Annotated in this window: 72 protein-coding genes and 1 pseudogene (1 of these 73 only partly in view); 65 read left to right on the forward strand and 8 right to left on the reverse strand. The window is 39.0% G+C overall.

Features of this window, described 5'->3' with window-relative positions:
• From DIS06_RS10395 to DIS06_RS10415, 5 genes are all read left to right on the forward strand, one after another.
• The coding region (locus tag DIS06_RS10395) for a zinc ribbon domain-containing protein (protein ID WP_162595943.1) at positions 1-174 on the forward strand (174 nt) is incomplete at its 5' end.
• A 359-nt stretch (positions 175-533) separates the two neighbouring features.
• Complete coding sequence (locus tag DIS06_RS10400; RefSeq protein ID WP_110113207.1) at positions 534-815, forward strand: Fe-S cluster assembly protein HesB; 282 nt, start codon at positions 534-536, stop codon at positions 813-815.
• 241 nt (positions 816-1,056) lie between these two features.
• A complete protein-coding gene (locus DIS06_RS10405) occupies positions 1,057-1,236 on the forward strand; it encodes a hypothetical protein (RefSeq protein ID WP_110113208.1) in 180 nt (59 codons plus the stop codon).
• Between the two features lie 192 nt (positions 1,237-1,428).
• Positions 1,429-1,971, forward strand: a complete 543-nt coding sequence (locus DIS06_RS10410) for a copper resistance CopC family protein (RefSeq protein ID WP_110113209.1) — start codon at positions 1,429-1,431, stop codon at positions 1,969-1,971.
• Positions 1,972-1,975: 4 nt separating this feature from the next.
• Complete coding sequence (locus tag DIS06_RS10415) at positions 1,976-3,040, forward strand: copper resistance D family protein (RefSeq protein WP_110113210.1); 1,065 nt, start codon at positions 1,976-1,978, stop codon at positions 3,038-3,040.
• Between the two features lie 53 nt (positions 3,041-3,093).
• Here DIS06_RS10415 and DIS06_RS20135 read toward each other — a convergent pair whose 3' ends face one another.
• Both DIS06_RS20135 and DIS06_RS10425 read right to left on the reverse strand, forming a co-directional pair.
• On the reverse strand, positions 3,094-3,276 hold the full coding sequence (locus DIS06_RS20135) for a spore germination protein (protein WP_162595944.1): 183 nt from the start codon (positions 3,274-3,276) through the stop codon (positions 3,094-3,096).
• Positions 3,277-3,415: 139 nt separating this feature from the next.
• Positions 3,416-4,495: an S-layer homology domain-containing protein gene (locus DIS06_RS10425; protein WP_110113212.1), complete on the reverse strand. Its 1,080-nt coding sequence runs from the start codon at positions 4,493-4,495 to the stop codon at positions 3,416-3,418.
• A 170-nt stretch (positions 4,496-4,665) separates the two neighbouring features.
• Here DIS06_RS10425 and DIS06_RS10430 point away from each other — a divergent pair, with 170 nt between their 5' ends.
• The 3 genes from DIS06_RS10430 to DIS06_RS10435 all read left to right on the forward strand — a co-directional run bounded on the left by DIS06_RS10430 (position 4,666) and on the right by DIS06_RS10435 (position 8,086).
• A complete protein-coding gene (locus DIS06_RS10430; protein ID WP_110113213.1) occupies positions 4,666-6,387 on the forward strand; it encodes an ABC transporter ATP-binding protein in 1,722 nt (573 codons plus the stop codon).
• 153 nt (positions 6,388-6,540) lie between these two features.
• Positions 6,541-6,687 carry a hypothetical protein gene (locus DIS06_RS20140; protein ID WP_162595945.1) on the forward strand — a complete coding sequence of 49 codons (147 nt, stop codon included), beginning with the start codon at positions 6,541-6,543 and terminating at the stop codon, positions 6,685-6,687.
• A 673-nt stretch (positions 6,688-7,360) separates the two neighbouring features.
• Entirely contained in the window at positions 7,361-8,086 is a 726-nt protein-coding gene (locus DIS06_RS10435) for a FixH family protein (protein WP_162595946.1), read from the forward strand.
• Between the two features lie 60 nt (positions 8,087-8,146).
• Here the strand turns inward: DIS06_RS10435 and DIS06_RS10440 are convergent, their stop codons facing one another.
• The 3 genes from DIS06_RS10440 to folE2 all read right to left on the reverse strand — a co-directional run bounded on the left by DIS06_RS10440 (position 8,147) and on the right by folE2 (position 11,319).
• Positions 8,147-9,562 carry a sensor histidine kinase gene (locus DIS06_RS10440; RefSeq protein ID WP_110113215.1) on the reverse strand — a complete coding sequence of 472 codons (1,416 nt, stop codon included), beginning with the start codon at positions 9,560-9,562 and terminating at the stop codon, positions 8,147-8,149.
• Between the two features lie 2 nt (positions 9,563-9,564).
• Positions 9,565-10,242, reverse strand: a complete 678-nt coding sequence (locus tag DIS06_RS10445; protein ID WP_110113216.1) for a response regulator transcription factor — start codon at positions 10,240-10,242, stop codon at positions 9,565-9,567.
• Between the two features lie 159 nt (positions 10,243-10,401).
• Complete coding sequence (gene folE2, locus DIS06_RS10450; RefSeq protein ID WP_239422018.1) at positions 10,402-11,319, reverse strand: GTP cyclohydrolase FolE2; 918 nt, start codon at positions 11,317-11,319, stop codon at positions 10,402-10,404.
• Between the two features lie 295 nt (positions 11,320-11,614).
• On the opposite strand from folE2, the gene DIS06_RS10455 reads away from it, so the two are divergent.
• Positions 11,615-12,946, forward strand: a complete 1,332-nt coding sequence (locus tag DIS06_RS10455) for a polysaccharide biosynthesis protein (protein WP_110113217.1) — start codon at positions 11,615-11,617, stop codon at positions 12,944-12,946.
• Positions 12,947-12,999: 53 nt separating this feature from the next.
• Here DIS06_RS10455 and DIS06_RS10460 read toward each other — a convergent pair whose 3' ends face one another.
• On the reverse strand, positions 13,000-14,799 hold the full coding sequence (locus tag DIS06_RS10460; RefSeq protein WP_110113218.1) for a transglycosylase domain-containing protein: 1,800 nt from the start codon (positions 14,797-14,799) through the stop codon (positions 13,000-13,002).
• Positions 14,800-15,130: 331 nt separating this feature from the next.
• Between DIS06_RS10460 and DIS06_RS10465 the strand changes: the two genes are divergently transcribed.
• Both DIS06_RS10465 and nfsA read left to right on the forward strand, forming a co-directional pair.
• Entirely contained in the window at positions 15,131-15,739 is a 609-nt protein-coding gene (locus DIS06_RS10465) for an alpha/beta hydrolase (protein ID WP_204166782.1), read from the forward strand.
• A 140-nt stretch (positions 15,740-15,879) separates the two neighbouring features.
• The gene (gene nfsA, locus DIS06_RS10470) at positions 15,880-16,629 is read left to right on the forward strand and encodes an oxygen-insensitive NADPH nitroreductase (RefSeq protein ID WP_110113219.1); all 750 of its coding nucleotides are present in this window, start codon (positions 15,880-15,882) and stop codon (positions 16,627-16,629) included.
• A 146-nt stretch (positions 16,630-16,775) separates the two neighbouring features.
• Here the strand turns inward: nfsA and DIS06_RS10475 are convergent.
• Positions 16,776-17,056: pseudogene (locus DIS06_RS10475) on the reverse strand (transposase); the annotation flags it as partial.
• A 224-nt stretch (positions 17,057-17,280) separates the two neighbouring features.
• On the opposite strand from DIS06_RS10475, the gene DIS06_RS10480 reads away from it, so the two are divergent.
• The 8 genes from DIS06_RS10480 to DIS06_RS10515 all read left to right on the forward strand — a co-directional run bounded on the left by DIS06_RS10480 (position 17,281) and on the right by DIS06_RS10515 (position 25,467).
• The gene (locus DIS06_RS10480; protein ID WP_110113221.1) at positions 17,281-18,090 is read left to right on the forward strand and encodes a 3D domain-containing protein; all 810 of its coding nucleotides are present in this window, start codon (positions 17,281-17,283) and stop codon (positions 18,088-18,090) included.
• A 158-nt stretch (positions 18,091-18,248) separates the two neighbouring features.
• Entirely contained in the window at positions 18,249-19,289 is a 1,041-nt protein-coding gene (locus DIS06_RS10485) for an anthranilate phosphoribosyltransferase (RefSeq protein ID WP_110113222.1), read from the forward strand.
• Between the two features lie 599 nt (positions 19,290-19,888).
• Positions 19,889-20,338, forward strand: coding sequence for a hypothetical protein (locus tag DIS06_RS10490; RefSeq protein ID WP_110113223.1), 450 nt, complete (start codon positions 19,889-19,891; stop codon positions 20,336-20,338).
• A gap of 193 nt (positions 20,339-20,531) precedes the next feature.
• A complete protein-coding gene (locus DIS06_RS10495) occupies positions 20,532-21,302 on the forward strand; it encodes a carotenoid biosynthesis protein (protein ID WP_110113224.1) in 771 nt (256 codons plus the stop codon).
• Positions 21,299-22,021, forward strand: coding sequence for a lysophospholipid acyltransferase family protein (locus tag DIS06_RS10500; RefSeq protein WP_110113225.1), 723 nt, complete (start codon positions 21,299-21,301; stop codon positions 22,019-22,021). Before DIS06_RS10495 ends, DIS06_RS10500 begins: the two co-directional genes overlap by 4 nt.
• Complete coding sequence (locus tag DIS06_RS10505; protein ID WP_110113226.1) at positions 22,018-23,124, forward strand: glycosyltransferase family 2 protein; 1,107 nt, start codon at positions 22,018-22,020, stop codon at positions 23,122-23,124. The genes DIS06_RS10500 and DIS06_RS10505 overlap by 4 nt, the downstream gene beginning before the upstream one ends.
• Positions 23,121-24,593 (forward strand): phytoene desaturase family protein, encoded by a 1,473-nt coding sequence (locus DIS06_RS10510; RefSeq protein ID WP_110113227.1) that lies wholly within the window; start codon positions 23,121-23,123, stop codon positions 24,591-24,593. The genes DIS06_RS10505 and DIS06_RS10510 overlap by 4 nt, the downstream gene beginning before the upstream one ends.
• A gap of 118 nt (positions 24,594-24,711) precedes the next feature.
• Positions 24,712-25,467, forward strand: a complete 756-nt coding sequence (locus DIS06_RS10515; protein WP_110113228.1) for a hypothetical protein — start codon at positions 24,712-24,714, stop codon at positions 25,465-25,467.
• A 505-nt stretch (positions 25,468-25,972) separates the two neighbouring features.
• Here the strand turns inward: DIS06_RS10515 and DIS06_RS10520 are convergent.
• A complete protein-coding gene (locus DIS06_RS10520) occupies positions 25,973-26,812 on the reverse strand; it encodes a helix-turn-helix domain-containing protein (RefSeq protein WP_162595947.1) in 840 nt (279 codons plus the stop codon).
• A 203-nt stretch (positions 26,813-27,015) separates the two neighbouring features.
• Between DIS06_RS10520 and DIS06_RS10525 the strand changes: the two genes are divergently transcribed.
• The 46 genes from DIS06_RS10525 to DIS06_RS10735 all read left to right on the forward strand — a co-directional run.
• Positions 27,016-27,417, forward strand: a complete 402-nt coding sequence (locus DIS06_RS10525; protein WP_110113230.1) for a hypothetical protein — start codon at positions 27,016-27,018, stop codon at positions 27,415-27,417.
• 80 nt (positions 27,418-27,497) lie between these two features.
• Entirely contained in the window at positions 27,498-27,722 is a 225-nt protein-coding gene (locus DIS06_RS10530) for a hypothetical protein (RefSeq protein WP_110113231.1), read from the forward strand.
• Positions 27,723-27,724: 2 nt separating this feature from the next.
• Positions 27,725-27,877, forward strand: coding sequence for a DUF6906 family protein (locus DIS06_RS20390; protein ID WP_204166783.1), 153 nt, complete (start codon positions 27,725-27,727; stop codon positions 27,875-27,877).
• A 16-nt stretch (positions 27,878-27,893) separates the two neighbouring features.
• Positions 27,894-28,112, forward strand: a complete 219-nt coding sequence (locus DIS06_RS10535) for a hypothetical protein (RefSeq protein ID WP_110113232.1) — start codon at positions 27,894-27,896, stop codon at positions 28,110-28,112.
• Positions 28,113-28,250: 138 nt separating this feature from the next.
• Positions 28,251-30,227 (forward strand): Mu transposase C-terminal domain-containing protein, encoded by a 1,977-nt coding sequence (locus tag DIS06_RS10540; protein ID WP_110113233.1) that lies wholly within the window; start codon positions 28,251-28,253, stop codon positions 30,225-30,227.
• Entirely contained in the window at positions 30,220-31,119 is a 900-nt protein-coding gene (locus DIS06_RS10545; RefSeq protein ID WP_110113234.1) for an AAA family ATPase, read from the forward strand. The genes DIS06_RS10540 and DIS06_RS10545 overlap by 8 nt, the downstream gene beginning before the upstream one ends.
• Before the next feature lie 86 nt (positions 31,120-31,205).
• Positions 31,206-31,592: a hypothetical protein gene (locus tag DIS06_RS10550; protein ID WP_110113235.1), complete on the forward strand. Its 387-nt coding sequence runs from the start codon at positions 31,206-31,208 to the stop codon at positions 31,590-31,592.
• 56 nt (positions 31,593-31,648) lie between these two features.
• A complete protein-coding gene (locus DIS06_RS10555) occupies positions 31,649-32,065 on the forward strand; it encodes a hypothetical protein (RefSeq protein WP_110113236.1) in 417 nt (138 codons plus the stop codon).
• Entirely contained in the window at positions 32,062-32,562 is a 501-nt protein-coding gene (locus DIS06_RS10560; RefSeq protein WP_110113237.1) for a DnaD domain protein, read from the forward strand. The genes DIS06_RS10555 and DIS06_RS10560 overlap by 4 nt, the downstream gene beginning before the upstream one ends.
• Before the next feature lie 19 nt (positions 32,563-32,581).
• Positions 32,582-32,926 (forward strand): hypothetical protein, encoded by a 345-nt coding sequence (locus DIS06_RS10565; protein ID WP_110113238.1) that lies wholly within the window; start codon positions 32,582-32,584, stop codon positions 32,924-32,926.
• A gap of 12 nt (positions 32,927-32,938) precedes the next feature.
• A complete protein-coding gene (locus DIS06_RS10570; RefSeq protein ID WP_110113239.1) occupies positions 32,939-33,304 on the forward strand; it encodes a hypothetical protein in 366 nt (121 codons plus the stop codon).
• A gap of 105 nt (positions 33,305-33,409) precedes the next feature.
• Positions 33,410-33,544 carry a hypothetical protein gene (locus DIS06_RS20745; RefSeq protein ID WP_275425427.1) on the forward strand — a complete coding sequence of 45 codons (135 nt, stop codon included), beginning with the start codon at positions 33,410-33,412 and terminating at the stop codon, positions 33,542-33,544.
• Positions 33,545-33,610: 66 nt separating this feature from the next.
• The gene (locus DIS06_RS10575) at positions 33,611-33,967 is read left to right on the forward strand and encodes a hypothetical protein (RefSeq protein ID WP_110113240.1); all 357 of its coding nucleotides are present in this window, start codon (positions 33,611-33,613) and stop codon (positions 33,965-33,967) included.
• Positions 33,964-34,179 carry a hypothetical protein gene (locus DIS06_RS10580; protein ID WP_110113241.1) on the forward strand — a complete coding sequence of 72 codons (216 nt, stop codon included), beginning with the start codon at positions 33,964-33,966 and terminating at the stop codon, positions 34,177-34,179. Before DIS06_RS10575 ends, DIS06_RS10580 begins: the two co-directional genes overlap by 4 nt.
• On the forward strand, positions 34,163-34,387 hold the full coding sequence (locus DIS06_RS10585) for a hypothetical protein (protein WP_162595948.1): 225 nt from the start codon (positions 34,163-34,165) through the stop codon (positions 34,385-34,387). The genes DIS06_RS10580 and DIS06_RS10585 overlap by 17 nt, the downstream gene beginning before the upstream one ends.
• Before the next feature lie 12 nt (positions 34,388-34,399).
• Positions 34,400-35,098, forward strand: coding sequence for an N-6 DNA methylase (locus DIS06_RS10590; protein ID WP_110113243.1), 699 nt, complete (start codon positions 34,400-34,402; stop codon positions 35,096-35,098).
• Positions 35,070-35,576, forward strand: a complete 507-nt coding sequence (locus DIS06_RS10595) for a host-nuclease inhibitor Gam family protein (RefSeq protein ID WP_162595949.1) — start codon at positions 35,070-35,072, stop codon at positions 35,574-35,576. Before DIS06_RS10590 ends, DIS06_RS10595 begins: the two co-directional genes overlap by 29 nt.
• Before the next feature lie 14 nt (positions 35,577-35,590).
• Complete coding sequence (locus tag DIS06_RS10600; RefSeq protein WP_110113245.1) at positions 35,591-35,851, forward strand: hypothetical protein; 261 nt, start codon at positions 35,591-35,593, stop codon at positions 35,849-35,851.
• A 336-nt stretch (positions 35,852-36,187) separates the two neighbouring features.
• Positions 36,188-36,412 (forward strand): hypothetical protein, encoded by a 225-nt coding sequence (locus DIS06_RS10605; RefSeq protein ID WP_110113246.1) that lies wholly within the window; start codon positions 36,188-36,190, stop codon positions 36,410-36,412.
• A 28-nt stretch (positions 36,413-36,440) separates the two neighbouring features.
• Complete coding sequence (locus DIS06_RS10610; protein WP_110113247.1) at positions 36,441-36,818, forward strand: phage protein GemA/Gp16 family protein; 378 nt, start codon at positions 36,441-36,443, stop codon at positions 36,816-36,818.
• Between the two features lie 38 nt (positions 36,819-36,856).
• The gene (locus DIS06_RS10615; protein WP_343287501.1) at positions 36,857-37,288 is read left to right on the forward strand and encodes an ASCH domain-containing protein; all 432 of its coding nucleotides are present in this window, start codon (positions 36,857-36,859) and stop codon (positions 37,286-37,288) included.
• Complete coding sequence (locus tag DIS06_RS10620; protein ID WP_110113249.1) at positions 37,281-37,550, forward strand: hypothetical protein; 270 nt, start codon at positions 37,281-37,283, stop codon at positions 37,548-37,550. Before DIS06_RS10615 ends, DIS06_RS10620 begins: the two co-directional genes overlap by 8 nt.
• Positions 37,519-37,842, forward strand: a complete 324-nt coding sequence (locus DIS06_RS10625) for a Mor transcription activator family protein (RefSeq protein WP_110113250.1) — start codon at positions 37,519-37,521, stop codon at positions 37,840-37,842. Before DIS06_RS10620 ends, DIS06_RS10625 begins: the two co-directional genes overlap by 32 nt.
• A gap of 182 nt (positions 37,843-38,024) precedes the next feature.
• Positions 38,025-38,291, forward strand: a complete 267-nt coding sequence (locus tag DIS06_RS10630; protein ID WP_110113251.1) for a hypothetical protein — start codon at positions 38,025-38,027, stop codon at positions 38,289-38,291.
• Positions 38,288-38,599: a hypothetical protein gene (locus tag DIS06_RS10635; protein WP_110113252.1), complete on the forward strand. Its 312-nt coding sequence runs from the start codon at positions 38,288-38,290 to the stop codon at positions 38,597-38,599. Before DIS06_RS10630 ends, DIS06_RS10635 begins: the two co-directional genes overlap by 4 nt.
• Positions 38,592-39,155: a phage protein Gp27 family protein gene (locus tag DIS06_RS10640; protein ID WP_110113253.1), complete on the forward strand. Its 564-nt coding sequence runs from the start codon at positions 38,592-38,594 to the stop codon at positions 39,153-39,155. The genes DIS06_RS10635 and DIS06_RS10640 overlap by 8 nt, the downstream gene beginning before the upstream one ends.
• Before the next feature lie 165 nt (positions 39,156-39,320).
• Complete coding sequence (locus DIS06_RS10645; protein WP_110113254.1) at positions 39,321-39,524, forward strand: hypothetical protein; 204 nt, start codon at positions 39,321-39,323, stop codon at positions 39,522-39,524.
• Between the two features lie 665 nt (positions 39,525-40,189).
• Positions 40,190-41,839 (forward strand): phage terminase large subunit, encoded by a 1,650-nt coding sequence (terL, locus tag DIS06_RS10650; RefSeq protein WP_162595950.1) that lies wholly within the window; start codon positions 40,190-40,192, stop codon positions 41,837-41,839.
• Between the two features lie 14 nt (positions 41,840-41,853).
• Complete coding sequence (locus tag DIS06_RS10655) at positions 41,854-43,368, forward strand: phage portal protein (protein ID WP_110113256.1); 1,515 nt, start codon at positions 41,854-41,856, stop codon at positions 43,366-43,368.
• 11 nt (positions 43,369-43,379) lie between these two features.
• Complete coding sequence (locus DIS06_RS10660) at positions 43,380-44,432, forward strand: minor capsid protein (RefSeq protein ID WP_110113257.1); 1,053 nt, start codon at positions 43,380-43,382, stop codon at positions 44,430-44,432.
• Positions 44,422-44,742, forward strand: coding sequence for a hypothetical protein (locus DIS06_RS10665; protein ID WP_110113258.1), 321 nt, complete (start codon positions 44,422-44,424; stop codon positions 44,740-44,742). The genes DIS06_RS10660 and DIS06_RS10665 overlap by 11 nt, the downstream gene beginning before the upstream one ends.
• A gap of 201 nt (positions 44,743-44,943) precedes the next feature.
• Positions 44,944-45,636, forward strand: a complete 693-nt coding sequence (locus DIS06_RS10670; RefSeq protein ID WP_162595951.1) for a phage scaffolding protein — start codon at positions 44,944-44,946, stop codon at positions 45,634-45,636.
• A 54-nt stretch (positions 45,637-45,690) separates the two neighbouring features.
• Positions 45,691-46,032, forward strand: coding sequence for a hypothetical protein (locus DIS06_RS10675; protein WP_110113260.1), 342 nt, complete (start codon positions 45,691-45,693; stop codon positions 46,030-46,032).
• A gap of 27 nt (positions 46,033-46,059) precedes the next feature.
• A complete protein-coding gene (locus tag DIS06_RS10680) occupies positions 46,060-47,142 on the forward strand; it encodes a major capsid protein (RefSeq protein WP_110113261.1) in 1,083 nt (360 codons plus the stop codon).
• A gap of 30 nt (positions 47,143-47,172) precedes the next feature.
• Complete coding sequence (locus DIS06_RS20145; RefSeq protein ID WP_162595952.1) at positions 47,173-47,346, forward strand: DUF7210 family protein; 174 nt, start codon at positions 47,173-47,175, stop codon at positions 47,344-47,346.
• Positions 47,343-47,681: a hypothetical protein gene (locus tag DIS06_RS10685; protein ID WP_110113262.1), complete on the forward strand. Its 339-nt coding sequence runs from the start codon at positions 47,343-47,345 to the stop codon at positions 47,679-47,681. Before DIS06_RS20145 ends, DIS06_RS10685 begins: the two co-directional genes overlap by 4 nt.
• Positions 47,678-48,028: a hypothetical protein gene (locus DIS06_RS10690; RefSeq protein ID WP_110113263.1), complete on the forward strand. Its 351-nt coding sequence runs from the start codon at positions 47,678-47,680 to the stop codon at positions 48,026-48,028. Before DIS06_RS10685 ends, DIS06_RS10690 begins: the two co-directional genes overlap by 4 nt.
• Positions 48,028-48,483, forward strand: a complete 456-nt coding sequence (locus DIS06_RS10695; protein ID WP_110113264.1) for an HK97 gp10 family phage protein — start codon at positions 48,028-48,030, stop codon at positions 48,481-48,483. Before DIS06_RS10690 ends, DIS06_RS10695 begins: the two co-directional genes overlap by 1 nt.
• Positions 48,480-48,881, forward strand: a complete 402-nt coding sequence (locus tag DIS06_RS10700) for a hypothetical protein (protein ID WP_110113265.1) — start codon at positions 48,480-48,482, stop codon at positions 48,879-48,881. Before DIS06_RS10695 ends, DIS06_RS10700 begins: the two co-directional genes overlap by 4 nt.
• 22 nt (positions 48,882-48,903) lie before the next feature.
• Positions 48,904-49,107 carry a YqzN/YkzM domain-containing protein gene (locus tag DIS06_RS10705; protein ID WP_110113266.1) on the forward strand — a complete coding sequence of 68 codons (204 nt, stop codon included), beginning with the start codon at positions 48,904-48,906 and terminating at the stop codon, positions 49,105-49,107.
• A gap of 1 nt (position 49,108) precedes the next feature.
• Positions 49,109-50,500, forward strand: a complete 1,392-nt coding sequence (locus DIS06_RS10710; protein WP_110113267.1) for a phage tail sheath N-terminal beta-sandwich domain-containing protein — start codon at positions 49,109-49,111, stop codon at positions 50,498-50,500.
• A 13-nt stretch (positions 50,501-50,513) separates the two neighbouring features.
• The gene (locus DIS06_RS10715; RefSeq protein WP_110113268.1) at positions 50,514-50,954 is read left to right on the forward strand and encodes a phage tail tube protein; all 441 of its coding nucleotides are present in this window, start codon (positions 50,514-50,516) and stop codon (positions 50,952-50,954) included.
• Positions 50,955-51,007: 53 nt separating this feature from the next.
• The gene (locus DIS06_RS10720; RefSeq protein WP_110113269.1) at positions 51,008-51,472 is read left to right on the forward strand and encodes a phage tail assembly chaperone; all 465 of its coding nucleotides are present in this window, start codon (positions 51,008-51,010) and stop codon (positions 51,470-51,472) included.
• A gap of 266 nt (positions 51,473-51,738) precedes the next feature.
• Positions 51,739-54,786 carry a phage tail tape measure protein gene (locus tag DIS06_RS10725; RefSeq protein ID WP_162595953.1) on the forward strand — a complete coding sequence of 1,016 codons (3,048 nt, stop codon included), beginning with the start codon at positions 51,739-51,741 and terminating at the stop codon, positions 54,784-54,786.
• Positions 54,783-55,415: a LysM peptidoglycan-binding domain-containing protein gene (locus DIS06_RS10730; protein ID WP_110113271.1), complete on the forward strand. Its 633-nt coding sequence runs from the start codon at positions 54,783-54,785 to the stop codon at positions 55,413-55,415. The genes DIS06_RS10725 and DIS06_RS10730 overlap by 4 nt, the downstream gene beginning before the upstream one ends.
• Positions 55,412-56,010, forward strand: the 5' portion of a protein-coding gene (locus DIS06_RS10735; RefSeq protein WP_110113272.1) for an XkdQ/YqbQ family protein. Its footprint extends 394 nt past the window's final position; the window shows 599 of its 993 coding nt (coding positions 1-599); the start codon lies at positions 55,412-55,414; its stop codon lies off the right edge, out of view. The genes DIS06_RS10730 and DIS06_RS10735 overlap by 4 nt, the downstream gene beginning before the upstream one ends.

The following is a 56,010-nucleotide window of genomic DNA, read 5'->3' on the forward strand; positions in this document are numbered from 1 at the left end:
TCTCAATTATGTTCAATTTGTGGCTACCAAAACAAAGCCGTTAAAAATCTCAACCTCGGTGAATGGGATTGCCCTTCTTGTGGCACCCATCATGATCGAGATATTAACGCAGGACAAAATCTTAAAAATGAAGCAATAAGACTTCTAACCGTAGGGACTACGGGGATCGCCTAATCAATAACTAACCGTTAGGTTGGTGTTCTTAGGAATCTCCCACTTCAAACAGCTCGTAAGAGTGTTAAGTGGGAGTAGTTCAAGCTTGACTTAATGATGAATTTAACATCTAAATGTGCTTTTCAAGTGTAGCAATTTGTACGTTCAATACTTGTTCAAGTTTCATAATGATTCCTCCTGATGATGTTAATGTATATTGATTATAACAAATGTAAAATTTAAAAAATACTAAATTATAATAATTATAATTAAAGTGAAAAGTGTATACTTTTCACGCATTTTCTTATAAGGTAAATAAGGATCAAAAGCAGATAAAACAACAAAATATGATTATGTAACAGAAGGAGATAGAAGGCTCAATGGTTATTACTTCAAAAGCAAAAACACTCGTAGAAGAAGTCTTAGCAGAACAAGGAATTGAGGGAATTCGTTTATTTTTTAAAGGAATTAGCTGTGAAATTCCGAATATTGGCTTAGCTTTTCAACCTGAGGAAGAAGGGGACGAACTGCAAATCATTAATGGAATTAAAGTAGCGATTCAACCCGACATTCTTCCTTATACAGACGAACTCATTTTAGACGTTCACACAACACCGTATGGACCTGGCTTAGCGCTTGTAGGAGTGAAGACAGATTGTTAATGATGGGGGAGAGCGGCATCTCTAATGTATATACAAGGGATAATGTCTAAATCATTCATATCTAGCTGCAACATACATCGAATTAGTTTGTGTTCAAATGCTATATCATGTTCTGTTATTTGACACGGTTTTAACGACACATGGCTCGGTAAATAGGATGTAAGCTTCGTTGACAAAGTTATTGAAGGATTTGTTAAAAATTGGTTCAATCGAATTAAAAGCATGAAAGGGATGAGGAAGCATGCTTTTAACTCATCATGTGTCGATTGAACAAAGAGAACAAATTAAGCTCTTAAAGCAAAAAATACGTGAAGCATCAACAAAATCGGAGAAAGAGACGTACGAAAAGCAACTAAATCACCTAGTTGAGCGAATGTTTATTGAGCATAAGTTAAAGCGATACTTAAATACAAATGACTAAGACTCTCTTGCCTATGACATCTCATCAAAACGATGGATGCATAAGCAAGAGATTTTTTTGACAAAGAGACAAAAGAGGGTTTTGACACTTTTGTGACATACGATACAATGCTTTGCTCATGAATTTAATTGTTTGATATGATAAGAACGCGTTCATACTGAAGATACATAGAAAAAGAAAGGCTGATTAAACTTGAAAAAAATAGTCGTTAGTTTGTGTATGTTTTTTCTGTTCGTTCCCAATATAGGGTTTGCACATACGCATTTAAAAACTGCTAACCCTGAAAATGGAGCGGTTGTAAAAGAACCGATTGAAGAAGTTGTCCTTACATTTGATACAGAAATTGAAAAGTTAAGTACAATGACATTAACAAAAGATGGAGAACCGGTAGAGATTGCAACAGAAACCATTACTGATAATCAGTTAACTGGCAAAGTAGGTAAGCCGTTAGAAAATGGTCAGTACGAAGTGAAGTGGAATATCATTGGGGCAGACGGTCATGTGATGAAAGATACAATTTCATTTGAAGTCGATGCAGATAAACCAACTACTGAAAAAGAACAAACAGAACAAAAAAACGAAGTGACAGAAGAACCATTATCTCCAAACAAACAACCTCAAAGTGAAACAGCAAATGAAACGTCTACACCGTTCTTTTTTGTCGCGTTTATTGTGCTGCTCTTTATCATAGGAGTATCTGTTTTATTCTTCCTAAGAAAGAGAAAGAAAGGATAAGCTGATGGAAGTGTTGTTATCCATTTTAGAGTGGTTCACTTATATAAGCGTATCACTCCTTATGGGATGGGTCATTTTAGGTTATGTGGACGATACGCAAAAGCCCATCATTTCTGCATCAAAAAATTTACCTATGTGGTTTGCAGCTTCTATTCCAGTTGCAGCATTTGGTAACATTTTGAGCCTTACACTTACATTGTCAAATGAACAAAGCGTTGCTCAAACATTATTTTTAATCGTCACAGAAACGCGAGTAGGACAAGCTTGGTTTGTCTTACTCTTTGTATCCATTTTAGTAGCATTATCAATTTATTTAGAAAGCCATAGACATATACAACTAGGATTTTCCGTAGGTGTGTTACTTGCATTGTCATATGCAAGTCATGCAGCTTCACAAAACATCTGGGTAGGTTTAGGTGCTCATCTTGTGCACTTTCTAACTGTGGCAGTGTGGGCAGGGATTGTGTTTTATGTTGGCTGGTTTGTAAAAGAAGATAAGCACTGGCAAGCTTTTTTAAAATGGTTTACGCCTTTGGCTGTTGGGTGTGTTGTTCTAGCATTTAGTACAGGGTTTCTTCTGATGTGGTTAATTGTTGGTTTCGATCACTATGTGGATGCGTGGGCGACACCATATGGTCATGCGCTATTATTAAAGCATATAACCATCATACCATTGTTGTTGTTCGCTGTGATTAATGGTTTTTTAAGTCGCAAAGTCAATCAAGAACAACATTACAGCCCAATTCACTGGATTCGTGCAGAAAGTATTGTTCTCCTTCTCGTTTTTTTATGGACAGGAATGATGACGACGCAATCGCCGCCCATTGATATTGAACACATTGCCACTCATTCAACCATATTCCCCTTTATTTATGGTCGACCTGTTTCCTTACCTTTAGAAATAGAAGTAACGATGATAAGTATCCTATTTTTAGGGATTTCGTTGTTGTTTGCTCTTTATTTAATCGTTAGTTTTTATAAAAAGATGAATAGTTGGATGAGTATAGTATGTAGTTTTCTACTAGTGTTTGCTCTTTATATTAGTGTACTTACAAGTATTCGGTTATGAAAAAAAGGCAGTGTCAATGTAGAAGAATCGGACTCTAATTGACACTGCTTTTTTTATTCTTCAGGCATGATCATTTCGTTCGTTTCATTTATCGTATCGATTGGAGACGTATTCGCCGCTCCAGCGCCCTCGACTGTTTTTTCCACTGTCTTTGGACAGATGCAATAAATATCACCAAAATTAACGATTCCGCCTTCTACACTTTTTATATAAACACTTTTAATGAAAACTGGCATATAGTCAAACCTTTCTTTTTCTCTACTATATGCAAAGCTTGTCATGGTTGTATAGACAGAAAGGGGAGAAACAGACATTAAAAAAGTCTTTACCAACTCATTCACGTTGTAGTGCATACGGTTGGTAAAGACTTTTGTGTTAAAGACCAAATAGTGATCGATTTGCAAGTGATTCATCCGTTGGAATGTAGTTATAAATCTTCCAATTACCAGATAAATCTTTTCTTAATGAATAGACACCTGATACATCTAGTGTATCTTTATAGGTTGATGTACCTTGCTTAATATGGACTTTTTGCTTCGCATTTTTCGTTTCAACTTGTACATATCGATCATTAAGATGTGTGATAGAAATGGTATAAGTTCCAACTGGCTCTATGGAAAGAGTCGCACCCATGTCGGCAAATAACTTATACATGTCGATTGATTCAAGCCCAACTGTACGATAGAAACCAGTCGTGTTTTTATTGAATAAAGTTTCCAATGCTGAGAAGTCATTTGCACGAAGTAATGACATTTCGGCATCAACGTGGCCTCTCATGAACTTCTCAATGCTTTGAGCTGTCGGTGTGTTTTTTGTTTCTTGTTTAAGTGCACGATGAATCATTAACACAGCTTGAGCTCTTGTTGCCTTGTTTAATGGACGAAATTCGTTTGTTTCTGTGTATCCATTAATAATGCCGACAGATGAAGCTTCATTAATTTCTTTATAAGCCCAATGTGTAGCAGGTACGTCTTTAAATGACGTGTTGGTACGTTTAAACGCTACACTGTTTTTAAACGCACGGTGAATCATAGCGGCCATATGCTCGCGCTTAATTTGTTCATAAGGATAGAACTTTCCATCTTCTCGTCCCGTTACAATTCCTAAGCTGCTTGCGATCGTTATGTATTCATAGTGCCAATCGTCTTTTTTGACATCGATAAAAGTTTTTGAACTAGCACTAGCCTTCAAGTTTAACGCATTCACAAGAATCTTGGTAAATTGAGCGCGTGTGACAGAATGATTTGGCTTTATCTCTACTAAACCGTGTTCATTTAACGTTCCATCAATAATATCTGCTGCCATAAAATCATCTAGCTCGTTATACGCATGATGATTCACAATATCGTAGGCTAAATAGGATTCAGACGTTTTATTTGCTGCACTTACAGATGATACTTGTAGTGTAAGTGTAAGAGATAGAATAAGTGCTATCCATATACGAATTTTCTTCATTAATTCAACTCCTTAGTAATATATGTCATCACAGTTAAGATTCTACTATTATTTTAAAATATTGTCATCTAGTAAAAGTTTACCATATAAGTGAGGGATGCGTATGATTTCGCTAATTGCCTTGTAATAAGGTAAAATAAAAAAGCAAGTAAAGAGAGAAGAGGGTCAGTATGAAAGAGAAGTCTAGTTTTGAATTTCGAAAATTATGGGTGCTAACTCGTCCTCCTGTTGGAAAATTAGTGATTTCATTTGTATTATCGTTAATTAATACAGCAACCGCCCTATCCATTCCACTTCTGATTAAACAGTTAATGGATACGATTAGCCAGGGAATTACACCTCAAGTTGTAGGTGGAATTATTGGGTTATTTTTAATTCAAATGATAACGAGTGCAATCTCACTATATCTCTTAGCTCAAGTGGGTCAAGGAGTTGTTCGAGAGCTTCGAACAAAAGTGTGGGATAAATTAATTCGGTTACCTGTTTCTTATTATGACAAAAATCGTTCAGGTGAGATGGTGAGTCGTATTACAAATGACACGACCATTGTGATGAACCTTTTATCAACAGAGATGATTGATTTTGTGAAAAATATTTTATCAATCGTTGTCGCCATGATCATCTTGTTTACATTAGATGTACCGATGACATTTATTTTACTAGCCGTTATTCCTGTCATGTTTGTGCTCGTTATGCCACTTGCACGAAAAGTACATAAAATCGCAAAAGAACAACAAGATCACATGTCTAAGCTAACCGCCTTTTTAGCTCAAATGCTAGGAGAGATACGTCTTATTAAAGCATATAATTCAGAGCAAAAAGAATTCTCAGCGGGTGTTACGACATTTCAATCGCTGTTTACATTTGGAATTAGAAGAGCTAAAATTGAAGCGATTATTTCGCCTATTATTAGTACAATCATGACAGCTGTTTTAATTACAATTGTCGGGTTTGGATCTTATCGTGTAAGTCAAGGTCTCATTTCCGCTGGAGATCTGGTAGCATTCGTTCTGTACTTGTTTCAAATCATGGTACCGGTTGGTTCGCTCACCCGTTTTGTGACGAGCTTTCAACAAACAAAAGGAGCATCCGAGCGTATTTTTGACATATTAGAAGAAAAAGAAGAAGAATATGAACGCGGAAAGGAACTAACTGAAGCAGGAACATTATCGTTTCATTCCGTTCGGTTTCAATACGATGATAAAGTCGTCTTAGAAGACATCACATTTGAAGCGAAAAAAGGTACAGTGACGGCATTTGTCGGTCCTAGCGGAGCAGGTAAGTCAACGATTTTCTCGTTGATTGAGCGGTTTTACGAGCCGCAGTCAGGAGAGATGCGTTTAAATGGAGAACCGTATCAACAAATAAACTTGCGCTCCTGGAGGCAACTGTTTAGTTATGTGCAACAGGATTCTCCTATTCTAGCAGGAACGATACGGGAAAACATGACGTATGGGTTAGAAAAACACGTAACAGATGAAGAAATGATAGACGCAGCTAAAATGGCCAATGCTCATGAATTTATTACAACGTTTACGCAAGGGTATGACACGATGATTGGTGAAAGAGGTGTAAATTTATCTGGAGGGCAACGTCAACGAATTGCAATAGCACGAGCACTACTGCGAGATCCACAAGTCCTTTTATTAGATGAAGCGACAGCTAGCTTAGATTCCGAGTCAGAAAAGCTGGTACAAGAAGCGCTAGAGACAATTATGAAAGAGCGTACGTCGTTCGTTATTGCCCATCGATTGTCAACAGTCATCAATGCTGATCAAATCGTTGTCATTGAAAGAGGACGTGTAACTGGAATCGGAACACACGAAGAATTATTGAAAAATCATGATTTTTATCGTATACTTGTTAATCAACAGTTTAAAGCCTTGTCATAATGGGTATATAAAAAGAGTCGTTTTAAAGCGGCTCTTTTGTTTTTTTTGTCGAATGTGTAAAAAAATAAAAAAAGTACTTGCATTGTTTTGCGATTAATGATAAATTATTAAAAATTTACAATTTTCAAAATAAAACTTGAAGGAGAGATGAAAATGAAATTAGGAGATCACGTTATGTACAATAAAGAGGAATATAAGATTATGCACATTTACCGTAATGGAACATGCGAATTGATTCCTACGACAAATCCAAACTTTAAGAACGTATTAGTAATCGAAATGAACAAATTACAGAAATAAGTGAGCGAGTGCTGAAGTGATAATTAGATTATGGTACTTCTAGCTTGAATCTTCAACTTTTTTAGTTTGTTCCTCTTGTTTTGTTACTTCTCAATGGTTATCTTTTCAATTCATACGATTTAAATATGTAAAAGTCTCTTTTATAGGAATCCTTCCTGATAAAAGATACAAAAGAAATACATGTTTAGTCCGCACATATTGGCTCTAAATGATAAAAAATAAAAACTAGAAGCAGGAGTCCAAAAAGTGACTTCTGCTTTCTAATGTATTTAGAGATAATTTGACGTCGATTCAAGTGCTAATTCACCTTATTTTACAAAAACTGTTGGATTGACAAACGTACATTTCATTTGTGGAAAAGTAGTTAAAATAAGAATCTGCATTGGGAATTTCTTTTGGATAGTTGATATTAATTTTGTTACTGTGTCTTTTTGTTCATTGCTCACATTAGTTGGTTAAACATAAATAGTAATGATTCTTGTTATTGATAATATAATATCTCTATTTAGTTTGTAAATAGAAAGATCTTTCACCTCAATTTCATTTTTCTCTCACAAATAGAAAGTATGATGAAAAAGTGATAAGAGCATTTTATTTTTCATGGTAGGATAGAAGATGAAATGCATCTAGTTTACACATTGAAAGGTTGATACATATGAAGAGGATGGCTCTGTTGGTTGCATTATCTTTTACTTTTTTAACTGCATGTGGACAAGACGGGGAACAAACGAACACAGTAGGCGATAATGAGCCTAAAATGCTTGAAGTCAATTTAAGCGGACCTGAAAACGCGAACGTCAATGAAGAAGTAGCGTTTAAAGCAGCAATTACATATGGAACAGATCCTGTGAATGATGCAGATGAGGTTCAGTTTGAGGTTTGGGAAAATAGTAAAAAAGAAGATAGTGAAATAATTGAAGCGAAGCATGAAGGAGACGGTGTATATAGTATAACGAAAGCGTTTGAAACTGAAGGTGTCTATACTGTTCAGTCACATGTAACAGCTAAAAGCTATCATAATATGCCTAAAACGAATATTGTCATAGGAAATCCAAGTGAAGCTTTAGTGGAGGATTCCCATTCGAAGGAAGCTGAACACCATCATCACGGTGCTAGTATTAGTTTGACTCCAAATGTTGCTGTAAAGGGAGAAGAGACGATCTTATCTGCTACAGTAAAAGTAGAAGAGCAATCGTTACCAGAAGCGGATGTTCGATTTGAAATCTGGAAAGATGGTACCGATAAGCATGATTGGGTAAATGCAGTCGAACAAAAAGAGAGTAACTCTTATGATGCTCCGTATACGTTTGGTGAGGAAGGAACGTATTACGTGCAAGTTCATGTCGAAAACGATGCAGGACTTCATGAGCATACAACAATCGAAGTGAGTGTAAAGTAACGAAAAGAGGGAAGGTGTCAAAATGGGATTCCACTAGGCACATTCCCTCTTTTTAGATGTTTACATGTCTTTATAAGGAAGTCGAATAAAAACGGTTGTTCCTGTTCCAAGTTCACTTTCAATATGAAGAGTACCTTCGTGACGTTCTACAATTTGTTTTACAATGGCCATCCCTAATCCTGTTCCACCTTTTTCGCGTGTACGTGCTTTGTCAGCTCGGTAAAATCGTTCTCCGATATAAACAAGATCCTCTTTGGAAATACCAATACCGTCATCTCTCACAGACGCTACAATCATATCACGTTCTTTTTTGAGTTCAATGTGTATATTTCCACCTTCATTCGTGTAGCGAAGCGCATTTTGTAACAAATTGTAAAAAAGTTGCTGTAGACGGTTAGGGTCGGCATTTACAATTAATTCATGGTCAAAGGAAGAAGAGATTGAAATGTTTTTTTCTTTTGCTTTTAATGAAAAAGAGTGTACAGTATCTTCAAGCAATTGTGCAAACACAAGTGGCTGTTTGAACAGTGGTTGATCATTTCCTTCGAGTTGAGCAAGATCTAATAAGTCTTTAACAAGTCGATTCATTCGCTCTGATTCACGCCGGATAAGAGAAAGGTATTCCTTGCGCTCTTGCTCGCTATCTACTAATTCTTGCTCTAGTATCTCGCTGTATCCTTTTACATAACTAAGCGGTGTACGCAATTCATGTGCGACATTTGCTAAAAATTCTTTCTTTTGTTCACTAGATTCTTCAAGCGTGTATGCCATCTGATTAAACGCGTTGGCTAATTGACCAAATTCATCTTTATTTGTAACATCTACGCGTGCCGAGAAATCTTCAGCTGCGACTGCTTGAGAAAATTGCTTCATTTTTCGAATCGGATAAACGAGTGACTTTGTTAACCAATCTCCGATAAGAAATAAAAGAGCAAACACGATAAGGCCTGTTCCAATTAAAATAGGTGTTGCTTTATTGAACACTTCATAGATGGAAGGAAGGGGAAGATACAAATAAACCACCCCAGCTAAATGACCATCTTTGTTATCTAAAAGAGGAGTGATTACTCCAATAATATTTCGTTCAAATTTTTCTTCGTATCCTTGTTTGATAAGGTGTTGACCTTTTAACAGTTGCTTCCGTTCTTCTTCAGAAATAACAGCTTGATAGTCATCATCAAAAATCGTGTACATACTGAGTTCGCGAGGATCGTTAAAAATCATCACTTCTGCTTCTGAAATTGTATTATGCCAGTTCACATTTCCTATTAAAAAGGAAGGAATATCTCCACTATGATAATGAGCTGCAATCATATTTCCTTCTGTAATAAGAGATTGTTCAATCTTTTTCACATACAAATCTTTATAAAGGAAGTGGATGAATAGAAATGAAAATAAAATTGAAAAGAGAATAAACAAGCTAATCACAATACGTATTTTCGTATGTATACTGATAGAGAGCCAACGTTTTTTCATTTTTACACCTCAGCTTTATAGCCAACACCCCATACGGTCTTAACGATAGAAGCTGCCTCACCTAATTTAAGTCGCAACGTTTTAATGTGTGTATCTACTGTACGTTCACTGCCTAAATAATCGATGCCCCACACTTTTTCTAGTAAATGTTCACGTGAAAACACGTGACCTGGATGTTGACATAGAAACAGCAGCAATTCATATTCTTTCAAAGTAAGAGATACTTCTTCTTCTTGTACGTATACCTTTCGCCCAAGTTGATCAAATGAAAGAATCCCAAAGGTCTCTTTTGAATCGGTACGAAGCTTAGTCCCTCGAGTTCTTCGTAATACGGCTTCAATACGAGCGGACAATTCACCTAAGCTAAACGGTTTGACAATGTAATCATCCGCACCTAACTTTAATCCGTGAATACGGTCCCATTCATCACCGCGTGCTGTTAAGAAAATAATGGGGCATGTATGTGATTGGCGAATTTTATTGACTAATGTAAACCCGTCCAAAAAAGGCATCATCACATCAACGAGGATAAGAGAGGGAGTGTAATAATCTAACACTTTTAACGCTTCTATTCCATTTTCTGCTTCTACGCATTCATATCCTTCTCGGTGAAGGTACAAAGAAAGCATTTGTCTCATATCAGGTTCATCATCAATAATTAATAGTTTAACGTTTTCCATTTTGTTTGCAAACACCTTTCATTGATTAAATCCTAGTACCCTTAAATTATAATCGGAAAATGTGAAATGTGGGTGAAACTTCTTCATAGTATTAAAACATTTTCAAGTTTTATCGTTTCAGCAATAAAAAATAGCGCCCTTTTAAAAGGGCGCTATTTTTTATTGAGCTGTTTTATCAAATGAAACTCGGGCAACAGCATCGTGCAGGTGAATAGATTCTTCATTACGGCATGAAACTGTAAATGCTTCTACAAAATCGTATTCATATAAATCGGCAGCAACTAAACGTACCATATCTTCGACGAAACGAGGATTTTCATAGGCTTGTTCTGTCACCATTTTTTCATCTGGACGCTTTAAAATCGGATGAATTTTTGCGCTTCCATTTGATTCAATGGCTTCTAAAAGAGAAGCTTTCCAATCCACCGTATCGGTTACATCATCTGTTAATCTCGTATCTACAATTACGTTTCCACGTTGGTTATGTGCACTATATTCACTAATTTCTTTTGAACACGGGCATAATGTTTTCACAACAGCTGTTAACCCAACTGATTTTTTTATGCCAGTTTCTTTATTATAGTCAATTGTCATGCGCGCTTCTGCATGGTTCAATCCAGATAATCCTGAAGCTGGTGCAACCTGATCATAAAACCATGGATACGAAATATCTACTTTAGCATCTTCAACACCAAGACGATCCGCTAACTCTACAATAAAACGAGATAATGTTGAGAATGAAAGGTCGAACCCTCCATCAAGTCGGTATTGCTCAAGCAGCTCGGTAAAGCGGCTCATGTTTGTTCCTTTTGCATCACGCGATACGGATGATGTAAGGGTAAATGTTGCAATGGTTGTTTGTGTTGTCGGTTTAAGAGTTGATTCCACTACAACCGGCATTTTTACATTTGAAATTCCAACTGCTTCAATATCGAATAAAAAGTCACGCTTTGTATTTTGTAAATCAGGCATGTCCTCTTTTTTTGTTGGTTTTGTTTTTGGGCCTGGCTCCACAGAACCGAATAATTTATGTCTTTCTTCTTTAAACGGTAATTGTATCTTTGTCATTGTTGTCATCTTCGTGCTCCTCTCCCCATCTAATCATAGCTTGATAGAATGGTTGAATCTTGAGAAATTTTACCTAGTTTTCTCTTGAATTGCAAGTTTATTGACTCATTTTTTATTTATCTTACTGTGATTTCTTGTAAAAGTCATATCTAAATGTGTTAATAAACAAGGATTTTTAAGATTTAAGCTTCTGTTTGTGGAACCTTATTTCTTTTAAGAATGAAGGTGAGTGATTAGGATGGACTTATCTATGAATGTTTGACATATAGTTTTATATAGGACAAGGCGCAAGGGAGATTGAAGAATGAACACGTTTTTAAAAGGAACGTTTATATTAGCTGGTGCAGCATTTATAGGTGAACTGGTCGAATTTCTCGTCAACATGGTGTTAGCGAGAGAGTTAGGTAAGGAAGGAATGGGGATGTATATGTCTGTACTTCCTGTCATCTTCCTCATTGCAACAGTTGCCAATTTAGAGTTACCAATTTCAATTTCAAAATTTATTGCACAACATGACCGAAAAGAACATCCTCATATGATTCGGCACGCAATAAGCTTTGCAACCTTTATTAGTGTTGTTTTCTTTTTTCTTACATTGGTTATTGTAAGTGTTTTTCCTTTTTTTGAACACTATCATCCCCAATTAAAGTGGGCTGTGTTACTGTTTATACCAATTGTTGCATTTTCAGCGGTACTTAGAGGGTACTTTACTGGCAAAAATAACATGACGACGATTGCTATTTCCAATTTTATTCGAAAAGCAGTCCAGCTTACCATTTTGTTTCTTGTTTTTCAAACCTTTCACTTTGAAGATGTGAAAACATCGTTATTTGTTGCGATATGCACACTGATTGGAACGGAAGGAATTATTCTACTTTATTTCTTCTTAACGTACATTACACAAATAAATGTCATTTCAAAAGGATATCGATCTTCTTTGACTTCTAGTCAAGTTCGAAAAGAGTTACTTAGTGTATCGTTACCAACAACAGGATTACGCTTATTTAACGCCGTTTGTAATGCATTTCAACCTTTTTTAATAAAACAAGCTCTTGTCATTTCAGGGATGACGATGGGGATTGCTACACAGCATTTTGGAATGTTAACGGGAGTAGCCATGACCATTGGTTTCTTTCCAGCTTTCTTTGCTCACTCTCTATTAGTTGCATTAATCCCAGCTGTCTCACACGCTCACTCTAAACAAAACATTAGTAAATTACAAGATCTTTTAAAGCAAAGCATGCATTTAACGTTTCTATACGGAGTTCCATCGATCTTAGCCATGTATGTGTTTGCTGGTCCACTAACCAATTTGTTTTTTCATTCAACAGAAGCTGCTTACTATTTACGTTCGTTATGGCCGTACTTTATTTTTCACTTTTTTGCCATTCCGCTTCAAGCTTATTTAATTGGATTAGGTCTTATCAAAGATGCCTTGTTACACACGATATGGTCTCATATTGTGTCGTTCTCACTTATGTTTTTTCTAGGTTCTCAATCAAGTATTGGAATGAGTGGGATTATCATTGGAATGAATACCGGTGCAGTGTTATTAACGATTTTACATTATGTGACCATTTGCCGTGTTACACACGTTTCTATTTTTTCATTAAAGCATAAACCACAATCGACGTAGGCAAGGGAGAAATAGAAAGAAAAGCTTGGGGCTGTTCACGACCCCAAGCTTTTTCACTGCATATTCTCCATTATCTCTCTAAATAGTCGAGCTGGATCATCGCCGCCCCCACCTTCTAAATAGTGATTATTATCAGGACTGTCAAAACCGAGGTGAATAGACAGAACCAAATCTGAATTGTACCCAACAAACCAAGCATCTTTATTCGCTTCACGATTTTCTTGACTGAGTTGAGTTGTTCCTGTTTTTCCAGCTACTTTGACGGGTGATTGAGCTCTACGGCCTGTTCCATAGCTTTCTTCAACAACACTTACAAGCATTTTTGTCATTTCTTTTGCATATTCTGGCTCCATTAATTCTTTTGATTCTTTTTCAAGTTCGATAACTGTACCATCGCGCATGTGCAACTTTGAGATGGCTCTTGCTTCATTCATCACACCGTCATTTGCAAAGGTTGTATAGCTTTGTGATAATTCGATAGGAGAGAAGCCGCCTGTAATTCCACCAAGCGCTAACGCTAAATTTTTGTCATCGTCTGATAATGTAATGCCTGAGTCCTCAATAAAATCAAATCCGCGGTCAACACCAATATCGTTTAATAAAGAAACAGCCGGGATGTTTAATGAGCGTGCTACCGCTTCTTCCATTGTCACACTCCCTCGATAACGGCCGTCTGCATTTTTTGGTTTATAGCCGCTAATATCGATGGGCTCATCTTCTAGTATTGAATTCGATGTGTAATCACCGGATTCTAAAGCAGGTCCGTACACAGATAAAGGCTTAATAACAGAACCGGGCTGATAAGCTGCATTTGCTCGGTTTAAGCCATTTTGCGTGTAATCTCGACCGCCATACAGCGCAGAAATATAACCAGAAGAAGGATCAACAGCTGCCATGCCCACTTCTACTTTTTTTTCAGCACTATCTTCCGAGAACGAATAATTGTTTACTGATTGATTCATTGAATCTTGCAAAGCGCGATCAAAATTTGTATAGATTTTGTATCCACCTTCATACAAGTCATCTGTTGATACATCATAAAGTTCAGTCGCTTCCTGTACAGCAAAATCAATGAAAGCTTGATAGTCACTCTGTGTTTTCGCTGGTACAGATGGTTCTCTTACTGGTTCGCTTCGAGCAGTTTCATATTGGTTTTCATCAATCACTTCTTGGTCGAGCATTAATTTTAATACAACATTACGTCTTGTCTTTGCTGCCTCGGGGTCATTGCTAGGTGAGTACGTACTTGGTGCTTTTGGTAAACCTGCTAAAAGGGCAGCTTCGCCAACCGTTAAATCTTCTACATCTTTATTAAAATAAAGGTTCGATGCAGCGCCAATTCCATATACACCGCTTCCAAAGTAAATTTGATTCACATATAGTTCGAGAATTTGATCCTTTGTAAAGTTTTGCTCAAGACCTACGGAAATGAACATTTCATCAACTTTACGTTTAATCGTTTTTTCATTTGATAAATAAAGGTTTCGGGCAAGTTGCTGTGTAATTGTACTAGCCCCTTGAGCCTTACTCATTGTTATGATGTTTTTTGCAGCAGCACGAAAAATTCCTTGAACATCGATACCTGAATGATTATAAAAGCGACGATCTTCTGTCGCAACGAAAGCCATCTTTACATGGTCAGGTAATTGTTCGATGGATATATTTTCCCTCGGAAGTGTTTTATATAGTTTGTCGACTTCATTTCCGTTTTTATCATAAATGACGGTACTTTCCACCGACTGCAATTCTTCGTATGATAAATTTTCTGTTTGTTTCATTTGATTAAATATGTATGATGCAATGAGCATCACTACTAATAAGATGCTTAAAAAGAATAAGATGTATTTTCTCATGTTGAGTCACTCCAATAGCCGTTTCCTCTTGAGAAACGTTTAATCATTTATAGGTGGGTTATGCAACCTACATGTGTTTAACCTTTTTTATAATGAGTGAAACATAGAAAGAAGAATTGAGTAAATGGACTTATCGTTCAAAACGAACTGGAATCAAACTCAATAATCTTTTTTCCTTATTATGCATAAAGTTTGACAAAATATACGATTCACTAGTAATTAAAATATCTCGAATTAAAAACTTTACAACGAAAGAGACCTTCTCTATAATAGTCGTATAGTTAAGTCGACCTTTGTGAAAACGAGAAGGTAACTAAAGGAGGAGTTCAACATGATGAAACATATTTTTCAAAAAGGAACGGATGAAACAAAACCAGTGTTAGTCATGCTGCATGGTACAGGTGGAACCGAACAGGATTTATTACCGGTTGCATCAATGATCGATCCACAAGCAAGTGTATTATCGGTGAGAGGAAATGTTCTAGAAAATGGGATGCCTCGATTTTTCCGTCGATTACAAGAAGGGGTATTTGATATTGAAGATTTAGTAGTTCGTACAAAGGAATTGCATGATTTTTTAGATGAAGCAGCAAACAAATATGAATTTGATCGAAATAATGTTGTCGCAGTGGGCTATTCAAATGGTGCTAACATTGCAGGTAGCTTACTGTTTCATCATGAGAATTCACTAAAAGGAGCTATTTTATTCCACCCAATGGTTCCACGTAGAGGCATGTCGTTGCCTTCTTTACTAAATGTGCCTGTTTTTATCGGAGCAGGTGATAATGATCCGATTTGTTTACCAGAAGAAACCAGTGAGTTGACAGCTTTACTGCAAGATGCAGGAGCATCTGTAAAAGTACAGTGGGAATCGTTTGGTCATCAACTAACACGTACGGAAATTGAAGCGGCAAAACAATGGTACGAAACAACCTTATAATGTAGAAGAGAGTGCCTTAACAGGAGATTGAACAAAATCTGCGTGAAGCACTCTCTTTTTATTCACAAGGCAACAATTTGGTCAAACGTCTTGCACTTTGGTAGACTAAAACTACAAATGAACGAAAGGGAGAGAAAAAGATGAATGTAGCAATTGAAACCATTTTGAATCACCGTTCGATTCGCCATTATAAAGATCAGCCTTTGTCAGATGAACAAATTCGTACATTAGTAGAAAGTGCACAGGCCGCTTCAACATCAAGTTACATTCAAGCGTATTCCATAATTGGCATTAAAAAGAAAGAAACGAAAGAAAAGCTAGCAGCATTAGCAGGAAATCAGCCTTATGTTGCAGAAAATGGTCACCTTTTTATTTTCTGTGCAGATTTTCATCGTCACGATCTTGTAGCCGAGATGGAACAGCAAGATTTGAGCACATCACTAGAAAGTACAGAAAAATTTATGGTTGCGCTAATTGATGCGTCATTAGCAGCACAAAATACAGCAATCGCGGCAGAATCAATGGGATTAGGCATCTGTTATATCGGGGGGTTACGAAATAACCTTGAAGAAGTCAGTAAACTATTAAATGTTCCAAAGCGAGTGATTCCACTGTTTGGGTTAACAGTCGGTTATCCTGTCGATGAGTCAGATAAAAAGCCTCGCTTACCAGTTGAACATGTGTATCATGAAGAAACGTACGAATCAAATAATGAAGCTGTTAAAAATCAATTACTTCATTATAATAAGCAAATCTCTTCTTATTATAATGAACGTACAGACGGGAAAAGAAATGATACTTGGACTGGCCAAATGGCAAACATGTTATCGAATCCAACACGCATGTATATGAAAGAGTTTGTGGAAAAGAAAGGTTTCAACCGTCAATAGAGTTCTATTAAAAGAGGCTCACTCAAAAGGTTGAATAAATTCGATCTGAGAGTCGCCTCTTTTACTTTTCATCCAGTTTCTAGGTTTTAATTTGATGGATTTATAGATTTATAAGGGAAAGAGGGATATTCCTTCCCTTCATTACCCTAATTTTTGTTCGCTGCCCACTTCAGTAAATTGTGTGCAGCGCAAATAAGACCCCAATCCGTGGTATTTTGGATAGGCCTCTTAACCCAAATCTGTTAAACGCTCGATTGTGCTTAATCTGTCCAAACACAGGCTCTACATCTATTTTTCGCTGCCTGTATCTTTTGCTTCCTTCTTCCGTGGCCAAGCGTTCACGAACTTCTTTTCGTTGTTGGTGGTTTCTCACTGAGACCTGTACGATTTTTGTATCTTTGTCTTTAGCACAGGTTGTTTGGAACGGAAATCAACGGACTAATTTTAGAAGCTAACCTAAAAAGAGGGTGTCCCAAAAGTTTATACCTTTTGGGACACCCTCTTTTGTTATGTCGAGAAAAAATTCAGAAACATTACAAAGTAATGGCAATCTATGTGTGAACTTGTAATCGAACTAGAATCTTCCTGTAATTGCTGTGAAATGTGGACATGTTATGATTCTATCATCGAGTAAATAAGGAGGTATTCTTTATGAAGAAATTTATATTTACTCTAGGAACGACAGCTTTACTATCTAGCAGCTTTGCTATGGGAGCGTCGGCACATGAAACGTATCAAGTTCAAACAGGTGATACGTTATGGGGAATCGCTCAAAATCACAATGTGAGCGTTGATCAATTGAAAGAAAACAATCAACTTTCAAATGATATCATCTTCCCAAGCCAGGAACTAAATGTTTCAAATATAAAAGAAGTTACACATACAGTTAAACCTGGTGATACATTATGGGCAATTGCTTCTCACTATGGCGTAACAGTCCCAGAAATCATGAACTGGAACACAATGTCATCTGATGCAATTTATCCTGGTGACAACTTAACATTACAAGTGAATGCTGCAACAGCAGAGCAACAACCTGTGCAACCAGTAGCACAACAACCTGTAAAAGAGGCTCCGCAGCCTGAACCACAACCACAAGCAGCTCAACCAAGTGAGCCTGTAGAACAAGAGCCACAGGAATCACAGGAGGAGCAACAAGGTGTAGTGGTCAAAAATGAAATGACAGTTACAGCAACAGCTTATACAGCAGATTGTGAAGGTTGTAGCGGTACAACAGCAACAGGTGTTGACTTAAAAGCAAACCCTAATGAAAAAGTGATTGCAGTTGATCCAAATGTCATTCCACTAGGTTCAAAAGTATATGTAGATGGATATGGATATGCAACAGCTGCAGATACAGGTGGAGCGATTAAAGGAAACAAAATTGATGTATTTATTCCATCTGAACAAGAAGCAATAGAGTGGGGTAGTAAACAAGTAAATGTAAAAATCATTGAGTAAATCAATGAATGAGCAAGTCGCTCCGTCACTATTCGCGTGGCGGAGCTTTTTTCGTGTGATGAATGGTTAATAAAGCTTGATTAAATGTAATATTTGACTATATGAAATATTCGTACTATTATAACGATAACTCACATGGAGAGGAACGTGCACAGTGTATGCAACAGTGGATTAAAGAGATTGCTAGGGGAAAAAGAGGCTCGAATGATTTAACGTATGAACAAGCGAAACAAGCAGCAGAAGAAATTGCAACAGGAAAAGCGACCGATGCACAAGTAGCTGCCTTTTTCATTGCTCAACGTTTAAAGACAGAAATGCCTGAAGAATTACTTGCTTTTGTTCACGTATTTAGTGACTTAACAAAAAAATTGACGTTAACGGAAGAAATAAAAACACGTACTATTGACTTTGCAAGTCCATATGCTGGACGCAACTCATTCTTTGCTACAATTCCTGTATCACTACTACTTGCTGAAAGAGGGATTCCGGCCTTTTTACATTGCAGTGATGCATTGCCTCCAAAATACGGGGTAACCATCGCAGATGTTTTAAACGAGTTATCCGTACACACTGTTAAGGATTCACAAGCGATTGCGGATGATATAACACAGGAGAGAATTGGATTTGCCAATGTCGAACAATTTTCTCCACCACTCTCAACAGTCAAACACATTCGACATGAAATCGGCGTTCGTACATTTCTCAATACAGCAGAAAAACTATTGAATATATCTGGTGCATCATCAATTATGATGGGAGCATTCCATCGTACGGCTATTAATAAGATTGCGCCTATTTTTAAAGATTTATCATACGACAACGTTTATATTGTTCAAGGAATTGAAGGGTCAGAAGACGTTCCTGTTCACCGAAATAGCTTTGTGTACAAAATCACAAATGGAGAAATGGAGTCATTTATCGTCAGTCCAAAAGAATATGGGGTATATGTTGAAGAAGAACGATTTAATAAGAAGATACCTGTACAAAAACAAGCTCAAATGATTGAAGCACTTTTAACTGGAGAGAATTATGAAGAATTAACGTATGCGTATAACCAAGTCGTTTTTAATGCAGGGCTGCGTTATTATTTATTTGGTTACGATGACAGCATAGAGGCTGGAATGAATTATGCAAAAGAGCAACTCAAAACAAAAGTAGGTTATGAAAAGTTGCTTCAATGGCGAAACCGACGTAATTAGAAGATAGATCAGTGTAGAAACAAAACAATAGACATGGTTCCAAATACCTATTATAATGGAAAAGTATCAATATTTTTATGCTACTTAAATCAACAACATTGTGGCCTATTTGCAGGCAAGTCAGTGATTATAATCACTGGCTCTTTTTTTATCCTTATAAATCTCTTCATATTTACCTTTTTGCTCGTATCGCTCTCAACTGACCTATTGATTTCACAGGTTAACAAAGCTTACATGAACAAAGACATGACTGTTCCTCATTTTTCACTTATTCACATGTATAAAACTTCCTATATGAACCAAAATAGTAACAACAATAATGTAAGGTATACATAAGTAATTTGTACGTTAACGACTTGAAATCAATCACTACATGACGATGAGTAATAATACGTTCATAGGTGAAAGCATTATCGTATATAAACCGTTAGTTTCATTCAAGTACTTATGTTTGTGAGGGATTTTATGCTTATCACTTTTAGAGAAGATCTCAAAAAGAAAGACATCGATTGTTTTATGAATACAATATGTAAAAAAGAACATTTACCTCAGCCAATTAACATAAACTACCCATGCCGTATAAGGGATAGGATCATCCATTGAATCGAACAGAAAAGTTACTATGGAGTATCGCTTTACCAGGGTTTGGTCAATTACTTAATCAGAAATACATAAAAGGAATTGTGTTTATTGGCTTAGAGTTCTTAATTAATGTTCAAGCTAACTTTAATGAAGCGATTCGGTTTAGTTTTTTAGGAGAGACACAACAAGCGGCACTTATTACAAATTATCAATGGCTTATGTTCTACCCTTGTCTCTACTTTTTTGCATTGTGGGATGCATTTAAAGATGCAGAACCAAATGTTCCACGGTATTCTTTTTTACCGTTTGTTAGTTGTGCTTATATTGTAACAGTGGGACTTATGTACTCAACGAAAGTTGTGATTGGATCGGTTTTTTTTGGTCCAGTCTGGTTTCCCATCTTATCTGTTGTACCAGGTCTTTTGATTGGCTTCTTATTACAAAAAATACTAGTGAAAATACAATAAAACGAGGGTGGTGTGTCAACCAGCCTCGTTTTATTGTTTCCAAAGGCGCATCGATATGTAAATATGTACTAAATAAATAAAGCTTGCGATATAGTTAGGTATAAGAAGGACATGCATAAACACATTGAAACTAGAGGTTCACATATTGTCGTTTTATAATAAACCTTACTTAGTAACATAAAAGGGGGAGAACATGTCTATCTCAAATAATATTTATCGTTTTTTTATTTTATGGTACATATGTGGTGTAGTCTTGCTTACATTTGATTTACTACCATCTTGGCTAGAATGGGCAAATGCCGTCTTTTTATACGCGAGTGGAACACTTGCCTTCATTTACTTGATAAAAGCGTATAATGTTTTAACAGCTACGCTTTTATCGCTTTTTGTTATTTCAGCTACAATCTTTGCAGAATGGCTTGGGGTAACATACGGCTTTTTATTCGGTTCGTATCATTATGAAAAAGATTTTGGTGCTCAAATTATGGGGGTACCTTTAACGATAGGTTTTGCATGGCTAATGGTCGTTGTGACTAGCCGTGTTTTAACCCTTCAAGTGATGAAAAATCGACACGTGCATAAATGGGTAAAGCCGTTTGTCTACGCAACCATTACCTCTCTTTTTGCAGTCGTCATGGACTTAGCCATTGATCCAGTTGCATATGTTGTTAAGCAATACTGGATATGGGAAGCTCAAAGTATTTATTATAATATTCCGTTTTCCAATTTTGTTGGGTGGTTTGCGCTCTCATTTTTTATTCAATTTTTTGTTTACTTTATTCTTAATCAACAAAAAGCGAAGGATATACTGATTTGGGAAAAGCGAATGGCAGTTTTATATGTGTTAGTTGTGGTCATGTTTCTAATCATTGCGCTAACATCTAAATTATGGCTTTGTTTTGTTGTCACGACATGTTCCCTCATTGTCCTATTAGTACTCTATTGGAAAGGGAAGCAGAAATGATTTATCCGAAGAAAAGTGAACGGTTTGAACAATTGTTTCACCCTTTTGTAGCACATCAATTAAAAAAACACTTTTATAAAATCTACTTATATGAAGAAGCAAACATTCAACAACATCGTCCGACCATTTTTATTGTCAATCACTCAAGTTGGTGGGACGGGCTTGTTTGTTATTATTTAAATAGAGTCAAGCTAAAGCATGATAGTTATGCGATGATGTCTGAACAAGGGGTGAAGGATTTCTCGTTCTTTCAAAAAATCGGTGCTTTTTCAGTCAATCCATCTTCACCTAAACACGTGATTCAGTCGTTGCGATATGCTAAGAAGTTAGTCAATGAACAGAAAAGTGTCTGGATTTTTCCACAAGGAAAGGAAGAACATCTAGAGAAAAGGCCATTACAGTTTTCAAAAGGAGTTTCTTACGTTATTGACGAAGTTGAAGATGTCACGGTTGTGCCTATAACGTTTTATTATACGTTTCGACACGATCAGCGACCTGAATTGTTTATTACAATTGGAAAGCCCGTCCATTCTTCGACCTTTTTATCAGATTCTCGTGATAAAATAACGCAAAAGTTGGAAACAATGGTGACAAAACAATTAGATGCATCTCGTGAGAAATTAATAAAGGAAGAAGTGACATCATTCTCCATTTTGTTAGAAGGTTACAAAACGGTTAGTGAGTGGCTCACGTGGTGGAAAGCGAAGGTGAAAAGATGAGTGTGTATATCACAATTTTTCTCATGTTATTTTTAGGTACGATTATTAACATTACGTTGCTTCCAACATTGAAAAAGAAAGCAAAAAAAGAACGAGAATCCTATCCGCTTATTTCTGTTTTGATTCCAATGCGTAACGAAGAAAGAAATGTAAAGCGAGTCATGCAAGCAATAAAGTCTCTTACGTACCCGAACATAGAGTGTATTATTTTAGATGATCAATCCACAGATAGAACGAGAGACTACTTAGAGGAAGAAATGAGAGGTCATCAACCGTTTAAAGTGATTGATGGTAAACCACTCCCAACAGGTTGGGTTGGTAAAGTTCATGCCTGTCACCAATTATCTACGCATGCAAAGGGAGATTATTTATTATTTATCGACGCAGATGTATCGTTGAAACATGATACGCTTGAACAAGCGCTAGCATTAAGTGAAAAGCGGAAGAGCTCCCTTCTTACAGGATTTTCGCGCTTCCCTGTTAAGCATTTCTTAGAATCGCTTATTGTACCTATGCAGCATGTTGTGGTGTTTAGTTATTTGCCAGTCATTCTCGCTAACTATACAAACTATCCATCGGCGACAGCGGCACATGGTGCATTTATGTTTTTTAAGCGAGAAGATTATGATCAAGTTGGTGGTCATCAAGTTGTTCAGTCTTCGTTAATTGAAGATGTACATATTGCACAAGAATTTAAAAGACAAGGATTGAAAGTCGTACTTGCAAACATCACTTCTCACGTTTCTTGTTTTATGTATGAATCAGATGAAGAAGTGTGGAATGGGTTTGCTAAAAACATCTATACAGGGTTAGGCCGTTCCGTTCCTTCGTTGCTTGCACTGTCATTGTTTTTTATCATGTACTATATTTTCCCTGTTCCGTTGTTTATTTACGGCCTTGTAGCAGGTAATGGGTTTGCTTTGGTCCCGCTTGCTCTTGTCATTGCTCAACGACTAATCATTGATGTAGCTGCGAGACAGAAGTGGTATCTCTGTGTGACGATGCCGCTCGCTGCACTTGCTTTAATCGTGCTCATGCAACATTCGATGTGGAAAGGTGTGCAAAAAATCGGATACGAATGGAAAGGGAGGCATTATCAATGAAAAAAGTAGTCATTGTTGGAGCAGGACTGGGTGGACTTGCAGCCGGTATTGTTCTCGCGAAATCAGGGTTTCATGTGACCATTTTCGAACAAAATGACCATGTGGGTGGAAAGATGATGCCTGTTCAACTAGGTGACTATCCATTCGACTTCGGGCCTAATACCATTACCATGCCAGCTGTGTTTCGCCGTGTGTTTGAAGAAGCAGGAGAGAAGTTAGAGGATTACTTAGACCTTATCAAACTAGAACACCATACAAACAATTATTACATGGATGGTTCCTCTTTTGCGATGACGACAAATCATGATGAGATGATGAAACAATTTGAAGTGTTAGATCCACATGCAGAAGTTAGTTACTCTGACTATTTAGAAGAAGTAAAGTTTTTGTATGAAACAGCCGAACAGCATTTCTTTTATCGTACGTTTTCTTCTTGGACAGACTATACAAATCTTTCTTTATTGAAAGCTCTTCTTCAAGTTCGACCATTCGAAACAATGGATCGGTTTCATCGTCGCTATTTTGAAAATGAGAACATTCGGAATGCATTTAACCGTTATGCAACATATATTGGTTCTTCTCCATATGTATCTCCCGCAACATTTGCACTCATTGGTCATCTTGAAATGACAGATGGAGTTTATTATGTAAAAGGGGGAAATACAAAGATTGCTGCTGCATTTGCACAAGTATTCAACAAGTTAGGTGGTACTCTTCATACGAATTGTAAAGTAAAAGAGGTTATCGTTAAGGATAAACACGTTCAGGGGATTAAGATTGAAGGAAATGAAAAAGTGGAAGCTGATATTGTTATAGTCAATGGCGATTTACTAAAAGCGTACCCTGCATTAGTAAGCGAAGAGAATCGTCCACACTTTTCAAATCAAAAGATACAATCGTACGAGCCATCCATTTCAGCATATGTTATCATGGCCGGTTTGAAAGAAAGGAACAGCAATTTTATTCATCATCAAGTGTATTTTGCACAAGATTACAAGAAAGAGTTTGATGAGCTCTTTATAAAAAAACAGTTACCGACTGATCCGACTATTTATATTTGTAATTCATCTTACACAGATCGTGACATTTCACCAGGTGATAATTTGTTTATGTTAGTGAATGCACCAGCCGTTACTCCTGGACAAGAACGAGATAATGAAGGATACAAAGAAGTCATTTATGATAAATTGAAGCGGTTTGGTGTGGATATCTCGTCTCAACTCGCGGTAGAAAAAGTCGTAACACCTAATGAAATTGAACGAAAGTTTGGTTCGTACCGTGGAGCACTTTACGGAATTAGTTCAAACAAAAAGATGGATAGCTTTTTACGACCGAGTAACGTGGCAAAAGATGTGGGACATTTGTATTTTGCAGGAGGTACCACACATCCAGGTGGTGGATCTCCAATGGTTACCATTAGTGGGTTGAATGTTGCCAGGTTACTAAAAGAGCGCTATTCCGACGAATAAAAAGATTGAGAAAGTAGTCATTTGTCTAGTAGATATAGTAAAATATAGATATAGAAGGTAAGAATGCAAATGTGCTTGCTCCTCTACATACTAAATGAAAAGGTGATCGTATTTTTCTATGATTTGGTTTACAGTATTAATCGTGACTATTTGTATCATTCGCCCGTATATTGAAAGCATCTCTGTTCGACGCATTGCATCGGAGAGGAAAAAGGTAAGCTATTATAAAGAACAGTCTTTTTTTTATGCCCTTATTTTGCTCTTTTTTGTTTTGCTTCTTTTTTACTTTCATCTATCATTCGCTTCCTTTGGATGGAATCCGGTTTACCTTCAAACGATTCTAGATTCAAATGCGTATCCAGCCATAGTGGAATACTTATTGTTGTTTAGCTTTGCAGGTTTCCTGTTTATTTCATTTATGATTAGTTGGATGAACGATCACGGGGAGCGGATTTTTTTAGAGCAAGAGCTTCCACTATCTGTTGAGGCAACTGTCCCGAATACTTCGAGAGAGCGTTCATGGTGGTTTGTCTATAGTGGTGTTTCAGGGGTTGTTGAAAGTATAGTCTATTTCCCGGCTTTCTATTATTTTTTTCAAACGCTCCTTTTTATTGAAAACACGTGGCTTCTTGCAGTTGTGATGGGCTTTGCTTACTTTATGTCACAACTTGCTTTTCAACGTGATCGTCTTAGCTTCCAAACGTTGTTAGTAGGAACAGGTCTTGCTGCTTTATACATAATGACGAATTCAATTGTACTCATTTTATTCTTTTATGCATTAAGCTTTTTAGTCTATGATGTGTACCAAGATGATTTGAATTATCTTGAATCCAAAAGTACTCTTTCTAAGAGAGTCAATAGACGTTCTCAGTAAGCAAAAAGGATGTGTCAGCTTAAATTGACACATCCTTTTTTGCTTATAAAGGTAAATCTCTTTTGCTAAACAACTGTAGTATGACAAACAAAGTGATAAATAACTAAATAACGTAATATCTCGTAAATGTTAGGTAGACCTCGTAAAAATACCTTGATAAATCAGTATTTATAGGAGATCATTACTCGTAATAGAAGTTCAGTAGCAGAAAGCGCAAAATGATAAAAATTGACGGTTTCGATAGGTTCGACATCGAATGCTGTCTTTTTAAATTTGCAGGTTAAAATATGTTTAAATCATTGATATATTGCGTTTAAATGCGTTTAAAAGATGATTTTTTTGTCTATAATGATTAATTTAATTGGTCAACTAATCATTGGTCAATTGAACAACTGGTTTACCAATAGTTAAAACACTGAAATATCAAGGGCTTTGAAGAAATTGTTGTTGAATATTCTTCTTTATAGCGCAACTAGATTTTTATACAACTTATTGTATGTTTATTCTAACTGAAATTTTGAACATATAAACACTCTGCTGCTTCTGGAGAAATCCAATCCAGGACTTTTCCGAGAATCCTCACATCACAATCATTATTATACACCATAGGCTCTATATCGTCGTTTTCAGATACTAAGACGGCCACGCCAGTTTCTAATCTAAATCGCTTAATGGTTACATGATTATCAACCATAACAAGTGCTATTTCGTTGTTATCAACATATTCTTGTTGCCTCACGATCACGAAACCTCCATCTTTGATGCCAGCCTTAATCATTGAATTCCCCTTTACCCTGACCGAAAAACAATTGCTATATTTTTCAGGGACCTCTAAATATCCTTCAACAAAACGAATTACTTCTATAGGAACTCCAGCTGCGGCAGCTCCTAATACTGGTATTTTGGTAGCTGTGACCTCTCTGATCTCTTTGACCTCACTTGCGACAGACTCATTTTCTTTTCTTTTAGTGTTAAGCTTGTATATCCTTTCGCTCTTTTGGTGGCCTCTGTCATTAACATTTTGAGATTTTCTCATAATAGCGAAGTTAACATACTCGCTCAAAAAAATTTTTTCATCGTTTGACAGTTCTTTTTCCAATTGAGCGATATCGTAATCGGTGTTTAAAAACTTCATCTTTCCTCTATGCTCTGTCCCTTTTAGTAACCAATCTGTTGTTACTTCGAAAAAGTCAGAAGCGGTTACTACAAAATCGGAGCGAGGAGTAGTCTTTTCATTCTCCCAGTCACTAATTCTACTAGATTTAGTACCTATTTTTCGACCTAATTCATCCATCGACAAACCATACTTTTGCCTTAGTTCACGCAATCTTTTACCAAAACTCAACATATTCACTCCCTTTCTGTAGTAAATTTCAACAAAATACTCCGTTTTTGGAAAATTGTTGTTGAAATTACTCCGAATATGGAGTAATATGAAATCAACAACAAAGGAAACTACTTCCATAAAACGATAAAAAAATAAAAACACGAACCTTAATTATAGCATTTTCGACACAAAAACGACAAAAAGAAAGAAGGTGTTAAACGATGGCTAGTAATTTAGAAACCACAACTAGACAAATGATTGGTAACAAAATTAAAGTTCACTTCGGACGTTCGAAAAAAGTCGAACGTGTATTAAGAGAGGATCAGCAAGGGTTGTACATACGTTACGATAACCAACGCGTTTCTGTTAGAGCAGAAAACAAAGAATCGAACGTTATTGTGTATGTCGTAATCCAGCAGCAGGAACAAATACAAGAATGCGCCGACGTCGCTGCAAATGAAGTTAATAAAAGTGAACGCAAAGTGATACCAGAATTTAAGTTTTACCAAAAGCAGTTTAGAAAAAGAGTTCAAAAAATTAAGAATCAACAATTAAATAACAAACACGACTTTAGTTACAACTATCCAGTGACGGTAACGCAAGAATTTGAGAAGCCACCATAATTCGGGAAAATCACCTCCATATTGTTCTATTTATTCGACAAAATGATGTAAAAACCTTTCCTGAAAGGTGGTGTCGGTTTTTGGTTGAAATAACCGCAGTCGAAAAAGAAAAAATTGTCGAGCTCGCCGTTGCATCAGGAGCTTCTGATATAAACATCCATAAGTTTACTAATCGTTCTGGATATATGGTTGCAATAACGATGAATGATACAAGAAAATTCATAGAACTAATTGAGGCTATTCAAGAAAATGGTTTATCAGACAAAGAGATTGAATTCATTAGAGTTATTCCTGGGGAGGAGTAAATATGAAGAATGGGAAACGACCAACCAAAAAGCAGAAGCAGCAGATCGAAGCTGCGGGGCTAAATTCGAGCGATTGGTTAATTGTTAAAAACCTCGAACAAGAATTACATCTTGTGCATCGCTCGAAAATGGAGGTTATAACAATTTCGATTTAATAGAGAGGTGATCAACTTGGCCCGTAAGCAGAAAATAACGCCTTTTGGGTGGGAAGTGAAAAAGCGTTTAGCTGAATTGCAAATGACTCAGACTGAATTTTGTGAACAAGAAGGAATTCCCGCCAATCGTTTTTCTGAGCTTATCTCTGGAACAAACCAAGAAGCTAGGTACATGAAAAAATACAGAATAATTGTAGCTGAAAAACTAGGAATAGAGATTAGAGAAGTTTCTTAAAAAATAGCGCAACTAAAAAATAAAAAAGCCCCACTTTTTAGTGGAGGCAAAATAAAAATCATTTAGTACATGATACTTCAAAATTCGAGTATCTGTAAATAGCAATTAATCCATCCATCGCAGAAAAGGAGGGTAGAGATGGAAAGTGTAATTCTGCTAAGTACAAAAGAAGTTGCGGAGCTGCTTGGAATAACGAAACAAGCGGTGTCTAAAAAGATTAACAACGGTGAATTAACCGCGATGGTTGATAACGCAAAAAAAAGAGGCGGTAGAGCTGGGAAACAGTTTTTAATCCCCCTCTCCTCTCTACCACCGAAAGCACAAAAGAAATATTTAGCTCAACAGCGAAAACCATCAGATATAAAAGAAGAAATTGAAGCAAAGCCTTTCGAGGAATTTACCGAAAGCGAACGTGAACAAATCGCCTTCTGGAGAAAATGCCTGGATGATTGGCAGAAGTTCCGTTCCCAGGGTGGTAAAAAAACCGAACGAGATATTCAGTTCGTCGAGCTCTGGAATATTCAGCAGCCCGATCATGAACTTTCCATTCCTACATTATATAGAAAGTACAAGATGTGGCAGGAAAAAGGAGATATCGCTCTAGTGGACAAGCGCGGCGGTTGGAATCGAGGTCAATCAGAAATACCTGAAATAGCCTGGGCGATTTTCGAACAACTTTATCTGCACGAAGGCAGGCCAAGCATAAGATATGTTTACAAATTGGTCAGTACATGGGCGAAACACGAAATGCCTCAACTGCTACCTTTGCCTAGTTATGAAACATTCCAGAGAAATGTAAAGAGCATCCCTCTTCCAGTCATTCGCCTTTTCAGATTCGGCGAGAAAGATTATGAGGACAAGGCAGCTCCTTACATATTGAGAAAATATGAAGAGTTAGCATCGAATGAAATATGGGTTGCAGATAACCACGAAATCGACGTAATTGTCGAGCGTAAGAACGGTTCGCAATATCGTCCGTGGATCACTGCTTACCAGGATGTCAGATCGAGGAAAATTGTCGGGAAATTCGTATCCGAAAAACCGACATCAGATACTAACCTATATGCGCTGCGTGATGGAATTTTAAGATATGGAATCCCAAGCATTGTCTACACGGATAACGGAATGGACTTCCTTGTCACTGATATTGCTGGGCGCGGTCGCAGAAAAACTCGCAAAAAAGCTGAAGGCGAGCATCAACCTCCTCCAATTTTCGAACGTTTGGGAATCGAAATGTGGAATGCAAAGGTTAAAAATGCTCGCGCTAAGATTGTGGAACGTGCCTTCCTTGACTTTAAGAATGAATTTTCGCGTATATGTAGCACGTTCACTGGTGGAAATATCACCGAGAGACCTGAAAGCCTTAAATACACGCTGAAAGATGGAAAACTCGTGATGCCTGAAGACGAATTCAAGGACCTCTTCAACAAATACATTGAAGGATGGTTCAATCACCAAGAGCATTCTGGCCAGGGCATGAAAGGTAAGTCTCCTAATCAAGTATATGCAGAAAATCTTGTTGTTAAACGCACCGCAACAGAAGAAGACTTGAATTTAATGTTAATGCGTTCGTCCAGAATGCTGAAGGTTGGTCGAATGGGCGTGGCTCTTACTATGTACGGAGAGAAATTCTTCTACGCTCACGATGACCTCATCGCTAAATATCAAGGGCAATCCGTTTATATTCGCTTCGACCCTGAAAACATGGGACAAGTTCGAGTCTACGACCAGGAGGATAGATACATACTAACAGCCGTCAACCGAGAAGCCCTATCTTACAATGCGACGAAAGACGACTTGAAGAAATTCGCTAGTGAAGCCAAGCGACTTAAAAAGCTCACGAAAGAACGTGGCGAAGCAGCTGAACAATTATTGTTACAAAAAGGCGTTAAAGCGCCAACTGCTCTCGATATCATGCAAATGGAAGCTGAATACAACATAGCGAACCAAGAAGAAGCTGAAGCAAAAGTTATTGAGCCTGTTCGCGCAAATGAAAAACCTATTGAAACAGTGTTGCCGAGAGCTTCTGGTGACGACGAAGCATCAGTTGTTGACTTGAATCGCATGATCAATAACCTAAAACGATTTAAACAAGGAGGAAATTCGGATGAGTGAACAATTGCACGAAAACCAATTACGTCAAGCACTGAAAGAACATATCGAAACGTCAGAGCAATCTCAAAGCTCTATTGCAAAGGCAATCGGCATTTCTGCCCCTGCCCTATCTCAATTCATGAACAGCACTTATGCAACGCCTCATAAGTTGCTACCAAAAATCGAAGCTTATCTATCGGTCCATAAAAAACGTCAGATTGCGCCTAAAAAGCCCGACTTTGTACCAACAAGTATTTCGACAACTGTGATTAACGTCATCACTTATTGTCATATCCAAGGAACAATCGGAGTCATTTATGGCGATGCAGGGGTCGGCAAAACACAAGGAGCGAGAGAATACTGCCGAAACCAACCTGAAGCTTTGTTTATCACGATTTCTCCAGCTTATTCAGGTCCGAAAGGCGTAAGTGAATTAATAGCTGAGGAGCTGCGCGTTCCTGAAGCGCGTTCCATCCGTCGTATGCATCGAGATATCGTGAAAAAACTTGAGGGTTCAGGTCGAGTAATTATTATCGATGAAGCCCAACATCTTACCCATAGAGCACTTGAGCATCTTCGTTCAATCAGCGACGAGAGTGGAGTTGGATTGGTGTTAATCGGTAATCAGGAAGTTTATACGAAAATGCTTGGTCGTGGAGAGGCAGCGTTCGCGCAGCTCTTCTCCAGAATGGCAATGAAAGAGAATGTACTGACAAACAACATTAAACAAGCAGACATGGATCTTCTATTCCCTCTTCTATCCAAAGAAGAAAAGCAATTCCTGCTCAGAATCGCCAGGAGCCGTTGGGGAATCCGAGGAGCTGTCAACGTGTTTGTGAATAGTGCGAGTAACCAGGACACGACAGTCACTGGACTTGCAAGTGTTGCAAAATACATGGGAATCGGCGCGTAAGGCGCTATTTGAATGCCCTTCAACAGCCGTTTAACGAACTTTCGAACGCTGTTAAACGGCCTAACACATTTGAAGGAGGAAAAGGTATGGCTCGCTGGAGCATTGATGCTGAAGTTTACAGAGACTTAAAGCGCGCAGGGTTAACGGACCAACAAATATGTGATAGATATCGGATTCTTCCTGAAACCTTGCGAACTTATAAATACAAATGGCAACGACAAGAAGAGGAATCCAAGGAACGGCAATTTTTCTTAATCGAGATGAGAAAAGCAGCTGGCTTTGACTTAGAAACTATGGCCGAAAATTTAGGAGTTAAGCGAAAGTATTTGGATGTCCTGGAGAACGAGCCAAGAGGGGTAACGATTCAGGACAAACAATGGGAAAAGTTAGAAACTACTATTCGAGTAATGGTAAAGAGTGAGATTCGCAGAAAACGAGACCGAGAGACTCTTATCATACCTGATAGTTTTTAAATTTCATAGATTGCGTAGAAACCAAAACAAAAAGATAGATTAGGAGGTCCATAGAAATGGCAGCGAAAAAACGCGGTCGGAAGCCGAAAACGAAAACAAAAAGACAGCTAATGAAAGAACTTGGTCTCCTTCCAGAAAAAGAAAATAAACCGAGAGTGAATCGTAGAAAGCTAGTTTTAGAGCTTCAAGAACACAGCAATAATCAACCTTTAAAATATTCTGCTATTCAGGATTTTTACAATGTAAAAAGTTATGTGCTTGGCAGATTGGCAGCGAAAGCAAAAGGTGAGCGATTCCTGGAACGCTCTATTACAGATGAAGAGCTTGGGATGGTCAAAGTCATTTTGGCTATGTACAACCTACATTACATCCAAGAACTACATAAAGAAAACACAACATACGGACACGTTTTCGAAGCTCTGGAAGCAGCATTTGATAATTGCAAATTGCTAGAAAAGGAGAGTGTTTCATGAGAAAGAGATTGCATCTATATCATTGTGAATCTTGCAAGCTAGATTTTGGAGTTTCAGAAGATTTTGAAGATCAAAGTGTCATAGATTGCCCTTCGTGCAAATCCGACAACAATCTTGTCGATTATCAGCAAGTCGTTTCTTATCGAATTTTGAAAACAACAGAAGTTGACAACATTTTCCGACTATTTGAAGAGAGCTTTGGCCGCCTTCTCTCTCCTATCGAAATGCAAATGATCGGGCAATGGCAAGAAGAAGGCTTCGACCCTGCACTAATAAAGCAAGCTCTTCGAGAAGCAGTCCTTCGAGAAGTAAAAAACCTCAAATATATTGACCGCATCCTCTTCAATTGGAGAGAAAAAGGAATTGATACGGTGGATAAAGCAAAAGAGCACAGCCGAGAACATCACAGACATAGAAATTATAGTCGAAATACAAGTACGCCAGAACGCGAGACAACCACTCGCGCAGTCCCTTTCTATAACTGGCTCGAATCTTAATAAAACGGAGGAGAAATTCATGTTAAACAATCTCGAAAAAGTTAAATCAACCATTTCGAAAGCTGTTGTTCTTGACCCAAAAATTGAAGCGATTCAAAAAGCTCGTGCTGATCTGTTTATGGCTTACCACGATTTCGAAAATGCTGAAGGAGATTATGTGGACGTTGCAATCCATAAGTTAATCGCTGCTGAACATCAATACGGGCTTACTCTTGCGGAACATACTGAGGTTATCCAGGACGGAATATTTGATGCGGATAATAACATTGTATGTCGTGGGATTCTTCGAAAAATAACGGTCGGGAAAGTTTTGGAGCTTCACGAAAAAGAAACTGACAGCGTTTTTCTTGACGTGGCGATCTGAGGAGGAAACGTGATGCAAGTCCAATATATTCATGTTGATATCGACCAAAATCCAAGGCCTTATATTGTTACAAATAACAACGGAACGACAACAGAAGTCGAGGGTATTCAAGTCAAATGGGGAAACGTTGAGTTTTTCGCAATGTTATGTCGTGACGAAGAAACAAAAATGTATTTCTGGCGCATGTGTGATGCACAGTATGGAACCTTCTTCAATCAGTCGCCATTAGGAACTGAAGAAGAAATGGATAGGATTCTGGAACCGTTCGTCATGACATCTCTTATCAAAATATTGAAAGTCGTCCATTTTAACGAGGAAAAGTATTACGAATTCGCTAGTAAGATGCATCAAAAAACAACTGGCGGCAAACTCCATTAATCATTTGCACAGATGGTATGACCCGTTTCATACCATCGATGGAGGTGATTAATAAAAAAGAAATCTTCCCTTACTACATAGCTGGGGAATTTGGGTGGTGAGACTATGGCTCAAACTCGCTACGTTGTTTGTCACGGATCAGCAACTCGTGATGGAGAAAAGCTTAGCGTAATCACCATTTATGAACCAGGAGTACCAAAACAACAAATCAAGGAAGATTTACCATACACCAAGAATTGAGGACTTCTATCTTTGAGAGATAAAGGTTCAGAGTGGCTGAAGCCTATGAAAGCGAGGTGAAAATCTATGATACTCGCAATTATCAATTCTTTTCTTTTGTTGTACATCTCTTTCCTTCTTTATCAGCTGAACAAAATTGTTAAGAATGCCAAGAAAACAGAAAATGAATTTTTGTCCATTGTGAAACGACATAAAGAAGTTCATTTATTTTGGGTTGATAGGTACAAAAATCTGTTTGAACTTTTTTCTTGTGCTCATGTAGAAGCAGCTGCAACAGAAAGGGAATGGAAAAAGGAACTCAATACTTGGCGTGAACGTCGAGTTCTCCTTGAGAAAGCGATGAAATCGCCTAATTTGAGAAAGAAGAAAATTCGAGGAAAACGTAAAAAGGCTAAACAGCAATTAAGGAGGGAAATATTTTGAAGCCTCATGAACAAATTGAACTTGAACTTTACAAGGACCAATTAAAGAAGGATGAACGAATCCTATTCGCCGCTTATCCATTTGTCGCAAAGATGACGAAATCCTATTACGATCAGCTGATTGAAAGTGGGTTTAATCCAGAACAAGCCCTTCGTATCGTTTGCGCCCACGGCTATACAGCTGGATTCAATAGTGGTGGAAATAACAAGTAGAAAGCGAGGTGTTCTCGTGAAAAAGAAAATTGTTTTTGCTTCAGCTTTAGGGCTATTGTTGCTAACTGGATGCCAGGAATCAACTATCCAATATCAAGGTGAAAGAATGCCTGTTTCGGAAGTTGAAGAAATCATTGCAGATCAACTTGAAGTCGAAAATCCTGACATGGATTTAGAGGTTAGTATTTTTGAAGAATCAGATGATTAAGGATGTTGAAAAATGAGTGTCCATGAAAAGAACATGATTAAATTGTTTGAACGCATGAGATATCGTCATGATTTATTTACGGTTTTCTCGGATTTTATCGAAATGACCGCAATTGCGATTTCTAATTCAGTGGACATCTGGCAGCGAAACAAACGTGAGAAGCGTTATTTAGATATCACAAAGCGTTATACGAAGGAAGAGGTGGAGCTCTTCCCTCAACTGCTGGTCGAGCTCACGGATGCGTTAGAGAAAAAGCCGTCAGATGTCCTAGGTAATATTTTCATGCAATTAGAGTTATTTAGCAATTGGAAAGGGCAATTTTTTACTCCTATGTCGGTATGCGAGTTAATGGCCGAGCTAATAATTGTTGACCGTATGAAAGAAATCGAAGAGCGAGGCTATTTTACCATCAACGAGCCTGCTGTAGGTGGTGGTGCAACTATTATCGGTATGGCTAATGTTCTCCAGAAGAGAAAAATCAATTATCAAAGGGTCATGAGAGTAACTGCTCAAGACATTGATATCAAATCTGTTCATATGTGTTACATCCAATTGAGTCTGTTAGGCATCGATGCAGTTGTAATGAGAGGAGATACTCTCGCAATGAAGTTTGATGAGACCTGGAAGACACCAGCTCATATCTTTGGATGGACACAAAATCATATCAGGAAGGAAGATGAACGTGGCGAAAAAAGTGTCAATGTTATCTAATTACGAAGAGGTCCAACAAGCTCTTCGGGAAATCGGAGAAATTGATTTAAAAATCGAAGCTGAAGAAGCTGAGATGACAAAGCGAGTCAATGAAATTAAAGAAAAGGCACAAACAACCGTCGCTCCCCTAGTAGAGCGCCGCAAGGTTCTTGAAGAGCATATTGAATTATTCGCTGAAGCTCGCAAGAAGGACGACTTTTCAGAGAAGAAATCAATGGACCTGATATTTGGCGAAATTGGCTTTCGTTCTACTGGAGGAGGCATTCGTGTAAAAAGTGTTAAATCCACCGTCGAGGCTCTCCTATCCCTTGGTGAAAATTACCGTCATTTATTAATCACGGAGCATAAGCCGAACAAGGAAGCGTTGGAAGGTGTGACTGACGACTTCCTAAAGAAAATCGGATGCACACGTCCGAAGAAAACGGATAAATTCTGGTATAACATTCACCGTGAAAGAATCGCTGAAGAAACAAATTAAGGAGGTTTAATGTAATGACAAAAGCAACTACTCCTCGTTCAGGTGGTCGGGCGAGAGAATTAATCGATTTACCGCAGGAAGCGAAAACTGAAACAGCTCCTTCGCTTCAGACTGGCACAGAAATTAATATTAACAAAAATGCAACAGCTTATGAGGTTGATCGCCTGCTTGACGGAATGAAAGCCTTTGTAAATTGCTTTTCTGAAAATCAAGGATTCGTGCTTACTCTTAGTTTGAAGGAAGCAACTGCTGACGATACTGCTGAAGGTAAGTAAATGCATGAATGATGTCGGCGTCTTTGCTAACCCTTGTGCAATATGCAGAAAAAGGAAAGCGACCAGGCTTTGTGATTATATTGTAGTATACGACCGCAACCCTATCTTTTTTCGGGATTATGAAATGTTTAAAGAATCTTTAGAACATGGACATGACGAAACGTGCGATTTACCTTTGTGCGAATAATGTAGTCATGAAATGAACAAAGCTGACCTTTGCCCTCATCATTATTCTTTGCAGAAACAAGCGAGACTCCCAGAACATTTAGAAAAAATCAGGATGAGAAAAAAGGCTAAAATGATAGCTGACTACTATCAGAATAAGGAGGGAAAGCAGTGATTCAAGACAGAAGTAATTGGGTTACAAAAGAACAGCTAGATACTCCTTTGCGCGACATATTCCAAGGCGTTAAAACAAATGGGACTGCTAGAATTTATGTCGCTAGTTGCGAGGTTATCCTCGGAATAGAGCCATCTAATTTAGAAGCAATGAGCTACGAAGAAATGAATAAATATATCGATTCACTAGATCGTCGAATGGCAGCGTTAGCCAATGGATAGACATTAATTTTAAAGGAGCGTGAGGGTGATGGGTGTTACCAAAGCTCAACTAAAAAAAATATGGGCGACTGCAAAGGAGCTCGGATTGGATGAAGAAAGTCTTCGTGATGTGGTGGAGCAAGTATCGAAATCACGCTCCATCTCCTCTCTTTCCATCGACCAGGCTAACAAGGTAATAGACAGAATTGCTAATATGACGGTAGCTGGAATGGCAACAAAAAAGCAAATATGGCTGATTGGAAAACTCGAAGAGGAACTCGGATGGGAGGATAATCCGAAGCGACTTCAAGCCTTTATGAAAAAATATGCTGGTGTCGATCGTATCGAGTGGCTTACCAGCGCAAAGGCTTGGCGAATCATTGAATCTTTGAAAAAGGTCAAAGAACGAAACCTCAAATCATCGTAATGTTTGGATGTGATGGAAGTTTGAAAGTAATATCTATTATGCAGCCTTGGGCTAGTCTTATAGCCCTTGGTGAAAAGAAATTTGAAACGCGGTCCTGGAGAACGAATTATCGTGGGGAACTAGCAATTCACGCAAGCAAGAAAATAGATCGCACTGCATGCAAAATGACTCCGATTGTTCAAACCTTAAATAAGCATAGCATCGTCCTTCTTAACGACCTACCAACTGGAATGATAATCGCTACATGTAATCTGGAAGGATGCTACGAAGTGATGACAGAAGACGGTGAATCAGCGATACTGGAAGGTTGGAATAAATTCGTTTTCGATAATGAATATAATTTCGGAGATTTCAGCGAAGGAAGATTCGCTTGGGAGCTATCGAATATAAGAACACTTAATAAACCAATCCAAGCTAAAGGTCAGCTTGGATTGTGGAATTTTAAAGAGGGGTTGATTATGAATGAGTGAAACTCCAATTACCATCTACTTCTCAAAAGAAACGGATGCTCATCGTAAGCCTCCATCTCCTTCTCCGTGGCGATTGCGTAAAACTCAATCAATCGTTGGTTGCGATCGCTGCCGTTGTAGAATCACTTTTGGTAAAGTGAACGGAGAGAAATTCGACCAATACTACCAGAAAGGAACTGGAAAGCGTTTGTGTCCAGATTGCTATACAGAGATAATCGGGGTGTTTGAAGATGGAGAAATGGATGGAACAACTAAAGATTGAAGACTTACCTGAAGTCTATCAATCTCTCGCTGAGAGTTTAGGAGTCGAGGGTGTCATCAAGCTTTCTGAAACGTTCGGCGGTGCGTATATGTATATCCCTAAACCTGACAAACTACTTCAAATCGCACGGAATGCCGCAATAATGGATCGTTACAGAAAAGGTAAATCTATACGCAGCATTGCCAGAGAGTTCAAATTAACAGATGTTCGAATCCGAGCGATAATCGCTGAGGAAACAATGAATGAAAATCAAATCAGCATTTTTGATATTGAGGATGAGGACCAATCGTAAAGCGCCTTCTTGTGAGGGCGCTTTTTTTTAATAGGAAATCTTTTTATAGAAACCCCTTGTATTGAATGTAAAATTTCAACAATTATTTATTCTTATATTACTTCGAAAAACCTAAGCTTTTGTTAGAAATATTTTCTAGCAAGAGCTTATTTTATTTTCTTGGCATAAAGGTGGTGGAAAACTTGGCTTGGGAACATGCCTTTAACATCATCATCTCGTTGATGATTGGTATCATTGCTTTCTACATGAAAGCAGAGAGAAGTCGAACAAATGAAGAAATTAACAGAAACGCTGAACATGTCACAAAGTTAGATGATCGTATAGATGAACTCGAACGAAGCTTACCGTTTACCTATGTAACACGAGAGGATTATATTCGCCAGCTGGCGCAAATCGATAACAAGCTTGACAAAATTTATTCATCACTCGAAAGGGGGCGTAAAGATTGAGCGATGTATTACAGACCGTCAAAAACAAGAAAACAAGAGGATATATTCTTCGCATATTAAAGCTATCTTACCCGCAAGCTGTTGGAACAAATATTTTAGATGTATGCCTTATTGATGCAGGACTAGGAACGACAAGCGGAAAGCTAATCGGCCACCTTAAATACTTGGAGGATAAAGGATATGTCCGAGTAAAAGATGTGGAACTATCAAAAGTAGCGAAGTCCATGCATTTAGTCGAGCTGACGTCAGCAGGCATTGACATTTTAGAAGGAACAGTTGTTGACCCAGGGGTGAATGTAGATGACTAAAGCTGGTCGCCCTCGCAAGCATCGGAAACACTTCAAAGTCGAACAATTGAAATGCAGGGCGATGGTCGATCGGATGTTATCAGACGGTTATACCTACGAGGATATCGTTGCAGCTGTGCAAGCGAAAGGCGAAAGCATCACGGCAGCATCTCTCTCTCGTTATCACGGTTCTTTTGAAAGAATAGCTGAACGGATTACAAAAACACGAGAGCAGATGAAAGTGCTTGTAGAAGCCGTGAGAGACAAGCCTAACACAGACCTTGCTCAAGTAGCTAACGAGCTCATGATGCAAAGTTTAATTGAGCGCATTTCTACTGCTCAAGATGAGTTCAGCGAAATCCCTCTGGATAAAGTCGGTAGGTTAGTCGCCAGCCTTGAAAGGTCGGCCACTGCTCGCGAAAAACTCAAGTATGAGTATGACAAAGGTATTACAGCTGCCAGTGAAGCGTTTAAGCAACGAATGCAGGAAGAATTGAAGAATCATCCTGACTTGTTGTTAAGAATGCTCGAAGTCGCTGAAGAGGTACAAACACAGCTATTAGAAGAGAAGAAGTAAACTCCGTTTAAATGGCATTTGAAGGAGGTGAAAACCATGAGTGAACAAACGAATACATGCGCTGTTATTGGATTGGCAGAAGTCGATATCGAGCAATTAGTAAATGAGTTCGGCTACGATGCTGATCGATAATACGAAGCAGGAGTCGAATTCGATGGTGCTGTCATGCTTGAACTATTCAAAGAGGGCGAAATCGTCAAACGGAAATCCGAGGATCACGGCTATCGCTTAGATGTAATAGACGATTACGAAAACTCTATCCCTGCTGCCGCAATGATTGATTCCAATGGGAACACAATCGGGATGAGTGGCTTTACAGTGGAACAGTTGCTTGCTACTGATTGGCAGATTATGCGGATTGGGAATTAACTGCTGCTTGTGCTTTTTGGTTGTTTAACATGTATTTCTCCCTAATATAGCTGGTCTCGTATGGTTGGCGAGACCGCCTTTTATGCGAGGAAGGTATTAGATCGGTTCGACTCCGATCCCTCGCTCCAAATTATCACAAAAGCCGACATCGACAGCAAACGGTGAACTTCACCAAAAATTTACAAGAAGTCGAACGGCAAAGATTCATTGTTCCTTGACAATGTTCGCACGTCGAATAAGGGCGTTTTATCTCGAACCGACCGAGAGCGACACGGATCGCGTGGCATGGCTGATGCTGCAAGATGCCGTCATATTGGGCCGAAAAATGTAAGGACTACTCGCGGGAGCTCTACTTCCTTCTCCTTCTCGGTAAAATGGCTTTTTTCTACAGCTGAAACAAATGAAGTAGCTGCATTATTTGAGATAAGGGAGTATCTATCGGATGCCACCGATGCGAGGCTTGCCACGATCCGCATATGCTATATGCGAGGAGCGAGTATGGGAGACGAACACCTGAAGTCCTGGGAGAACTTGTTTAAATAATGTTTTTAAATAGATGCCTCCTCCCTCTTTTTTTGGGAGGAGATTTTACACGGATTAAGGTTTATGGCGGTTCGATTCCGTCAATCTGTGCCAAATACAATCATAAGGAGGTGGGTTGTGTTATGAGAGAATCTTCTCTTCTATCCGAGCTGGTCGGCAGTAAGAATGAGCAAGTCGTAGAAGAATGGGAGTACGCTTTATGGGACAAATACGCAATTGATCATCCTGACTTAATCGAACTTAAAAGCAAACGCCCTTTTACTGGATCGACTGGATTAAGAAAACTTCTTGGCGAAAGAAGCATGGAATATTTTGCAAGAGCGTATTTCCCAGAGTACATCCCTACCGCCCCACCTTCCTTTCACCAGGAATGGTTTATTGACCTGAAGAAAGTCGTCGAGAAAAATGGCGGTAGCTCAATGGTAAGAGCTGCTCCACGTGGACATGCAAAGACAACTATCTGGGACTTTGTATTTCCTCTCTGGGTGACGGTGTACAAGAAAAAGTTTTATATCCTCATTATTTCGGATGCTTATGACCAAGCCCAAGGCTTTATTAGTAACATAAAAGACGAGATTGAGGACAACGAAAGAGTTGTTTCAGATTTCGGGAAATTAAAAGGAGACCGTTGGCAAGAGGGTAGTATTGTTTGCTCTAATGGTGTAAAAATCGAAGCCCTCGGTGCAGGAATGAAAGTCCGTGGCCGTAAAAATAAGAGCCGCCGACCTGACCTTATCATCCTCGATGACGTTGAGAATGATGAAAATGCAGCAACAACAGAACAACGAAAAAAAATAAAAAACTGGTATAAAAAAGCCGTTAGGCACGCTGGTGCAAGATACACCGATTTCGTTTTCGTTGGAACGGTTATCCATGAAGACTCCCTTCTAGGCGAACTGCTAAAGAGTCCTGGTTACGATAGTAAAAGATATCAGGCTGTTGTTTCGTTTGCTGAAAGAGAGGACTTGTGGGCTGAATGGAAAGATATTTTCACCGATATGGACAACCAGAACAGAGAGACAGATGCCCGCGCTTTTTTTGAAAAGAATTCAAAAGAAATGCTTAAAGGAGCAAAGGTTCTGTGGGAAGAAAACAACCCTAAGTTTCCAGATGGATATTATAGCTTGATGGTAACTCGTGTAACAGATGGCGAATCGGCGTTTGCATCAGAGTTGCAAAATGACCCAAGAAGCTCCGAAGAACAATTCTTTAAACCTAAGTATTATCAATACGGCGAACTACCTCCACTCTCTCAGTTAGAACTTGTAATGTCTGTCGATCCATCGATGGGACAATCGGACAAATCCGACTTCTCGGCTATTATCGCCCTGGCTACTCATCGCAGGACGGGTCAAATGTATGTGCTTGAAGCAGACATTAAACGCCGTAAACCTGACTTGATTATTGAGGCGATGTTCGACATTGCTATTAAATTTATGCGGCAAGGGCTAAAACCGAAAGTGATCGGAATAGAAGATGTTCAATTCCAAGCTTTCTTTAAACAAGAGGTTGAAAAACGAGCGAGAGCAAGAAGATTGCATTTGAATATCCGACCGATTCGCAACACTGTTTCGAAGGATATGCGTATCGAATCGATGGAGCCTAGTGTAAACAACGGTTACATACTCCTCCACCCTTCTCAAACGCTGCTTATCGAGCAATTAGAAGGATATCCGAGAGCGAAGAAAGACGGACCAGATGCTTTGGAAATGACAACACGCCTAGCGACTGGTGCTGGCATGGGTGTTGGCTCTTTCGATAGAGTCTTTTAAAGGAGGTTTAACCGGTGTTCAAATGGCTTAAAAACGTGATTGCAAGTTTCAAAGGAGGAGATGTGATGGACGAGCGTACAAAACGCTTGCAAAAAGACGATTGGAAGTTGTTAAGAAAAATCATTTCCGATCACCAAAAAAAGCTCAAAGAAATCGAAGCAGCTCAGTCCATCTTTGACGGAGAATACGAACTTTTGAAACGTCAACCGAAACGACCAGATGACCCAAATCATAAAATCATCATCAATTTTTCTAAGTTAATCATTCGTATGAAAGCTAATTATATGTTCGGTAAGCCTGTCACTTATGACATTCCTCAAATTGAAGGCATCGACCAGCAATTAATAAAGGAATTTAATGAGGAATTCACAATGGTACTTGAGGACAATGACGATCATGCGGTAGATTATTTGAATACAAAAAGAGGGCTGATTGCAGGAGCTGCGGTGGTCCTCTTTTATTTTGATGATTTAGGCGACATCAAATATCGCTCCTATACAGTTAATGAGTGCATCCCTATTGTCGATGCAAGGGGCGAATTGAGGCAGGTCATTCATGTATTTACAGATGAAGAAGACAAGAGTTGCATTGAAATTTATGATAGCCAAGCCGTCACTTATCTGGTTAAAGACGGCGACAAAATATTGTTCGATTCTCGCAAAGATGTGAATCCAGCAGAACATTATTTACCGATTGTTCCTGCTGCTATCTATGTGAATGGGGAATATGCAAAACCAAAATACGACCCGATTCCTGTTGGACCTTCTGAATTAGATCGTGACATCAGAACGATTTTAGAAAATTACAGCCAACTGATTAGCGATAATTCCAATCGACTTGAAATATTCTGCGACCCTTACCTTTTGTTCTTGGGAGCAAAGCCAAACAAAGATGAAGTTCTTGGTATGAGAAAAGCCAGGGCGATCTATTCAGAAAACCCTGATTCAAAAGTAAGTTATCTAACATGGGAGCAGAGCAATGATTCGATTGAATTTCAAGCGACAACTTTGCTTGATAGGTTATTCGAAATAACGGATACACCAAAAATCTACAAACAAGAAGCAATCAGCAATTTGTCATCTGTGGCAATTCGACAACTTTATACTCCTCTTGATAACAACGTCAATGAAAAAGAAATCTATGTTAATCAGTACGAGCGCCGCAAAATCATGGTCCTGACATTTATGCTTAACGCTAAAAGATTGCTTTCTCAAGGGAAAAATCCGATTGAACATTATCAAACTGAAACAAATCTTTTTAATTGGAGATGGGTTTACTGGGAGAATCATCGAAGCTTACCTCAAAACGAAAAAGACCTTGTGGACTTGTTAATGAGCTCAAAAGGAACGTTGAGCGACTTCACAATCCTAAAACATCATCCGCTTGTTGAAAACGTACATGAGGAAGTGAAGTTAATTCGACAAGAAGCGATCAATGCTCCAAAAGTCGATTTAACCAATATCGACGATTATCTACAAAATCAAGATGACAAAATTCAAAGTAGGTCTTTTGAAGATGACGTCGAATAGAGGTGATTGAATTGGAATGGACAGAGCTCCAGAAGCTAGTCATCGAACAAAGAAAAAAGTTGTTTAAGTATAAGGATAAGCAAGTTCGTCCTCTTCTTGTTGCTTACGCTGACCTTTTGAAAAAAATGCAACTAGAAATCACTCAATACTATTTAGAAGTGAATGTCGATGATCGTTGGAATTGGCAAACTGCACAAACGAAAAAACAAAAGCTTGAATCAATCTTTTATCAGATTGAAATGGACCTTCAGGATTTATCGAAAACAGCTCATGCAGCACTTGAGGTTGCGATGACAAGCACCATTACTGTTGAATATGCTTTTGCATCCTTTGTAACTGCAAAAGCTATTGATGGTTATATCCTACTCCCTCCTGTTATTCCGAGGGCTGCTATTCGTGAAGTTCTGGAGCATCCGTGGAGTGGAGATCATTTTTCAAATCGCTTGTGGGGTAATACGGCCAATTTCAAGACGACACTTCGACGGACCATTATATCAAGCATGGTTAATGGCGAGAGTGTCCAGAAGACAACCAAAAAATTGAAGGATGCATTTGAAACTGAAGCATATAAAGCTGAACGGTTAGTGCGAAGTGAAATCATTGCAGCTGGGAACCGCGCAAATAAAAAATACTATAACTCCTATCATGAGAGATTTAAAGATTTAGATTTACTAGAAGGCGTCAGAATCTCTGAAACTCTTGATAGGAGGACGTGCGGAACTTGTCGTTCTTTGGATGGGAAAATTGTGTCAGTTGATGAGATGGACTCTATCAAGGACATTGAGCATCCGAATTGCCGCCGTTGCCTTCTTCCAGTAGTAAAAGGTTTTTCTCGAAATATACAACGAGCTGCACGAACCAATGAAGGGGAATACGTTCGAACTAATGCTAAGAATTTCGATGAGTACGCAAAAGAGTTCGGCATCCCTTCTGCATATGAGGTGAAAAAAGAGCAATCGCGTGAACGATACGAAAAAATTAAAAAAGAACGCGAACAAATAAAACGTCGAGAAGAAAAAGAGAAAGACAAAAAGAAATCTACTAAAGGGGGTGATGATAATTGAAGCGATTATTGCTTTACCACACAAAATAAAAATAGCTGGCGTGGACTATACAGTCGGGCTAAAAGAGCTCATCGATCTAGACGGTTCCACTCTTGGTCAAGTTATTTACCAAAAGTCGGATATCACAATCAAGCAGTCTATGAGCGATGACAAGAAAGCTCAGACGTTAATACACGAAATGCTGCATGCAATTCTATATGAATCTGGATATAAAGAACACTCTGAAGAAATGGTGGATCGTCTATCTATCACTCTTCATCAAGTGCTCCGAGATAACGATTTTTCATGGTTGCATGGCAAAAGAAAATAAATACCTCTCAGGCTTTCAAAAATCGCCTGTTTAGTATTTTAAGACAAATACTTCGAGGTTTAATATTTAAACATTTTTAAACGGCTTCTAAACGCTTTTAAACGCTATATGAAGAGTTTAGAAGACTATAAAATACTCAAACTAGGAGGAAGAAAGAAAATGACAAGTTTAACAGTTTCGTATTTTTCTATTTTGGTGGCAATGGTAATTTTCCTATTACACTTTCAAAAACAAAAACAAGCATTCTCTTCAGATGGCTTTAGCTTAAATAATTCGATGTCAAGGTTATTGCCGCTTGATTTACAATTCTTCGCTGGTGATGGCGGTGGTGCTGGAGGAGATGGCGGTGACGGCGGTGACGGTGGACAAGGTGACGTTGGAAATCCAGATGGTGGTGGCGCTCAAGCTCCAAAAACATTCACTGAAGAAGATATCGAATCAGCTAGAACGACTGCATCGAATAAAGCCAAAGAAGATTTATATAAGCAGTTAGGTGTAAAGAATCTCAATGAGCTTCAGGCTAAATTAAAGGCTTCTGAATCGAAAGAGCAGGCAGACGAGACTTTAAAAGCGCAGATTGAAGAAAAAGACAATGAGATAAACGTCCTTAAAACTAGCTTAAAATTCTCTCGTGCAGTCGCTAAATACTATCCTCAAGACGAAGAGTTAGTGTTAACAGCTATTACTCCACTCCTCCAGAAGGACCCTGATACTGGCGAAGTGACGAATATGGAAGAAGCAATTAAAAAGGTTAAGGTAGAAAAACCATTCCTTTTCAAAGCGGATACTAAGCCAGGCTCAACTGAACCAGGCGGCGGCGATCCTCCTGCTTCGAAGAAAGGGAAAGACTTGGGAGCTAGTATCGCTGAACGCCGCAATAAGCGCTTTAGTTAATTGCCGTTAAAACGGTCTGTAAATTCAATTTAAATGATATGGAGGTAGATTCAGATGAATCTAAACAGACGAATTACTGAATACGATGCAGGGAAAGAAATTCTTGCAAGCCCTTCGAATGCCGCCTATCGTGCGGTTACGTTGAATGCATCGAAATTTACTCCAGGCATTGTGCAAGCTGGTCAAACTTTGACCATTAACACAACGACTGGCAAGGCAGAACCGTGGGTTGATGGTTCTACTGGAGAGGCTGTTTTACTTGGTCGGACGGTCCGAGTAAATGTCGGGGAAGATGTTGTTGAAACAGCGCTTGAAGCTGGTATTGTTTTCGAAGCAAAATGTGTTGGTGTCACAGCTGAATTCAAAGAGAAATGCAAATTCATTAAATTCCGTTAATTTTAATTTGAAAGGAGCATTAAGAATATGCTGACAAATAAACCGTATACGCCTTTACTGGCGCTTGATTTACAATTTTTCGCTGGTGGGTCCAATCAAATTTTAGCTCTTGAAGAGTTTTCAAGGGAATCTCTTATCGGATATGTTGAGGCGCTTAACTTACCTTTCAATCCGAAACTTACAAAATTCTTACCAAAAGGTGAATCGAAAGTCTGGACACTCGATTTCGCATACGACATTATCCAACGCAGTAAAGGTGCTGCTGCATCGATTATTCCTTTCGGAATGCCAGCTCCTCTTCGTGATGGTCGTGGCGTTGAGCGTGTTATGCAAGAAGTGGCTAAAATTGCTCACTCTCGCAAAATTGACGAGCGTGAACAATTGAAATTCATGAACCCTCGTAATGAGCAAGAACGCCAACAAGTAATTGATAAAGTATTTAATATGGTTGACGACTTAACTCTAGGTGTTTACAAAGCTGAAGAATGGTTGCGAGCAGCTGCTCTATATTACGGAGCGTTTGTTCATGAGGATAAAGCGAACGGTGTTATCCTGAACATTGATTTCGGTATTGCAGCAGATCGCAAAGTTGTGATTGCTGGCACTGATGCGTTTGATCAACATGAAACAGCAAAACCGCTTGAAGCTTTAATTGAATATGCTATCACATTTAAGAATAAGAGCGGTGGCCGTATGCCAGCGGAGATTCATATGAGTTCAAGCGTGATGTTTGATATCTTGAAGGCTGAAAATACCGTCCGTTCCATCAAAGGGGCAAACGGTGGTTCAGTAACACCGCAAGAATTAACTGATTACTTAATGAAGTTCAGTCTACCTCCTATCGTTACAAATGACGATGTTGTTTACTTCGAGGAAATAGGAGTGACAAAACGCTTCTTACCAGAACGCCGAATTGCATTCCTTGGCTTCCAAGATGCAGCGAAACTCGGAGACACAGTTGAAGGCCCCACAGTTAAAAACGAAGGACAACCTGGTCTATATGTACACACTCGAATCGATGATGAAACAGATGCGCAATTCATCGAGGTTGGCGAAGCTGCGTTCCCTGCTCTTGAGCAACCAGATGGCGTATTCCATTTAGATGTTTAATTCAGATTCGTTAGAAAGGAGCGATGAGTAATGAAGGTAAAAATGTCCGTCAATCTAAAGTATAACGGGAAGAATTATCCTCCAGGGACTGAGGTTGATGTCGTTAAAGAAGTGGCTGAAAAACTGATTGAAAACAAGCAGGCTGCCGCTATTGAAAAAGAGAAGCCTCAAAGTGGCAGCGGCGCTTCTGGAGATGACAAATGATGAATTTGTTGACCGTCGAGGAAGCTCAATCCCTTTTTCCGAAATTGAAAAAAGTTGAATTGGAAGAATTAGAGGCAGCGATCACTCGTGCCTCTATTTTTATTCAATCACAAACAGAACTCCCTTTCCCTATTCCAGAAGACGTCAAGCTTGCGGTTGCTACGATGGTAACTCTTGAAAAAGATGGACCAGCGGTAAAAGAAATATCAAGAAGCGATTATCGTGAAGTGTACGATACCTCGAATCGTCAATGGATGATCGTGGAGCTTGTACTTTCGAAATATCAACCGAAGCCTAAAGCGGACGAGGAAAAGAACGGAGTTTATTTTCTGTGAGTCATTATGAAAAAACCCTATTCTACCGCATGAAAATCTTGAGACGTCAAAAAAGCAACGCTAAGTACGATGCGAAATATACCGTATCAACAGTCGCTGAAAGTATCCCTTGCGGCTTAGCTCAAAGCGGAACACCTTTATTAACTGAGGACAATGGACGTCACGAAATAAAAACGCGCTTCTTGGTGCACACACTTTACGCTGACGTCAGGAAAGGCGATGAGTTAGAAATAACCGCTGATGATGTGATTATTGGTACTTTCATAGTGACTAAGCCTTATCCAGTAATGGATCGGCAAGGAGTTCACCATTACGAGATTCTTGTTGAAGAAAAGAGTGATTCCTAATGGAAGACGGTTTCCGTATCACTGGTTTAGATGAGTTGACGAGGCGATTAATTGATATTGTCACTCGTGACTATCCATTGCATGCTCGGGCTTGGGCTGAGGCGCTAGCAATGAGGTATATGGAACTTGTTGCTGAGTTAGCTCCAGTAGATACAGCCAGATTAAAAAATTCTATTTTATCAGCTGCCGCTGCATCTCCGAATAGCGACGCTGTATTCGAGACGTCAGCTAGTGGCGGTGACGTCAGCGTGATTGTCGGTACAAACGTGGAATATGCCGAGCATGTGGAATACGGCCACGCCACGAGAGGAAATGCTGGAATCGGAGAAGAAGCTGGGAAAGAAGCTGGCGTTTGGGTTGACGGCTTTCATTTTTTCGCTGATGCTTGGGACACTTTCGAACCAGAAGCAAAACAGTGGCTTCAAGATCGGATTGAGGAGTTGTTTGCAATTTGATTTCTAATCGTGTTCAAAATGGTGCTTTAAAATTCTTCCAGGACAGCACGGATATTCCTGGGTACACAACGACACAAAGACAAGAAGCGGAACGCCCCTATTTCTATTTCGAGTTGCCGAGGGGTCAATCTGAAAAAATCGCCAGTAATTTATATCGTCACAGCATCACGCTTCACGGCGTTTTCTTTGCGTCTGATGAGGAACAAATGAAAAAAGTCCTCCCTTCTATCGAACTAAGATTGATGGAGAGGGATTTTTCCATACAGTGTTGTGACGAAGAATTCATGCTAACAAACGAGGTTTATGAGGATATTCAATTCAATTACAGAAAATCAGAAGAATTGATCGCAACCTTTACATTGAGGGGCGAATGCATATCTTCTTTTTTCGTTAGTTGAGTAAACAAAAGGAGTTGAGCTTATGTCAGAAAAACAAACTGCTGCACCAACTAAGCGAAAATCCGCCGCTGTTGTTTTTACTGCAAGTGAATTGATTTCATCTGCTCGAAACAGTCTTGGAGTTTCTCCTGTCGTTGCAGCTGGAGCTCTTCATGACGTCAATGAAATTTCAATCGAAGATGCAAAAAAGAAGGTTGCGGCCTTCTTGAAAAAAGAGGTGAAGTAAGTTGAAGCCATTTGTAGAGGGTCGTCATGAGTCATTGGCTGGAATCTATGCGTTTTTTGAGATGGTGACACAAAATGCGGTTACTGAAGCGGCGCGCGGAGTCTTGGCTATGCCGATAAAAGCTCATTGGGGGCCAATAAATGAGTTTATTGAATTGCGGAGCTATCCTGACGCTAAACAATATTTTGGGACGGGGCTTACAGCTGGATTACTTCAGTTAGCGTTCTGGGGAAGCCCGCTGGCTGTTAAGGTCTATCGTATAGCAACTCAGGAAGCGAAAGTCGCGCAATTAGACCTGACGTCTATTGTCATCAAGGCGCTTTATCCAGGAGATCGAGGAAATGACTTTAAAATCACAATACGTCCTTACTTGGATGATCCGACGAAAACGGAGTTGCTTGTTGTTGAAGGAGCAACTATTCTTCAATCAATTCCATTCGCAACAATTGATGAACTTGTTGAAAAAGCTTCAGACGGCTATTACATCCGAGTTGAAAAAGTCTCAGACGTTATTCCTGAAGCAATTTCATCCCGCGCATTATCAGGTGGTAATTCAGGAGCTACCGTGACCGCTGAAGATTACAGTGCTTTCTTTAAAGCTGCGGAAGCTGAAAGCTTTAACCGAATCGCCTTGGATGGCGTGAAGGATGCAGGAATAAAGCAAATGCTGATTCAATTCGTCAAGGATCAACGAGCGCTTGGTAAGTTAATTCGCGGAACGGTCGGTGGCATGACCGCAACCGCAATCGACTATTACCCTATCGAAAATGTATATCAAAAAGCATTTAAAGATGGAATTGAATATAGTCCTGAAGATGTTGCAATTTATGCTTCTGCTTCTCTTGGGTCATGCCCGCTGAATCGTTCAAGAGCTCTGCAAATAACGCCGTTCGATGAGATTCAAAAACTATCAAACGTCGATATGCAAAGACTTGTTGACGAGGGCAACTTATTATTTACGCAAGAAGGCCGAACAGTACGCTTTTCCACTCCTGTCAATACCATGACAACGATTAAAAATTTTGATGAATGGTACAAGATGGGCGATGGTGCTGACGAAGTAGCTGTTATTAAGACTCTCCAGAAGTCTAAAATCGTCGAAGCAAATGACTATATCGCTGAGGTCCAAGATACATTCTTTAAACGCTTTGCGAGCTATGCGAACACGATTGCTCGCCGTCGAGCTGCTGCACAATTGTTTAAAGATGAGGTCCTGATAGTGATGGAAAATGATGAAGTGATTGAGGCTGGCACATCAGAGTGCATTCCACGCGCTGAATATCACGGAGAAAATCCTACCAAGAACGCTTATAAAGACGAGGCGTTCTTTGATTCAAATTATCAAATTGTTGATGCGATGGAGAAAATTTATCTCCGCAACCGCGTTGCATAAGGAGGTGTGAGCCTTGGGTGCTTACGATAAAGATTTACCATTCTTAAACGTTAGAAAAATTGCTCGGGGTAAATATGGTCGAGTGTTTGATGAGCTAGGAACCTTCATGGATAACGTGTCAGAATTTGAAGCGAAAATCAAGTTCGACAAGAAAAAAGTTGAAAGAGCAAATGCGTTCATGGATGGCAACCGCGTTACTGGCGGCAGTGGTGCTGGTAAGATGAAAATTCATTTTACCAATGCAGAATTCATCAAGAAGGTTTCGCAAAATCCTGATGCTTATTATACGTTTATCGGAGAACTAGAAGATCCTGATCCAGAAACAACAGCAGCTAATTATCAAGTCGTTATTAAGGGCGTCAACTTCGATGAGATTCCTATTCACGCTTTCAAGGTTAAGGATACTATCGAAATTGATGTACCGTTTACTTTCGAGGATTGGGAATTCCTATAATTCTCATTCCTCTTCTCTTTTCCTAATCCTATAAAAATTCGGAGGTAATTGACATGAAAGAACAAAATGAAAAAGAAACATTGAAACCATCCTTTGCGTCACTTGATGACCTTTTATCAGTTAATCCAGACGATGCGAAATATTCGGAAGAAAACGTTGAGCTTGTTAACGGAAAAGTAATTAAACTTCCGATAAAATCCATTACAGCCGACAAAGAAGCTGAAATTCGTAGGGCTGCAACAAAGTACGTTACCACTCCAAAAGGGCGATTCCCTCAACTTGATGACTTGCGATATAACGCATTAATCATTGAGGCGGGAACGGACTCAAATCGCACAGATATTAACTGGAAGGACCCTAACCTTGCGAAAAAGTTAGGAGTGCCAGTTCCGAATCCTGAATTTACCATTCCGAAGCTCTTATCACTAGGAGGTCTTTCGAAAGCCTCTTTAGCAATCATCGAACTGTCAGGATTAGATTCGAGTTTCGAGGACAAGGTTGAAGCAGTAAAAAACTAATATTGAGCGACCCAGAAACTTATACAGCTCATGTTTTGTTCCAGGAGAAAAACATTGATCCTGAAGATTACATGAACGCCCCTTTAAGAAAGAAGCTTTTCTGGGCCGCTAGTATGCAAGTGAGACAAATGGAACAAGAAGAAGCACAAGGAGAATCCGATTGATAATCTGGATTCTCTTTGCTTTTGTACATATCCAATTATTTGAAGAGAGGTGAGGAGTTGACGAACTATGTTTTAGGAGCTGACATATCACTAGGTGATCGCTTGACCCAACCTATGCAACGTGTCATCGATGTTCTGAATCGGACAACAACAGCAGCGGACCGTTTGAATGCTGCTCTTCGGGGAGCGAATCCAGCAGCTCAATCGGCTGGTCAAGGTGGAGCTAGTCAACTTAACCAACTTTCGAACGCATCTAATAATGCAGCCAACAGTGCAAATAATCTTCAGCAACAAACACACCAGGCGAATGAAGAATTGAGACGACAACAGCGAGAAGCGCAGCAGGCGGCTCAGCGATTGCAGGACTTGCGGCAAACATATGGCGGTGTGAGCGGCACAATGGCTCAATCGCTTGATCGCATAAATCAAGCATCGACTGGACTTCAAACATCAGGACTTGCAATTACAGCAGCTGGGGGCGCAATTGCTTTCGGACTCGGTTCAGCTGTTAACAAAGCGGCTGAATTTGAAGCGCAATTAAGTAGCATTAAAGCTGTCAGTGGAGCTACTGAATCGCAAATGACACAACTGTCTGCTCTTGCAATTGAGATGGGAGCCAAAACGAAATTCAGTGCAACGGAGGCTGCCAGAGGTATTGAAGAGCTGGTTAAAGCTGGTGTGTCGATGACAGATGTTGTAAACGGTGGTCTTGAAGGTGCATTGAGTTTGGCGGTTGCTGGTGAACTTGAACTTGCAGATGCTGCGGAAATAGCTTCGACAGCTCTGAACGCCTTCAAAGCTGATGCCCTTTCAGTCCCGCAAGCAGCGAACATATTAGCAGGTGCAGCTAATGCCTCCGCAACATCGGTCGGAGAGTTGAAATTCGGACTCGCCGCTGTAGCATCAGTTGCATCTGGTGTAGGATTGTCTTTTAATGACACTACTACCGCGCTTGCTGCATTTGCTCAAAATGGTCTGAAAGGTAGCGATGCAGGAACATCCTTAAAAACCATGCTCATGAATTTATCGCCTAGTACAAAAGGCGCAGCTGAAACCATGATGGAATTAGGTATCATGGCGAAAGATGGCACGAATAAATTCTTTGATGCTCAGGGTCGCATCAAGTCGATGGCTGAAATAGCTGAAGTGTTAAGGACTTCACTGGAGAAGCTGAACCCACGAGATCGCGGAGATGCTTTGAAAGAAATGTTCGGTACGGATGCGATTCGTGCTGGTAACATTCTCTTCAAAGAAGGTGCAGCAGGAATTGAGGCTATGAGTGCGGCGATGAGCAAAGTAACGGCTACTGAGGTAGCTGAAGAAAAGCTTAATAACTTTAGGGGAGCCGTCGAACAGTTAAAGGGTGCGTTCGAAACGGCGCAAACATCGATAGGAACATTGTTCCTTCCTTCGCTCACGAGGTTAGCAAATGGCGTCGGCCGAATTGTTGATGCATTCAATTCCCTTCCTGCTCCAGTACAAAAAACCATGACAGTGATTGTGGTCGCCGCCGCAGCCTTATTATTGTTTATTGGTCCCGCAATGATACTACTTGGATTCATCCCAAGTATAGTAAGTGGATTCACCTTAATTGCTGGAGCTGTCGGAATGACGGCAGGTGCATTTCTCGGTGTGATCGGCACGGTGCTCGGAGTTATAGCGGCTATAGCAGGAATTGCAGTTGTGCTAACCCTCCTCTATTCAAGGTCTGAAACATTTAGGAATATTGTCCACGGTGTATTCACAGCTGTGAAAAACGTGGTCATGCAAGTCGTTGAAACAATCAAGCAGTTTGCTCTCGGTCTGTTTAAACAGATACAAGCATGGTGGCAGCGAGACGGAGAAATGATTAAACAAGCCGTAATGAATATCGTAAATGCTATCATCGGCGCATGGAAAGCGATACAGCCAGCTGTTTCGGTTGTCATGAATGTTTTAAGGTTTATCCTTGTTGGTGTTTGGAATAACATCAAATCTGTTATTCAAAGTGGCGTTGGCATCATTATGAATGTGATTTCAATTTTTGGTGCCCTCTTTGCTGGAAACTGGTCTAAATTGTGGAGTGAAGTGAAGTCATTGCTTTCGAATGCTTTAACGTTTGCTTGGAACCTTATTCAGTTAACATTCTTAGGCAGAATTTTAGGGCCTATTCGGGCGGGCATGGGATTCATTCGGGCGATTATATCAGCAGCCTGGAATTTTGTTCGAGGTATTTTTACTGGCTCGATTAATACAGTCGTTACAATCGTGAGAACTAGATTCACCATGATTCAGTCGCTAATAAATTTAGTTATGTCAGCCGTTCGAACCGTAATCACGACAGCTATGAATGTAATTCGTGGTGTCTTCAGCACAGTGCTAAATGTTATTCGAGGCAATTTCTCGGCTGCTTTCAACGCATTGCGTTCGATTGCAACATCTGTTTTTAACGGAATTCGCAGTATCATTCAAACTGTTTTAAATGCTGTTTTAACGGTTGTTCGAACTCGTTTAAATGATGTTCGAACGTTCTTTACAAATACTTTCAATACAATTTTAAGCACACTTTCATCCCTGCCAGGACGATTCATGCAATTTGGTAGAAGTCTGATTCAAGGTTTATGGAGTGGTATTCAAGGGGCTGCTGTTGGTTTAGCTGATAAAGTAGCAGGATTAATTGACAAAGTCGTTCCAGGACCAGTCAAAAAACTGTTAGGAATCAACTCTCCGTCAAAACTTTTCCATCAATTCGGTATGTGGACAATGGAAGGTATGTCTGGAGGGATTAATTCAGGAGCCGATCAAGTCGAGACGTCAGCAACGAATGCTGCTCAAAGATTGGCTAACACTTCCTTTGTTGCATATACAAAGGTTAAGTCAGATGCAGAGGAACTTGTTCCGAACGCATTGCAAACATCGGCTAGCAAGCCGAATGTACTTCCTGCTTTCGGTGGAAACAAGGGTTCGAAGGTTTCGAATATTAATTCGCAAGGTCCATCTATTAAGAATGAAGTCAACCTTCATGTCACTACTGAAGCACTAAGAGATATGGCTGAAGACGAATCGATTATGGACAAAACAATCGATCACTTAATGGAAAAGCTTGCAGATCGTTTGGATGAAGTAGCGATAAACTATTCAAAAGTAAATTTAGGGGTGATGGCTGAATGATTTCTATCAAGCACAAAGGCGGCGTTTTTATATTCCCTGTCTCCCCTGGCACAGCTGGATATACTGGTGGTGGTGGGAAATACGAGGATGTAAGTGTTTTGAGGATCGGAACCGTCCCATTTTTCAATGGAACAGAACTAAAAGAATTTTCATGGACATCCTTTTTCCCAGCATCACCTTCATACTTCACTGAAGAAAAAGCAAAATTCGACCCCTTAGCATCAAAAAAGCTCATGGAAAAATTAAGAGATAAAGGTGAAGTTGTCTTATTAATGATTCCTGACATTGATATTTCCATGAAAGTTCAGGTTCGATCTTTTGAGCCTAATCAAGTAAAACCTGGAGATATTGATTATTCTATAAAGCTTACGGAATATAGAGAAATTAAACTCAAGGAAACGAAGGTATCTGGGTCATCAAAGCCAAAGAAAGGGATAAGCAATCCTGGTCGTTCCCCTGCTCCCAAAAAAACACAGCCTAAAACTTATACGATTAAAAAGGGTGACACTCTTTCTCATATTGCGAAACGGCTTGGGTTAAGCTCTTGGAAGCCGCTTTATGACAAAAATAAAAAAGTCATTGGCTCTAATCCTAATTTGATTAAACCGGGGCAGGTGTTGAAGGTATGATCCGCGTGTTATCTGGAAGTGTTGATATAACAGAAGCGGTGAAGCCTCCGATACAGCTGGAAGACGATTTTAAAACTGGTGCTGTAAAATGTTCAATCGGCTTAAAAAAAGCAACTGGATTGAAATTGAAAGCGGGAGCTCCTGTCATTGTGGAAGTTGAAGGAGATGTTTGGTTCGAGGGTATCGTTTTTGATTTTAAAAGGAACCAAAACAAAGATATTTCCGTTATCTCTTTTGACCCGATGATTTATTTTGTAAATTCGAATGATGATTTTGAGTGGAGAAAGAAAACCGCGAAACAAATTATTTCAGAATTGTGCTCAAGGTATGGCGTTAAAGTGAAGGAAATCGCTAATACTCCCCATGTTTTCGACAAGGTATGGTTTAGGTCACAAGACACCGAGAGTGTTTTTGCGGTTATAGTAACAGTCCTCTGGGAAACTAAAAAGAGGACTAATAAAAAATATTGGCTTAGGTACGAAAGAGGTCTAAGGTGTTTTGAGAAGAAACCTCCTTCAAAAATCATAGTTCTTGGCCAAGGTCTTGAATCGAGCGAATATAGCGAATCGATAACTGACATGAAAAATCAAGTGAA

This window comes from Bacillus sp. CGMCC 1.16541 (genome assembly GCF_003184905.1).
GTDB lineage: Bacteria > Bacillota > Bacilli > Bacillales > Bacillaceae_H > Priestia.

What these genes read in the sequence shown, in the direction of transcription:
- DIS06_RS10400 (WP_110113207.1), top strand. Translation starts at nt 534, where the DNA reads ATGGTTATTACTTCAAAAGCAAAAACACTCGTAGAAGAAGTCTTAGCA.
- DIS06_RS10405 (WP_110113208.1), top strand. Translation starts at nt 1,057, where the DNA reads ATGCTTTTAACTCATCATGTGTCGATTGAACAAAGAGAACAAATTAAG.
- DIS06_RS10415 (WP_110113210.1), top strand. Translation starts at nt 1,976, where the DNA reads ATGGAAGTGTTGTTATCCATTTTAGAGTGGTTCACTTATATAAGCGTA.
- DIS06_RS20135 (WP_162595944.1), bottom strand. Translation starts at nt 3,276, where the DNA reads ATGCCAGTTTTCATTAAAAGTGTTTATATAAAAAGTGTAGAAGGCGGA.
- DIS06_RS10425 (WP_110113212.1), bottom strand. Translation starts at nt 4,495, where the DNA reads ATGAAGAAAATTCGTATATGGATAGCACTTATTCTATCTCTTACACTT.
- DIS06_RS10430 (WP_110113213.1), top strand. Translation starts at nt 4,666, where the DNA reads ATGAAAGAGAAGTCTAGTTTTGAATTTCGAAAATTATGGGTGCTAACT.
- DIS06_RS20140 (WP_162595945.1), top strand. Translation starts at nt 6,541, where the DNA reads ATGAAATTAGGAGATCACGTTATGTACAATAAAGAGGAATATAAGATT.
- DIS06_RS10440 (WP_110113215.1), bottom strand. Translation starts at nt 9,562, where the DNA reads ATGAAAAAACGTTGGCTCTCTATCAGTATACATACGAAAATACGTATT.
- DIS06_RS10445 (WP_110113216.1), bottom strand. Translation starts at nt 10,242, where the DNA reads ATGGAAAACGTTAAACTATTAATTATTGATGATGAACCTGATATGAGA.
- folE2 (WP_239422018.1), bottom strand. Translation starts at nt 11,319, where the DNA reads ATGACAACAATGACAAAGATACAATTACCGTTTAAAGAAGAAAGACAT.
- DIS06_RS10455 (WP_110113217.1), top strand. Translation starts at nt 11,615, where the DNA reads ATGAACACGTTTTTAAAAGGAACGTTTATATTAGCTGGTGCAGCATTT.
- DIS06_RS10460 (WP_110113218.1), bottom strand. Translation starts at nt 14,799, where the DNA reads ATGAGAAAATACATCTTATTCTTTTTAAGCATCTTATTAGTAGTGATG.
- DIS06_RS10465 (WP_204166782.1), top strand. Translation starts at nt 15,131, where the DNA reads ATGATGAAACATATTTTTCAAAAAGGAACGGATGAAACAAAACCAGTG.
- nfsA (WP_110113219.1), top strand. Translation starts at nt 15,880, where the DNA reads ATGAATGTAGCAATTGAAACCATTTTGAATCACCGTTCGATTCGCCAT.
- DIS06_RS10480 (WP_110113221.1), top strand. Translation starts at nt 17,281, where the DNA reads ATGAAGAAATTTATATTTACTCTAGGAACGACAGCTTTACTATCTAGC.
- DIS06_RS10485 (WP_110113222.1), top strand. Translation starts at nt 18,249, where the DNA reads ATGCAACAGTGGATTAAAGAGATTGCTAGGGGAAAAAGAGGCTCGAAT.
- DIS06_RS10495 (WP_110113224.1), top strand. Translation starts at nt 20,532, where the DNA reads ATGTCTATCTCAAATAATATTTATCGTTTTTTTATTTTATGGTACATA.
- DIS06_RS10500 (WP_110113225.1), top strand. Translation starts at nt 21,299, where the DNA reads ATGATTTATCCGAAGAAAAGTGAACGGTTTGAACAATTGTTTCACCCT.
- DIS06_RS10505 (WP_110113226.1), top strand. Translation starts at nt 22,018, where the DNA reads ATGAGTGTGTATATCACAATTTTTCTCATGTTATTTTTAGGTACGATT.
- DIS06_RS10510 (WP_110113227.1), top strand. Translation starts at nt 23,121, where the DNA reads ATGAAAAAAGTAGTCATTGTTGGAGCAGGACTGGGTGGACTTGCAGCC.
- DIS06_RS10515 (WP_110113228.1), top strand. Translation starts at nt 24,712, where the DNA reads ATGATTTGGTTTACAGTATTAATCGTGACTATTTGTATCATTCGCCCG.
- DIS06_RS10525 (WP_110113230.1), top strand. Translation starts at nt 27,016, where the DNA reads ATGGCTAGTAATTTAGAAACCACAACTAGACAAATGATTGGTAACAAA.
- DIS06_RS20390 (WP_204166783.1), top strand. Translation starts at nt 27,725, where the DNA reads ATGAAGAATGGGAAACGACCAACCAAAAAGCAGAAGCAGCAGATCGAA.
- DIS06_RS10540 (WP_110113233.1), top strand. Translation starts at nt 28,251, where the DNA reads ATGGAAAGTGTAATTCTGCTAAGTACAAAAGAAGTTGCGGAGCTGCTT.
- DIS06_RS10545 (WP_110113234.1), top strand. Translation starts at nt 30,220, where the DNA reads ATGAGTGAACAATTGCACGAAAACCAATTACGTCAAGCACTGAAAGAA.
- DIS06_RS10550 (WP_110113235.1), top strand. Translation starts at nt 31,206, where the DNA reads ATGGCTCGCTGGAGCATTGATGCTGAAGTTTACAGAGACTTAAAGCGC.
- DIS06_RS10555 (WP_110113236.1), top strand. Translation starts at nt 31,649, where the DNA reads ATGGCAGCGAAAAAACGCGGTCGGAAGCCGAAAACGAAAACAAAAAGA.
- DIS06_RS10560 (WP_110113237.1), top strand. Translation starts at nt 32,062, where the DNA reads ATGAGAAAGAGATTGCATCTATATCATTGTGAATCTTGCAAGCTAGAT.
- DIS06_RS10565 (WP_110113238.1), top strand. Translation starts at nt 32,582, where the DNA reads ATGTTAAACAATCTCGAAAAAGTTAAATCAACCATTTCGAAAGCTGTT.
- DIS06_RS10570 (WP_110113239.1), top strand. Translation starts at nt 32,939, where the DNA reads ATGCAAGTCCAATATATTCATGTTGATATCGACCAAAATCCAAGGCCT.
- DIS06_RS20745 (WP_275425427.1), top strand. Translation starts at nt 33,410, where the DNA reads ATGGCTCAAACTCGCTACGTTGTTTGTCACGGATCAGCAACTCGTGAT.
- DIS06_RS10575 (WP_110113240.1), top strand. Translation starts at nt 33,611, where the DNA reads ATGATACTCGCAATTATCAATTCTTTTCTTTTGTTGTACATCTCTTTC.
- DIS06_RS10590 (WP_110113243.1), top strand. Translation starts at nt 34,400, where the DNA reads ATGAGTGTCCATGAAAAGAACATGATTAAATTGTTTGAACGCATGAGA.
- DIS06_RS10600 (WP_110113245.1), top strand. Translation starts at nt 35,591, where the DNA reads ATGACAAAAGCAACTACTCCTCGTTCAGGTGGTCGGGCGAGAGAATTA.
- DIS06_RS10610 (WP_110113247.1), top strand. Translation starts at nt 36,441, where the DNA reads ATGGGTGTTACCAAAGCTCAACTAAAAAAAATATGGGCGACTGCAAAG.
- DIS06_RS10615 (WP_343287501.1), top strand. Translation starts at nt 36,857, where the DNA reads ATGCAGCCTTGGGCTAGTCTTATAGCCCTTGGTGAAAAGAAATTTGAA.
- DIS06_RS10620 (WP_110113249.1), top strand. Translation starts at nt 37,281, where the DNA reads ATGAGTGAAACTCCAATTACCATCTACTTCTCAAAAGAAACGGATGCT.
- DIS06_RS10625 (WP_110113250.1), top strand. Translation starts at nt 37,519, where the DNA reads ATGGAGAAATGGATGGAACAACTAAAGATTGAAGACTTACCTGAAGTC.
- DIS06_RS10640 (WP_110113253.1), top strand. Translation starts at nt 38,592, where the DNA reads ATGACTAAAGCTGGTCGCCCTCGCAAGCATCGGAAACACTTCAAAGTC.
- DIS06_RS10645 (WP_110113254.1), top strand. Translation starts at nt 39,321, where the DNA reads ATGCTTGAACTATTCAAAGAGGGCGAAATCGTCAAACGGAAATCCGAG.
- terL (WP_162595950.1), top strand. Translation starts at nt 40,190, where the DNA reads ATGAGAGAATCTTCTCTTCTATCCGAGCTGGTCGGCAGTAAGAATGAG.
- DIS06_RS10665 (WP_110113258.1), top strand. Translation starts at nt 44,422, where the DNA reads ATGATAATTGAAGCGATTATTGCTTTACCACACAAAATAAAAATAGCT.
- DIS06_RS10670 (WP_162595951.1), top strand. Translation starts at nt 44,944, where the DNA reads ATGGTAATTTTCCTATTACACTTTCAAAAACAAAAACAAGCATTCTCT.
- DIS06_RS10675 (WP_110113260.1), top strand. Translation starts at nt 45,691, where the DNA reads ATGAATCTAAACAGACGAATTACTGAATACGATGCAGGGAAAGAAATT.
- DIS06_RS10680 (WP_110113261.1), top strand. Translation starts at nt 46,060, where the DNA reads ATGCTGACAAATAAACCGTATACGCCTTTACTGGCGCTTGATTTACAA.
- DIS06_RS20145 (WP_162595952.1), top strand. Translation starts at nt 47,173, where the DNA reads ATGAAGGTAAAAATGTCCGTCAATCTAAAGTATAACGGGAAGAATTAT.
- DIS06_RS10685 (WP_110113262.1), top strand. Translation starts at nt 47,343, where the DNA reads ATGATGAATTTGTTGACCGTCGAGGAAGCTCAATCCCTTTTTCCGAAA.
- DIS06_RS10695 (WP_110113264.1), top strand. Translation starts at nt 48,028, where the DNA reads ATGGAAGACGGTTTCCGTATCACTGGTTTAGATGAGTTGACGAGGCGA.
- DIS06_RS10705 (WP_110113266.1), top strand. Translation starts at nt 48,904, where the DNA reads ATGTCAGAAAAACAAACTGCTGCACCAACTAAGCGAAAATCCGCCGCT.
- DIS06_RS10720 (WP_110113269.1), top strand. Translation starts at nt 51,008, where the DNA reads ATGAAAGAACAAAATGAAAAAGAAACATTGAAACCATCCTTTGCGTCA.
- DIS06_RS10730 (WP_110113271.1), top strand. Translation starts at nt 54,783, where the DNA reads ATGATTTCTATCAAGCACAAAGGCGGCGTTTTTATATTCCCTGTCTCC.